This window comes from Pseudomonas sp. 5Vm1k, from assembly GCF_056161485.1.
In genome coordinates this window covers 1-56,723 of record NZ_JBSPCZ010000002.1, presented here as the reverse complement: position 1 = coordinate 56,723, position 56,723 = coordinate 1, and the positions used below count along the sequence as shown (strand labels likewise).

General features: G+C 56.4%; 56 protein-coding genes and 1 pseudogene (1 of these 57 running past the window's edge). 44 read left to right on the top strand and 13 right to left on the bottom strand.

The genetic code is table 11. The features are described 5' to 3' along the window. From ACWIKB_RS04115 to ACWIKB_RS04075, 9 genes are all read left to right on the top strand, one after another. A protein-coding gene (locus ACWIKB_RS04115; protein WP_475265448.1) for an AraC family transcriptional regulator crosses the window boundary here: on the top strand, positions 1 to 896 show its 3' portion. Its footprint begins 10 nt before the window's first position; only the last 896 of its 906 coding nucleotides appear in the window; its start codon lies off the left edge, out of view; it ends in the stop codon at positions 894 to 896. Positions 897 to 1,219: 323 nt separating this feature from the next. After that, entirely contained in the window at positions 1,220 to 2,530 is a 1,311-nt protein-coding gene (locus ACWIKB_RS04110; protein WP_475265447.1) for an ABC transporter substrate-binding protein, read from the top strand. A 178-nt stretch (positions 2,531 to 2,708) separates the two neighbouring features. Beyond that, the gene (locus tag ACWIKB_RS04105; RefSeq protein ID WP_475265855.1) at positions 2,709 to 3,608 is read left to right on the top strand and encodes a carbohydrate ABC transporter permease; all 900 of its coding nucleotides are present in this window, start codon (positions 2,709 to 2,711) and stop codon (positions 3,606 to 3,608) included. Positions 3,609 to 3,618: 10 nt separating this feature from the next. Beyond that, complete coding sequence (locus ACWIKB_RS04100) at positions 3,619 to 4,449, top strand: carbohydrate ABC transporter permease (protein ID WP_033055010.1); 831 nt, start codon at positions 3,619 to 3,621, stop codon at positions 4,447 to 4,449. Positions 4,450 to 4,598: 149 nt separating this feature from the next. Further along, positions 4,599 to 5,702, top strand: a complete 1,104-nt coding sequence (locus ACWIKB_RS04095) for an ABC transporter ATP-binding protein (RefSeq protein WP_475265446.1) — start codon at positions 4,599 to 4,601, stop codon at positions 5,700 to 5,702. Between the two features lie 12 nt (positions 5,703 to 5,714). Beyond that, positions 5,715 to 7,187, top strand: a complete 1,473-nt coding sequence (locus ACWIKB_RS04090; RefSeq protein WP_475265445.1) for a mannitol dehydrogenase family protein — start codon at positions 5,715 to 5,717, stop codon at positions 7,185 to 7,187. Positions 7,188 to 7,416: 229 nt separating this feature from the next. Next, entirely contained in the window at positions 7,417 to 8,913 is a 1,497-nt protein-coding gene (gene xylB / locus ACWIKB_RS04085) for a xylulokinase (protein ID WP_475265444.1), read from the top strand. Positions 8,914 to 8,928: 15 nt separating this feature from the next. After that, positions 8,929 to 9,873 (top strand): carbohydrate kinase family protein, encoded by a 945-nt coding sequence (locus ACWIKB_RS04080; RefSeq protein ID WP_475265443.1) that lies wholly within the window; start codon positions 8,929 to 8,931, stop codon positions 9,871 to 9,873. 210 nt (positions 9,874 to 10,083) lie between these two features. Then, complete coding sequence (locus ACWIKB_RS04075) at positions 10,084 to 10,704, top strand: transglycosylase SLT domain-containing protein (RefSeq protein WP_475265442.1); 621 nt, start codon at positions 10,084 to 10,086, stop codon at positions 10,702 to 10,704. A 121-nt stretch (positions 10,705 to 10,825) separates the two neighbouring features. On the opposite strand, the gene ACWIKB_RS04070 is transcribed toward ACWIKB_RS04075, so the two are convergent. Beyond that, a complete protein-coding gene (locus ACWIKB_RS04070) occupies positions 10,826 to 12,127 on the bottom strand; it encodes an OprD family porin (protein ID WP_475265441.1) in 1,302 nt (433 codons plus the stop codon). Between the two features lie 359 nt (positions 12,128 to 12,486). On the opposite strand from ACWIKB_RS04070, the gene ACWIKB_RS04065 reads away from it, so the two are divergent. The 12 genes from ACWIKB_RS04065 (at position 12,487) to ACWIKB_RS04010 (ending at position 23,630) form a co-directional block, all read left to right on the top strand. Further along, positions 12,487 to 14,682: a type VI secretion system Vgr family protein gene (locus tag ACWIKB_RS04065; RefSeq protein WP_475265440.1), complete on the top strand. Its 2,196-nt coding sequence runs from the start codon at positions 12,487 to 12,489 to the stop codon at positions 14,680 to 14,682. Continuing rightward, positions 14,645 to 15,259, top strand: coding sequence for a transglycosylase SLT domain-containing protein (locus tag ACWIKB_RS04060; protein ID WP_475265439.1), 615 nt, complete (start codon positions 14,645 to 14,647; stop codon positions 15,257 to 15,259). The genes ACWIKB_RS04065 and ACWIKB_RS04060 overlap by 38 nt, the downstream gene beginning before the upstream one ends. After that, a complete protein-coding gene (locus ACWIKB_RS04055) occupies positions 15,256 to 15,813 on the top strand; it encodes a hypothetical protein (RefSeq protein WP_475265438.1) in 558 nt (185 codons plus the stop codon). The genes ACWIKB_RS04060 and ACWIKB_RS04055 overlap by 4 nt, the downstream gene beginning before the upstream one ends. A gap of 524 nt (positions 15,814 to 16,337) precedes the next feature. Next, entirely contained in the window at positions 16,338 to 17,279 is a 942-nt protein-coding gene (locus tag ACWIKB_RS04050) for a PoNe immunity protein domain-containing protein (RefSeq protein ID WP_475265437.1), read from the top strand. Position 17,280: 1 nt separating this feature from the next. Beyond that, positions 17,281 to 18,075 (top strand): PoNe immunity protein domain-containing protein, encoded by a 795-nt coding sequence (locus tag ACWIKB_RS04045; RefSeq protein WP_475265436.1) that lies wholly within the window; start codon positions 17,281 to 17,283, stop codon positions 18,073 to 18,075. Further along, complete coding sequence (locus tag ACWIKB_RS04040) at positions 18,072 to 18,839, top strand: PoNe immunity protein domain-containing protein (RefSeq protein WP_475265435.1); 768 nt, start codon at positions 18,072 to 18,074, stop codon at positions 18,837 to 18,839. Before ACWIKB_RS04045 ends, ACWIKB_RS04040 begins: the two co-directional genes overlap by 4 nt. After that, on the top strand, positions 18,829 to 19,617 hold the full coding sequence (locus ACWIKB_RS04035; RefSeq protein WP_475265434.1) for a PoNe immunity protein domain-containing protein: 789 nt from the start codon (positions 18,829 to 18,831) through the stop codon (positions 19,615 to 19,617). Before ACWIKB_RS04040 ends, ACWIKB_RS04035 begins: the two co-directional genes overlap by 11 nt. Then, a complete protein-coding gene (locus ACWIKB_RS04030; RefSeq protein WP_475265433.1) occupies positions 19,614 to 20,381 on the top strand; it encodes a PoNe immunity protein domain-containing protein in 768 nt (255 codons plus the stop codon). Before ACWIKB_RS04035 ends, ACWIKB_RS04030 begins: the two co-directional genes overlap by 4 nt. Beyond that, positions 20,378 to 21,148, top strand: a complete 771-nt coding sequence (locus ACWIKB_RS04025) for a PoNe immunity protein domain-containing protein (protein WP_475265432.1) — start codon at positions 20,378 to 20,380, stop codon at positions 21,146 to 21,148. The genes ACWIKB_RS04030 and ACWIKB_RS04025 overlap by 4 nt, the downstream gene beginning before the upstream one ends. 11 nt (positions 21,149 to 21,159) lie before the next feature. Further along, positions 21,160 to 22,107, top strand: coding sequence for a type VI immunity family protein (locus ACWIKB_RS04020; protein ID WP_475265431.1), 948 nt, complete (start codon positions 21,160 to 21,162; stop codon positions 22,105 to 22,107). Between the two features lie 7 nt (positions 22,108 to 22,114). Continuing rightward, positions 22,115 to 22,921, top strand: a complete 807-nt coding sequence (locus ACWIKB_RS04015; RefSeq protein ID WP_475265430.1) for a PoNe immunity protein domain-containing protein — start codon at positions 22,115 to 22,117, stop codon at positions 22,919 to 22,921. Next, positions 22,896 to 23,630, top strand: coding sequence for a hypothetical protein (locus ACWIKB_RS04010; protein WP_475265429.1), 735 nt, complete (start codon positions 22,896 to 22,898; stop codon positions 23,628 to 23,630). Before ACWIKB_RS04015 ends, ACWIKB_RS04010 begins: the two co-directional genes overlap by 26 nt. 23 nt (positions 23,631 to 23,653) lie before the next feature. On the opposite strand, the gene ACWIKB_RS04005 is transcribed toward ACWIKB_RS04010, so the two are convergent. After that, on the bottom strand, positions 23,654 to 23,950 hold the full coding sequence (locus ACWIKB_RS04005) for a hypothetical protein (RefSeq protein WP_475265428.1): 297 nt from the start codon (positions 23,948 to 23,950) through the stop codon (positions 23,654 to 23,656). A gap of 490 nt (positions 23,951 to 24,440) precedes the next feature. Here ACWIKB_RS04005 and ACWIKB_RS04000 point away from each other — a divergent pair, with 490 nt between their 5' ends. The 3 genes from ACWIKB_RS04000 (at position 24,441) to ACWIKB_RS03990 (ending at position 25,844) form a co-directional block, all read left to right on the top strand. Next, positions 24,441 to 24,863 carry a hypothetical protein gene (locus ACWIKB_RS04000; protein WP_475265427.1) on the top strand — a complete coding sequence of 141 codons (423 nt, stop codon included), beginning with the start codon at positions 24,441 to 24,443 and terminating at the stop codon, positions 24,861 to 24,863. Between the two features lie 224 nt (positions 24,864 to 25,087). Beyond that, complete coding sequence (locus tag ACWIKB_RS03995; protein WP_475265426.1) at positions 25,088 to 25,357, top strand: DUF2790 domain-containing protein; 270 nt, start codon at positions 25,088 to 25,090, stop codon at positions 25,355 to 25,357. A 91-nt stretch (positions 25,358 to 25,448) separates the two neighbouring features. Continuing rightward, positions 25,449 to 25,844, top strand: a complete 396-nt coding sequence (locus tag ACWIKB_RS03990) for a hypothetical protein (RefSeq protein ID WP_475265425.1) — start codon at positions 25,449 to 25,451, stop codon at positions 25,842 to 25,844. Here the strand turns inward: ACWIKB_RS03990 and ACWIKB_RS03985 are convergent. Next, entirely contained in the window at positions 25,841 to 26,110 is a 270-nt protein-coding gene (locus ACWIKB_RS03985) for a DUF1652 domain-containing protein (protein WP_475265854.1), read from the bottom strand. The two genes, ACWIKB_RS03990 and ACWIKB_RS03985, sit on opposite strands and share 4 nt — an antisense overlap. A gap of 383 nt (positions 26,111 to 26,493) precedes the next feature. Here ACWIKB_RS03985 and eco point away from each other — a divergent pair, with 383 nt between their 5' ends. Together eco and ACWIKB_RS03975 are read left to right on the top strand one after the other, a co-directional pair. Then, positions 26,494 to 26,976 carry a serine protease inhibitor ecotin gene (gene eco, locus ACWIKB_RS03980; RefSeq protein ID WP_475265424.1) on the top strand — a complete coding sequence of 161 codons (483 nt, stop codon included), beginning with the start codon at positions 26,494 to 26,496 and terminating at the stop codon, positions 26,974 to 26,976. Between the two features lie 143 nt (positions 26,977 to 27,119). Next, positions 27,120 to 27,425 carry an NIPSNAP family protein gene (locus tag ACWIKB_RS03975; RefSeq protein WP_475265423.1) on the top strand — a complete coding sequence of 102 codons (306 nt, stop codon included), beginning with the start codon at positions 27,120 to 27,122 and terminating at the stop codon, positions 27,423 to 27,425. 31 nt (positions 27,426 to 27,456) lie between these two features. Here the strand turns inward: ACWIKB_RS03975 and ilvA are convergent. Next, positions 27,457 to 28,452: pseudogene (ilvA, locus tag ACWIKB_RS03970) on the bottom strand (threonine ammonia-lyase, biosynthetic); the annotation flags it as partial. 338 nt (positions 28,453 to 28,790) lie between these two features. On the opposite strand from ilvA, the gene ACWIKB_RS03965 reads away from it, so the two are divergent. Further along, a complete protein-coding gene (locus ACWIKB_RS03965) occupies positions 28,791 to 29,126 on the top strand; it encodes a DUF2834 domain-containing protein (protein ID WP_475265422.1) in 336 nt (111 codons plus the stop codon). 127 nt (positions 29,127 to 29,253) lie between these two features. Here ACWIKB_RS03965 and ACWIKB_RS03960 read toward each other — a convergent pair whose 3' ends face one another. Together ACWIKB_RS03960 and ACWIKB_RS03955 are read right to left on the bottom strand one after the other, a co-directional pair. Next, positions 29,254 to 30,177, bottom strand: a complete 924-nt coding sequence (locus ACWIKB_RS03960; protein WP_475265421.1) for a magnesium transporter CorA family protein — start codon at positions 30,175 to 30,177, stop codon at positions 29,254 to 29,256. A gap of 7 nt (positions 30,178 to 30,184) precedes the next feature. Further along, a complete protein-coding gene (locus tag ACWIKB_RS03955) occupies positions 30,185 to 31,759 on the bottom strand; it encodes a RimK family protein (RefSeq protein WP_475265420.1) in 1,575 nt (524 codons plus the stop codon). Between the two features lie 92 nt (positions 31,760 to 31,851). Between ACWIKB_RS03955 and rimI the strand changes: the two genes are divergently transcribed. After that, the gene (gene rimI / locus ACWIKB_RS03950) at positions 31,852 to 32,949 is read left to right on the top strand and encodes a ribosomal protein S18-alanine N-acetyltransferase (RefSeq protein WP_475265419.1); all 1,098 of its coding nucleotides are present in this window, start codon (positions 31,852 to 31,854) and stop codon (positions 32,947 to 32,949) included. 114 nt (positions 32,950 to 33,063) lie between these two features. Here the strand turns inward: rimI and ACWIKB_RS03945 are convergent, their stop codons facing one another. Beyond that, positions 33,064 to 34,215, bottom strand: a complete 1,152-nt coding sequence (locus tag ACWIKB_RS03945) for a PQQ-dependent sugar dehydrogenase (protein ID WP_475265418.1) — start codon at positions 34,213 to 34,215, stop codon at positions 33,064 to 33,066. Between the two features lie 51 nt (positions 34,216 to 34,266). Next, positions 34,267 to 34,581 carry a hypothetical protein gene (locus ACWIKB_RS03940; protein WP_475265417.1) on the bottom strand — a complete coding sequence of 105 codons (315 nt, stop codon included), beginning with the start codon at positions 34,579 to 34,581 and terminating at the stop codon, positions 34,267 to 34,269. Positions 34,582 to 34,783: 202 nt separating this feature from the next. Between ACWIKB_RS03940 and ku the strand changes: the two genes are divergently transcribed. Both ku and ligD read left to right on the top strand, forming a co-directional pair. Further along, complete coding sequence (ku, locus tag ACWIKB_RS03935) at positions 34,784 to 35,659, top strand: non-homologous end joining protein Ku (RefSeq protein ID WP_475265416.1); 876 nt, start codon at positions 34,784 to 34,786, stop codon at positions 35,657 to 35,659. A 33-nt stretch (positions 35,660 to 35,692) separates the two neighbouring features. Further along, entirely contained in the window at positions 35,693 to 38,203 is a 2,511-nt protein-coding gene (gene ligD / locus ACWIKB_RS03930) for a DNA ligase D (RefSeq protein ID WP_475265415.1), read from the top strand. A gap of 116 nt (positions 38,204 to 38,319) precedes the next feature. Here ligD and lpxO read toward each other — a convergent pair whose 3' ends face one another. After that, complete coding sequence (gene lpxO / locus ACWIKB_RS03925) at positions 38,320 to 39,219, bottom strand: lipid A hydroxylase LpxO (protein ID WP_475265414.1); 900 nt, start codon at positions 39,217 to 39,219, stop codon at positions 38,320 to 38,322. A gap of 482 nt (positions 39,220 to 39,701) precedes the next feature. Here lpxO and ACWIKB_RS03920 point away from each other — a divergent pair, with 482 nt between their 5' ends. Both ACWIKB_RS03920 and ACWIKB_RS03915 read left to right on the top strand, forming a co-directional pair. Beyond that, the gene (locus tag ACWIKB_RS03920) at positions 39,702 to 41,291 is read left to right on the top strand and encodes an ABC-F family ATPase (RefSeq protein WP_475265413.1); all 1,590 of its coding nucleotides are present in this window, start codon (positions 39,702 to 39,704) and stop codon (positions 41,289 to 41,291) included. Positions 41,292 to 41,509: 218 nt separating this feature from the next. Then, positions 41,510 to 42,697, top strand: coding sequence for an MFS transporter (locus ACWIKB_RS03915; RefSeq protein ID WP_475265412.1), 1,188 nt, complete (start codon positions 41,510 to 41,512; stop codon positions 42,695 to 42,697). 126 nt (positions 42,698 to 42,823) lie between these two features. Here the strand turns inward: ACWIKB_RS03915 and ACWIKB_RS03910 are convergent, their stop codons facing one another. Both ACWIKB_RS03910 and ACWIKB_RS03905 read right to left on the bottom strand, forming a co-directional pair. Continuing rightward, entirely contained in the window at positions 42,824 to 43,861 is a 1,038-nt protein-coding gene (locus tag ACWIKB_RS03910) for an alpha/beta hydrolase family protein (protein ID WP_475265411.1), read from the bottom strand. 262 nt (positions 43,862 to 44,123) lie between these two features. After that, the gene (locus ACWIKB_RS03905) at positions 44,124 to 44,735 is read right to left on the bottom strand and encodes an FMN-dependent NADH-azoreductase (protein ID WP_475265410.1); all 612 of its coding nucleotides are present in this window, start codon (positions 44,733 to 44,735) and stop codon (positions 44,124 to 44,126) included. Positions 44,736 to 44,864: 129 nt separating this feature from the next. Between ACWIKB_RS03905 and ACWIKB_RS03900 the strand changes: the two genes are divergently transcribed. Both ACWIKB_RS03900 and ACWIKB_RS03895 read left to right on the top strand, forming a co-directional pair. Further along, the gene (locus ACWIKB_RS03900) at positions 44,865 to 45,773 is read left to right on the top strand and encodes a LysR substrate-binding domain-containing protein (RefSeq protein WP_475265409.1); all 909 of its coding nucleotides are present in this window, start codon (positions 44,865 to 44,867) and stop codon (positions 45,771 to 45,773) included. Then, a complete protein-coding gene (locus ACWIKB_RS03895) occupies positions 45,770 to 46,129 on the top strand; it encodes an MmcQ/YjbR family DNA-binding protein (RefSeq protein ID WP_475265408.1) in 360 nt (119 codons plus the stop codon). Before ACWIKB_RS03900 ends, ACWIKB_RS03895 begins: the two co-directional genes overlap by 4 nt. Here ACWIKB_RS03895 and ACWIKB_RS03890 read toward each other — a convergent pair. Beyond that, complete coding sequence (locus ACWIKB_RS03890; RefSeq protein ID WP_475265407.1) at positions 46,126 to 46,554, bottom strand: DUF1294 domain-containing protein; 429 nt, start codon at positions 46,552 to 46,554, stop codon at positions 46,126 to 46,128. The genes ACWIKB_RS03895 and ACWIKB_RS03890 overlap by 4 nt on opposite strands. Then, positions 46,551 to 47,381 (bottom strand): undecaprenyl-diphosphate phosphatase, encoded by an 831-nt coding sequence (locus ACWIKB_RS03885; RefSeq protein ID WP_475265406.1) that lies wholly within the window; start codon positions 47,379 to 47,381, stop codon positions 46,551 to 46,553. The genes ACWIKB_RS03890 and ACWIKB_RS03885 overlap by 4 nt, the downstream gene beginning before the upstream one ends. 291 nt (positions 47,382 to 47,672) lie before the next feature. Between ACWIKB_RS03885 and ACWIKB_RS03880 the strand changes: the two genes are divergently transcribed. The 10 genes from ACWIKB_RS03880 to ACWIKB_RS03835 all read left to right on the top strand — a co-directional run. After that, the gene (locus tag ACWIKB_RS03880; RefSeq protein ID WP_475265405.1) at positions 47,673 to 49,307 is read left to right on the top strand and encodes a methyl-accepting chemotaxis protein; all 1,635 of its coding nucleotides are present in this window, start codon (positions 47,673 to 47,675) and stop codon (positions 49,305 to 49,307) included. A gap of 130 nt (positions 49,308 to 49,437) precedes the next feature. Further along, positions 49,438 to 50,001, top strand: a complete 564-nt coding sequence (gene pnuC, locus ACWIKB_RS03875) for a nicotinamide riboside transporter PnuC (protein ID WP_475265404.1) — start codon at positions 49,438 to 49,440, stop codon at positions 49,999 to 50,001. Further along, positions 49,998 to 50,522, top strand: coding sequence for an AAA family ATPase (locus ACWIKB_RS03870; RefSeq protein WP_475265853.1), 525 nt, complete (start codon positions 49,998 to 50,000; stop codon positions 50,520 to 50,522). Before pnuC ends, ACWIKB_RS03870 begins: the two co-directional genes overlap by 4 nt. 331 nt (positions 50,523 to 50,853) lie before the next feature. Beyond that, positions 50,854 to 51,291: a hypothetical protein gene (locus tag ACWIKB_RS03865; RefSeq protein WP_475265403.1), complete on the top strand. Its 438-nt coding sequence runs from the start codon at positions 50,854 to 50,856 to the stop codon at positions 51,289 to 51,291. A 1-nt stretch (position 51,292) separates the two neighbouring features. Continuing rightward, positions 51,293 to 51,865 (top strand): adhesin, encoded by a 573-nt coding sequence (locus tag ACWIKB_RS03860; protein WP_475265402.1) that lies wholly within the window; start codon positions 51,293 to 51,295, stop codon positions 51,863 to 51,865. A gap of 52 nt (positions 51,866 to 51,917) precedes the next feature. After that, complete coding sequence (locus tag ACWIKB_RS03855; RefSeq protein ID WP_475265401.1) at positions 51,918 to 53,204, top strand: heme utilization protein; 1,287 nt, start codon at positions 51,918 to 51,920, stop codon at positions 53,202 to 53,204. 62 nt (positions 53,205 to 53,266) lie between these two features. Continuing rightward, positions 53,267 to 53,947, top strand: a complete 681-nt coding sequence (locus ACWIKB_RS03850) for a C39 family peptidase (protein WP_475265400.1) — start codon at positions 53,267 to 53,269, stop codon at positions 53,945 to 53,947. A 33-nt stretch (positions 53,948 to 53,980) separates the two neighbouring features. After that, positions 53,981 to 54,760, top strand: a complete 780-nt coding sequence (locus ACWIKB_RS03845) for a hypothetical protein (RefSeq protein ID WP_475265399.1) — start codon at positions 53,981 to 53,983, stop codon at positions 54,758 to 54,760. A gap of 46 nt (positions 54,761 to 54,806) precedes the next feature. Continuing rightward, on the top strand, positions 54,807 to 56,087 hold the full coding sequence (locus tag ACWIKB_RS03840; protein ID WP_475265398.1) for a coiled-coil domain-containing protein: 1,281 nt from the start codon (positions 54,807 to 54,809) through the stop codon (positions 56,085 to 56,087). 323 nt (positions 56,088 to 56,410) lie between these two features. Then, positions 56,411 to 56,723: IS110 family transposase (locus ACWIKB_RS03835; RefSeq protein ID WP_475265397.1), on the top strand; the 313-nt coding region annotated here is incomplete at its 3' end.

Genomic DNA, 56,723 nt, shown 5'->3' with positions numbered 1-56,723 from the left:
CAACCAGAATTACCGATCCTTCCTACGAGTTGATGGACGACCATAACGGGTTGTCCATCATCTATCGCCAGCATGGTTTCCCGTGCCCGCTGGTGCGCTGGCATTTCCATAAGGAATACGAACTGCACCTGATCGTGGCCAGCTCCGGCAAGGTGTTCATTGGCGACTATATCGGCAACTTCTACCCGGAAACCCTGTTTCTGACCGGCCCCAACCTGCCCCACAACTGGATCAGCCAGGTGGCCGAGGATGAAGTGGTGCCCAAGCGCGACATGCTGGTCAACTTCACCGACGAACTGTTCGACAGCGGCCACTTGGTGTTTGCCGAACTCAAGACCCTGACACCGCTGCTGGAGCGTGCGAAGTACGGCATCGAATTCCGCTGCAAGCGCACCATTCGCCAGGCCATGACGCTGATGCAACGCATAGCCGACACCAAGGGCGTGACCCGGCTCGGGCATTTTTTCATTTTGCTGGAGTTGCTTGCTGCGTCCGATGACTACCAATTGCTGTCAGGGGCCACAACGACGCAACTGGCAGATGAACATAACGTTGATCGCACCAACCGGGCCGTTGATTACATTTTTGCCCATTACGCCCGGGAACTGCCGCTGGAAGAAGTCGCCGAGCACCTGGGTATGAAGCCGACGTATTTCAGCCGGGTGTTCAAACAGGCCACCGGCCGCTGTTTCATCGAATTCGTCAATCGCCTGCGGATCAGCAAGTCCTGCGAATTGTTGGCCGACGGCGACAAACCGGTGACCGATGTGTGTTTTGAGTCGGGTTTCAACAACATTTCCAACTTCAACCGGCGCTTTCAACAGCTCAAAGGCATGACGCCTTCCCATTACCGGCGATTGGCGGTGCAAAGGTTGACCGAACAAAACCTCGGTTGACCGCCTTTTCTGTAGGAGCGAGGCTTGCCCGCGAAGGCAATTTGTCTGATACACCGCCTTCGCGGGCAAGCCTCGCTCCTACAGGTTCCCCCATCACACGCCTAAAACCGATACGCAATCCATACCGGCCAATCGGCAGATAACCGTCCCTTACGCCTCTCCTCCCAAACCCCAGTGCAAAAAAGTATCGATTCAAGTGTTACGGATGATTTGTCACATCCTCAATTGAAGGCTGTAATCAGTGCACATTCTTCCCTCAGCAGGAAGACACAAAAACAATAACTGTCCTTCTGTCCCCGCTGGGTGCAGAAAAGGAGTGCACGATGCAACCTTCTGTAAAAGCTCTGCTTGCCCTCACCTGCATGACCCTCAGCAGCGTCAGTCTTGGCGCCCAGACCCTGACTATCGCCACCGTCAATAACAGCGACATGATCCGTATGCAAAAGCTCTCGAAAACCTTCGAGGCCGAGCACCCGGACATCAAGCTCAATTGGGTGGTGCTGGAAGAAAACGTCCTGCGCCAACGCCTGACTACCGACATTGCCACTCAGGGCGGACAGTTCGATGTGCTGACCATCGGCATGTACGAAGCGGCACTCTGGGGCGCCAAAGGTTGGCTGGAACCCATGAAGGACTTGCCGGCCAGTTACGCCCTCGACGACGTGTTCCCGTCGGTGCGTGAAGGTCTGTCGGTCAAGGGTTCGTTGTACGCCCTGCCGTTCTACGCCGAAAGCTCGATCACCTATTACCGCACCGACCTGTTCAAGGACGCCGGGCTGACCATGCCTGAGCATCCGACCTGGACCCAGATCAGCGAATTCGCCAGCAAACTCACCAACAAAGATAAAGAGCAGTACGGCATCTGCCTGCGTGGCAAGGCCGGTTGGGGCGAGAACATGGCGCTGATCACCACCGTCGCCAATGCCTACGGCGCGCGCTGGTTCGATGAGAAGTGGCAACCGGAATTCACCGGTCCCGAGTGGAAGAACGCGCTGAACTTCTACGTTCAGACCATGAAGGATTCCGGCCCTCCGGGCGCTTCGAGCAACGGCTTCAACGAAAACCTGGCGCTGTTCAACAGCGGCAAGTGCGCGATCTGGGTCGATGCCAGCGTCGCCGGCTCGTTCGTCACCGACAAGACCCAAAGCAAGGTCAGCGATCACGTCGGCTTTACCTATGCACCGCACGAGACCACCGACAAGGGTTCAGCCTGGTTGTACTCCTGGGCGCTGGCGATTCCGACCAGTTCCAAGGCCAAGGACGCGGCGAAAACCTTCAGCGCCTGGGCCACTTCCAAGGAATACGGCGCACTGGTCGCCGAGAAAGATGGCATCGCCAACGTACCGCCAGGTACACGAGCTTCGACCTACAGCGACGCTTATATGAAGGCTGCGCCGTTCGCCAAAGTGACCCTGGAGTCGCTGAAAGCCGCCGACCCGAGCAAACCGAGCGTCAAGCCTGTGCCTTATATCGGCATCCAGTTGGTGACCATTCCTGAGTTCCAGGGCGTTGGTACACAGGTCGGCAAGCTGTTCTCGGCGGCATTGACCGGCCAGACCACGGTCGACCAAGCCCTGGCCGCAGCCCAGCAAACCACCGAACGTGAGATGAAGCGCGCCGGTTATCCCAAGTAACCCGCAACCTGCTCCCGCCTTCTGTGGGAGCGAGCTTGCTCGCGATGACGGTCGCCCATTCAACATTGTGGGTGACTGATCCACCGCCTTCGCGAGCAAGCTCGCTCCCACATTGGATCTTCATAGGTCTGCATGAATCGGTTCTTTCGCCATGAATATTTCAACTGCCAAAGCTCAAATGGACATTCCCCAGCCGGTGCGTAAAAGCCGGTTGTCCAACCCCGGCTGGTTTCTGGTCAGCCCTTCGGTAGCGATGTTGCTGCTGTGGATGATCGTGCCGCTGGGCATGACCGTTTACTTCTCGATGATTCGCTACAACCTGCTCAACCCAGGCGAAAACGAGTTCGTCGGCCTGGACAACTTCACCTACTTCCTGACCGATTCGGGCTTCCTGCCCGGCGCCACCAATACCTTGTTGCTGGTGGGCAGCGTGCTGCTGATCAGTGTGGTGTTAGGCGTGTTGATCAGTGCGTTGCTGGAGGCCAGCGAGTTCCTCGGTCGCGGCATCGTCCGGGTGATGTTGATCTCGCCGTTTTTCATCATGCCCACCGTCGGTGCGCTGATCTGGAAGAACCTGATTTTCCATCCGGTGTCGGGGATTCTCGCCTACGTCTGGAAACTGTTCGGCGCGCAACCGGTGGACTGGCTGGCCCACTACCCGCTGCTGTCGATCATCATCATTGTGTCCTGGCAATGGCTGCCCTTCGCGATCCTGATCCTGATGACCGCCATGCAGTCTCTCGACCAGGAACAGAAAGAAGCCGCGCGCCTCGACGGTGCCGGCCCGGTCGCGATCTTCTGGCACTTGACCCTGCCGCACCTGGCACGGCCGATTGCGGTGGTGGTGATGATTGAAACGATCTTCCTGCTCTCGGTGTTCGCCGAAATCTTCACCACCACCAACGGTGGCCCCGGCTATGCCTCGACCAACCTCGCCTACCTGATCTACAACCAGGCGCTGGTGCAGTTCGATGTCGGCATGGCGTCCGCCGGCGGTTTGATCGCGGTGGTGATTGCCAACATCGCGGCCATCGTGCTGGTGCGCATGATCGGCAAAAACCTGACAGACAAAGCCTGAGGCCTGCGCCATGACTCTCCAACAATCCCGCCGTCTGCAAAGCCTGCTGCTCGGCACCCTGGCCTGGGCCATCGCGATCCTGATCTTCTTCCCGATCTTCTGGATGGTGATGACCAGCTTCAAAACCGAAATCGACGCGTTCGCCACTCCACCGCAGTTCATCTTCACGCCGACGCTGGAGAACTACCTGCACATCAACGAGCGCAGCGACTACTTCAGCTTCGCCTGGAACTCGGTAGTGATTTCGTTCAGCGCCACGGCTCTTTGCCTGCTGATTGCGGTGCCGGCGGCCTACTCGATGGCGTTCTACGAAACCAAACGCACCAAAGGCACGTTGCTGTGGATGCTCTCCACCAAAATGCTGCCACCAGTGGGCGTGCTGATGCCGATCTACCTGCTGGCCAAGAGTTTCGGCCTGCTGGACACACGCATCGCGCTGATCGTGATCTACACGCTGATCAACCTGCCGATTGTGGTCTGGATGATTTACACCTACTTCAAGGACATCCCGAAGGACATCCTCGAAGCCGCTCGCCTCGACGGGGCAACGCTGTGGCAGGAAATGGTCCGGGTGCTGCTGCCAATCGCCAAGGGTGGCCTGGCGTCCACGGTGCTGCTGTCGCTGATCCTGTGCTGGAACGAAGCGTTCTGGTCCTTGAACCTGACCTCGTCCAAAGCCGCGCCGCTGACCGCATTGATCGCCTCGTACTCAAGCCCCGAAGGTTTGTTCTGGGCCAAGTTGTCAGCCGTATCGACCCTGGCGTGTGCGCCGATCCTGATCTTCGGCTGGATCAGCCAGAAACAACTGGTCCGCGGCCTGTCGTTTGGCGCTGTGAAATAAGCCACACCCGTTACTTGTAGGAGCCAGGCTTGCCGGCGAAGGCGTCCGTCAAATCGCCTTCGCCGGCAAGTCGGATCGCCGCATCGCTGGCTCCTACAAAAAAAGCGCGCCCGGCTCAACTGAATAAAAACATTTGGAGGCCCATCACCATGGCCAACCTGAAAATCAAGAATCTGCAAAAAGGCTTCGAAGGCTTTTCCATCATCAAGGGCATCGACCTGGAAGTGAACGACAAGGAATTCGTGGTGTTCGTCGGCCCGTCGGGCTGCGGCAAGTCCACCCTGCTGCGCCTGATCGCCGGCCTGGAAGAAGTCAGCGGCGGCACCATCGAGCTCGATGGCCGCGACATCACCGAAGTCAGCCCGGCCAAGCGTGACCTGGCGATGGTGTTCCAGACCTACGCCCTGTACCCGCACATGACCGTGAAAAAGAACATGTCGTTCGCCCTCGACCTGGCCGGCGTACCGAAAGCCGAAGTCGAGAAGAAAGTCGGCGAAGCGGCGCGCATCCTCGAACTCGGGCCGATGCTCGAACGCAAACCGAAACAGCTGTCCGGCGGCCAGCGTCAGCGCGTGGCCATCGGCCGGGCGATTGTGCGTAACCCGAAAATCTTCCTGTTCGACGAACCGCTGTCCAACCTCGACGCCGCCCTGCGGGTGCAAATGCGCCTGGAGCTGTTGCGCCTGCATAAAGAACTCAAAGCCACGATGATCTACGTGACCCACGACCAGGTCGAAGCCATGACCATGGCAGACAAAGTCGTGGTGCTGAATGGCGGCAAGGTTGAGCAAGTGGGTTCGCCACTGGACCTGTATCACCAGCCGGCCAACCTGTTTGTCGCCGGGTTCCTCGGCACGCCGAAAATGGGTTTCCTCAAGGGCAAGGTTACCCGCGTCGAAAGCCAGAGCGTCGAAGTGCAACTGGACGCCGGCACTCGCATCACTCTGCCGTTGAGCGGTGCCACTTTGAGCGTCGGTGGCCCGGTGACACTGGGCATTCGCCCGGAACACCTCAACCTCGCGCAACCCGGCGACTGCACCCTGCAAGTCACCGCCGACGTCAGCGAACGCCTGGGCAGCGATACTTTCTGCCACGTCGTGACCTCGTCCGGTGAAGCACTGACCATGCGTGTTCGCGGCGACCTGGCCAGCCGTTATGGCGAGTCGCTGAGCCTGCACCTGGACGCCGAACACTGCCATTTATTCGATGCCGACGGCGTGGCACTCACCCGCCCGCTGCGCGCCGCTGCCTGACGAGACTATGCGATGAAACTCAATAAACAGAACCTCAATCGCCTCGCGCCTGAGGTGGTGCTGCCCGCCTACGCCCTGAGCGATACGCGCCAAGGCATCGCCCACATCGGCGTCGGTGGTTTCCATCGCGCGCATCAGGCGTATTACACCGATGCGTTGATGAACACGGGCGAAGGCCTGGACTGGGCAATTTGCGGAGTCGGCCTGCGCGCCGAAGACCGCCGTGCACGGGACGATTTGAAGGAACAGGATTACCTGTTCACCCTGTTTGAATTGGGCGACAACGACGACGCCGAAGTGCGGGTGATCGGCTCGATTCGCGACATGTTGCTGGCCGAAGACGGCGCTGAAGCGCTGATCGACAAACTCGCCAGCCCCGAGATCCGCATCGTCTCCCTGACCATTACCGAGGGCGGCTATTGCATCGACGACAGCAACGGCGAATTCATGGCCCACCTGCCGCTGATCCAGCACGACCTCGCGCACCCGACTGCACCGAAAACCGTGTTCGGCTTTCTTTGCGCGGCACTGGCCAAACGTCGCGCTGCCGGTACGCCAGCGTTCACCTTGATGTCCTGCGATAACCTGCCGCACAACGGCGCAGTCACTCGCAAAGCCTTGCTGGCCTTCGCCGCCCTGCGCGATGCCGATCTGCGCGACTGGATCGACCAGAACGTGAGCTTCCCTAACGCCATGGTCGACCGCATCACGCCGATGACCAGCACCGAACACAAGCTGCAATTGCATGACAAACATGCGGTCGATGATGCCTGGCCGGTGGTTTGCGAACCGTTTGTGCAATGGGTGCTGGAAGACAAGTTCGTCAACGGTCGCCCGGCCTGGGAAAAGGTCGGCGTGCAGTTCACCAACGACGTCACGCCGTACGAAGAGATGAAGATCAAGTTGCTCAACGGCAGTCACTTGGCGCTGACGTACCTGGGGTTCTTGAAGGGTTACCGCTTCGTCCACGAAACCATGAACGATCCGCTGTTCGTGCAGTACATGCGTGCCTACATGGACCTGGACGTGACGCCGCAACTGGCGCCGGTGCCGGGGATCGACCTGACGGACTACAAGAACACCCTGGTGGCGCGGTTTTCGAACCAGGCGATTGCCGACCAACTGGAGCGCGTGTGCTCGGACGGTTCGTCGAAGTTTCCGAAATTCACCGTGCCGACGCTTAACCGTTTGATTGCCGATGGTCAGGAAACCAAGCGCGCGGCGTTGGTGGTCGCGGCCTGGGCCTTGTATTTGAAGGGCGTGGACGAGAATGGCGTGACCTACGCGATTCCCGATCCGCGGGCGGCGTTCTGTCAGGCGCTGGTGGCGGATGATGCGTTGATTACTCAGCGCTTGCTGGAGGTTGAAGAGATTTTCGGCACCGCGATCCCGCGTTCGGCAGAGTTTGTTGCGGCGTTTGAATGGTGCTGCAACAGCTTGCGGGATGTGGGGGTTACGCGGACATTGGAGCGGGTGTTGGCTTAGATTGGTTGAGTGTCAGGGGGAACCACCCCTCACCCTAACCCTCTCCCCAAGGGGTCGAGGGGACTGACCGAGTTGTTTTTTTCGAGATACATCGACCTGAAACCCCGAGTCGAACTCAGGTTTGATAAGCATGGAGATCGGCTCCCTTTCCCCCTCTCCCCCTTGGGGAGAGGGCTGGGGTGAGGGGTGGCTCTTGATCGTGGCCCGTTTTCAACGTTTTGGATATCCCATGGCAAACCAACAACTATTCCTCGGCATCGACTGCGGCACCCAAGGCACCAAAGCCATCATCCTCGATGCCGTCAGCGGTCAGGTGTTGGGCCAGGGTGCCGCCGCTCACACCCTGATCAGCGGCGCCAACGGCCGGCGCGAACAAGACACCAATCAATGGCTGGAAGCCTTCACCCTGGCCACCCGCCGCGCCTTGCTCGCTGCTAACGTCGACGGCCAGGACATCCTCGGCATCGGCGTCTCCGGTCAGCAACACGGCTTGGTGCTGCTCGACGACCAAGGCCAGGTGCTGCGCCCGGCCAAGCTCTGGTGCGACACTGAGTCCACCCCGGAAAACGATCGTCTGCTCGCACATCTGGGTGGCGAAAAAGGTTCGCTGGAACGCCTCGGCATCGTCATCGCGCCGGGTTACACCGTGTCCAAGCTGCTCTGGACCAAAGAACAACATCCACAGATTTTCGCCCGCATTGCGCGCATCCTGCTGCCCCACGACTTCCTCAACTACTGGCTGACCGGACGCAGTTGCAGCGAGTACGGTGACGCGTCGGGCACCGGTTATTTCAACGTGCGCACCCGCCAATGGGACTTGCAACTGCTGCGCGACATCGACTCCACCGGACGCCTGCAAGCGGCGCTGCCGGAGCTGATCGACGCGCACGAAGCGGTCGGCACGATCCTGCCGAGCATCGCCGAACACCTGGGCATCAACCCGCAAGCGCTGGTCTCCAGTGGCGGCGGTGACAACATGATGGGCGCCATCGGCACCGGCAATATCCAGCCCGGCGCGATTACCATGAGCCTCGGCTCTTCCGGCACGGTCTACGCCTATTCCGAACAACCAAAAGTCAGCCCGGACGCGTCGGTCGCCACGTTCTGTTCCTCCAGCGGCGGCTGGTTGCCGTTGATTTGCACCATGAACCTGACCAACGCCACTGGCGTGATTCGTGAATTGTTCGAGCTGGATATCGAGCGCTTCAACGAGCTGGTCGAGCAAGCCACCATCGGCGCGGACGGCGTGTGCATGCTGCCGTTCCTCAACGGCGAACGCGTGCCCGCCCTGCCCCACGCCACCGGCAGCCTGCACGGCTTGACCATGACCAACCTGACCCAGGCCAACCTGTGCCGCGCCGCCGTCGAAGGCACGACCTTCGGTTTGCGTTATGGACTGGACCTGTTGCGTCAGAATGGCTTACAAAGCCGCAGCATCTGTTTGATTGGTGGTGGCTCGAAAAGCCCGGTGTGGCGACAGATCGTCGCCGACATCATGAACACCCCGGTGATCTGCACCGAACAAAGCGAAGCCGCGGCCCTGGGCGCGGCGATTCAAGCGGCGTGGTGCAAGTCCTGGTCTAACGGCCACGAAAGCACCCTGGCGGATTTGTGCCAGCGCTGCGTAAAACTCGATCTGGCCAGTGAAACTCTGCCGATTGCCGACAATGTGACAGCGGCGCAACAGGCCTACGAACGCTATCAACAACACGTCGCAACCCTTTAAAGAGCGAATAATTTTATGTATCTGGTGTGTGGCGAAGCGCTGTTCGATTTCTTCAGCGAAGACGATGCCAGCGGTCTGGCTTCAAAAGTGAATTTCAAGGCGATTGCCGGTGGCTCGCCGTTCAACGTGGCGGTGGGTTTGCGCCGCTTGGGTGTGGACGCGGCACTGTTCGCCGGGTTGTCCACCGATTACCTCGGCCGACGCTTGCAGCAAGTGCTGCAGGACGAAGGTGTGTGCCCGGATTACCTCGTCGATTTCGCCGCGCCGACGACGCTGGCGATGGTCGCGGTCGGCGCCAATGGCTCGCCGCACTACAGCTTCCGTGGCGAAGGTTGCGCGGATCGACAGTTACGCCTTGAGCATCTGCCAATACTGGGACCTGAAGTCCGTGGCTTGCACATCGGTTCTTTTTCGCTGGTGGTGCAGCCGATTGCCGATACGCTGCTGGCGCTGGTCGGCCGGGAAAGCGGCAAACGCCTGATCAGCCTTGATCCAAATGTGCGGCTGAACCCAGAGCCAAACATCGACCTGTGGCGTTCACGGGTTGCTGAATTGGTGGAGTTGGCCGACCTGATCAAAGTCAGTGATGAAGACTTGAGCCTGCTGTATCCCGAGCAGGACCCACAGCGCGTAATCGAAGGTTGGCTGCAGCATCGCTGTCAGTTGGTGTTCCTGACCCGTGGCGGCGAAGGTGCGACGGTGTTCAGCCGGGCCCATGGCACGTGGTCGGTGCCGGTGCGCTCGGTGAAGATTGCCGACACGGTTGGCGCTGGCGATACCTTTCAGGCTGCACTGATTACCTGGTTGACCGAGCACCAAATGGACTCGGTGGACGGCGTGCAACGACTGAGTCGTGAGCAGATCGACGCCATGCTCAAGTTTGCGGTGCAGGCCGCGGCGCTGACGTGCAGTAAGACCGGGCCAGATTTGCCGTATCGCAAGCAGTTGGATTTGCGCTGAATGTGAGGGCCTCTTCGCGGGCAAGCCTCGCTCCTACAGGATGGCGCTACGTCAATCCTGTAGGAGCGAGGCTTGCCCGCGAAAGCGCCCACCCAAACACCGCCAACCTCAAGATCACAACACCGCAAAGCTGCCTCTCACAATCCCCCCGCCTCGGCTTTGAGTCGGTAAACTGTCGCCCTTTTACGCGCATGACAGGAATACGGACTTTTGAACCCAAGGCAAACGGCTGGACTGTTACTACTCACCACGCTGCTGGCCGGTTGCAGCACCTCACCACCACGCTCCCCTAACGATATCTGCGACATCTTCCGGGAAAAGAGCGACTGGTACGACGCCGCACAAGTCACGCAAAAACGTTGGGGCGTGCCGATCCAGGTACCCTTCGCGATCATGTATCAAGAGTCCGGCTATCGTCACGACGCCAAGACGCCACGTAAATACCTGCTTTGGATCATCCCGTGGGGCCGGGTGTCGACGGCGTCGGGCTACGCCCAGGCCAAGGATGAAGTCTGGTCCGACTATCAGAAAAGCACCGGCAGACACGGCGCCGACCGCGAAGATTTCGATGATGCTATCGACTTTGTCGGTTGGTACATGGACAAAACCACCAGCATCAACGGCGTCTACAAATATGACGCCTACGGGCAGTACCTCAACTATCACGAGGGTTGGGGCGGGTATCGTCAGAAAACCTATGCCAGCAAAGCATGGTTGGTGGCTACAGCCGGTAAGGTCCAGGGCCGATCCGACCTTTATGCCCAGCAGTACGCAGGCTGCAAGAACGATCTGAATCGGGGGTTCTGGAGCCGCTTCTGGCATTGGCTATAAAAACCTTAAGGCCAAACACACCCTCGTAGGAGCTGCCGCAGGCTGCGATCTTTTAATCTTGCTTTTCTAAGCCAAAATCAAAAAATCGCAGCCTGCGGCACCTCCTACAAAGACCTATCCGTCACAACACCGAAAAGTTGTAACTCACAATCAACCTGGTCTCATCCACATCCCGGGCAAACTTCTCGTAGTTCGTCCGGTACGTCGCGTTACGCAGCCGCAAGCTCACATCCTTGAACGCCCCGCTCTGCACCACGTACTTGAGCTCGCTATCCCGTTCCCACTCCTTCCCTTCCTGATCGCTGCCCAGCACGTTGATGTGATCACCGTTCACATAGCGGGTCAGGAAACTCAGCCCGTTAATGCCGATAGCCTTGAAGTCATAGTCATAACGCAACTGCCACGAACGCTCCTGAGCGGCGGCGAAGTCGTTGACCTGCACGTAGTTGACCAGATACGGATTGGTGCCATCGAGGTAGGGCATCGAGTTATCGCCGTTCATACGCTGCCAGCCGGCGCTGAAGGTGTGGCCGCTGATGGCATAGGCCAGCATGCCGCTCAGCGCCCGATTGTCGATCGAGCCTGCACGAGCGGCGCCACTGTCGGCACTTTTCAGTACCCGCAGATCCGCTTTCAACACGCCATCGCCCAATGGTTGGTTGGCGAGCACACCGACGAAGTGCTGACGGTAGATGTCTTCCAGCTCCGCATAGTGATACTGGGCCGTCAGGCGTTCGTTGATCTTGTAGTCGAAGCCATACATGTCGAAATGGTCGGCGGTGACATTGCAGGCATAGCGCTTGTTCTTGCAGTGCACCCGGATGTCTTGCGAATCCGTCGAGTCCCGGGCGGTGTACTTGTCCAGGCGCGCGGCCATAAAGGTCAGGTCTTTCACTTCTTTGGACGTGAGCATCGCACCGTTGAACATCGTTGGCAGCAAGCGACCGTCGTTGTACTTGAGCAACGGCACATCCGGCAGCAGCGCGCCGTACTTCAATACGCTTTGCGACACCCGCACTTTGGCGGTCAGGCCGAGTTTGGCGTACTGGTCCTTCGAGCCGCGCGGGTTTTCACCGCTGGACGGCAGCAAGCCGCTGCTACTGCTGTCGGCACTGGAATCGAGCTTGAGCCCAAGCATGCCCAGCGCATCAATACCAAAACCGACGGTGCCCTCGGTGTAACCCGATTGCAGGTTGAGAATGAAACCTTGCGCTGACTCTTCACGCTTGGAGGCGCCCTGGTCGTTACTGGTGTGCCCATCACGGAAGTCGCGGTTGAAATACACCGTGCGCGATTCGATTTTCGCCGTGGTGTCGTCGATAAAACCGCTGGCTTGAACCGTCCCGGTAAAACCGGCGCACAGGGCTAAAGCGCCGATGCCGAATGACTGGCGGGCAGTGATGAGGGGAAATGGGGGACGCATGAAAAAAGCTCCAACAGTGCAGCGTTTGCGCAAGGCGCAATAAGCCAAAAATAGCGTTCGCCCTGGGCCGGTGACGGGCCAGAGTGAAGTGAACACACGGGGGTGATCGGCAATGATGGCAGAAGGCTTTTACGTACTGAAGGCGACTTTAGTCTGAAACTGACTGCCTGTTCTCGAGTGCAGGCGCTTTCCAATCGGCCCTTAGTGCGACCGCAGATGTAGAAATCCTGCGCAATCATTGGCCCAGCCCCCGAACACAGGGGATTTCCCTATGCTCAAGCAGGGCATTTGCGCCTTGAACGAGGCTGGTTAATCCTGCACCATCCGCCCCAGCTTATTCAAAGGACGGAATTCAAGGCATGCTGGACGCGAACGCAATCCATATCACCCTCACGCTGGAGGGTGCTTCCGCCGACCTGCAAGTGCTCAGTTTCGTCGGTCGCGAAGCCCTCAACCAACCATTCTGTTTCGACATCGAACTGGTCAGCACCCGCCCCGACCTGAAACTCGAAGAGCTGCTGCACAAGCCTGGCTGCCTGACTTTCGGCGCCACCGGCAAAGGCATCATCCATGGCCTGGTCTATCGCATCGAGCAAGGCGATTCCGGCAAAAAACTGACCCGCTACAGCATCAGCCTGGTGCCGCAACTCGCCTACCTGCGGCACAACCACGACCAGCAAATCTTCCAGCATCTGACGGTGCCGAAGATCATCGGCCAGGTCCTCGAAGCGCGGGGCATTCTGTCCGATGCCTACAGCTTCCAGCTCGGCGCGATCTACCCCGAACGCGATTACTGCGTGCAGTACGACGAATCGGACCTGCAGTTCATCCAGCGCCTGTGCGAAGAAGAAGGCATTCACTTCCACTTCCAGCACTCCGCCAGCGGCCACAAACTGGTGTTCGGCGACGACCAGACCGTATTCCGCAAACTCGCGCCCGTGGCCTACCAGCAAGACTCTGGCATGGCCGCCGAGAAAACCGTGATCAAGCGCTTCAACCTGCGCCTGGAAACCCGCACCACCCGCGTCAGCCGCCGGGACTACGATTTCGAAAAACCACGCATCCTTCCTGAAGGCACCGCCAAAAGCACCTTCGCCCCGGATCTCGAAGACTACGACTACCCCGGCCGCTTCACCGACCGCGAGCGCGGCAAGCAACTGGCGACCCGCGCCCTTGAACGCCATCGCAGCGACTACAAGCTAGCCGAAGGCAAAAGTGACGAACCAATCCTGGTCAGCGGCCACTTCCTGGCCCTGAGCGAACACCCGCGTGCCGAGTGGAATGACCTCTGGCTGCTGCTGGAAGTCGTCCACGAAGGCAAACAGCCGCAAGTGCTTGGCGAAAACACCACCAGTGACGTCACCGACAACAAAGACGATTTCCACCAGGGTTACCGCAACCGCTTCCTCGCCACCCCGTGGGACGCGCACTTCCGCCCTGCCCTCGAACACCCGAAAGCAAAAATCCTCGGCAGCCAGACCGCCATCGTCACCGGCCCCAAAGGCGAAGAAATCCACACCGACCAGTACGGCCGCGTCAAAGTCCAATTCCACTGGGACCGCGAAGGCCAGGCCGACGACAACACCACCTGCTGGCTACGCGTCGCCACCGGCTGGGCCGGCAACGCCTACGGCGGCATCGCCGTCCCGCGCATCGGCATGGAAGTGCTGGTGTCGTTTATGGAAGGCGACCCGGATCAGCCGCTGGTCACCGGCTGCCTGTACCACAAGGAAAACGTCGTCCCCTACGACCTGCCGGCAAACAAAACCCGCAGCACCTTCAAGACCCTCAGCTCACCGGGCGGCAAGGGCTACAACGAATTCCGGATTGAAGACAAAAAAGGTGCGGAACAGATCTACCTGCACGCTCAGCGCGACTGGGATGAAAACATCGAGCACGACCAGAAGATTCGCGTTGGCAATGAACGGCATGACACCGTTGAAGCGAATGTTTTAAGCGAATTCAAGGTTGAAGAACATCGCATCACCCACCTGGATCGCAAGACTGAAACGCGTGCAAATGATCACCTCACGGTTGGCGTGACCCAGCATGTGAAGGTGGGGACGGCGCTGTTTGTCGAGGCCGGGCAAGAGATTCACTACAACGCCGGGGAAAAGGTTGTGGTTGAAGGTGGCATGGAGCTGACGGCCAAGGGTGGCGGGAGCTTTGTGAAGGTGGATGCGGGTGGTGTCACGATCAGTGGCGCCAATGTGAAGGTTAACTCGGGTGGCGCACCCGGCGCGGGCACGGGTATTCAAGCTCTCATCCCATTGATTCCCCTACCAGCCCATAGCGACACAGCCGGCAAGTTACTGGACCGCAAAGAAATAGCGACAGCGGTTGAGTACGACATGGATTTCGTCATCACGGACCAAAATAGCGGCCTGCCCCTACCCAACTTTCCATACATCATCAAAACAACGTCGGGAAAGACGTTGATTGGTCGCACAGACGAGCAAGGGCGCACTCGAAAAATCAGCAGTTTCGAAGCTGAAACAGCAGTAATTGAAGTTTACGATGACGTCCCTCCAATCAACCCTCACTGGGATGTTTAACGTGCCGACAAAAAAGCCTTTAGCCACCAGCCAAAAACCTTTAACACCGACGACTGATAAGACCTCCGCAGTCGTGATGGTTGATGACAGCAAAAGATTGAAAGAAATCCGGGCACTTGTAGAAGCAAATAATAAATCGTCAATCGACACCGATACAATAATTTGTCAAATTTACATGGAGTCTCGTTTTGACCCAAAGGCGGATGCTTCTGGCAGTTCAGCGCGTGGCTTAATGCAGCTACTTAAAGCACCTATACGAGAATTGTATAGAGTAGAAGATTTGAACAAGCCAAAAGCTCAGCGAACTGATGAAACGAAGTTATATCTGGAGGCCGATAAATTTCACGACAGCGATGAACTTTTGGATGAAGCCACAAATATACGCACTGGTACAAAATATCTCGAAATTCTTTACCAGCGGCAGATCCGCAAAGGAGCAGCGGACCCCACTGCCGAAGCTTACAAAAAATACCGTGGCACGGATGACGGAATATATTACCGCAAGATCAAGAAGGCCTCAGAGAAGCTTCATGCAGCTCCCAACTCGATGCAGATCCTAAGGGATATGGTCAAATGAAAAGAAGTTTCTTTATCGTCGGGCTTATAACATTTTGCATTCAAGCGTCTGCTGCCCAACCCAAATTAGACTCCGTAATCGACTGTGAACTGGCGGGTCCGAAAAACACGATTTCACTACTGCGTGGCTCACCGATTGTTGACTCCTATATTTATAAAATCGGCACCACCAAAAAAAATCAGTTTATATACGACGATGCTGATTCATCTCGAGGAAGCGATGTACAGTGGCAATGCGTCTCGAATCAAGACAATCTAAAATTCCTGGTGCTTTCGGGAGAATTTACTTCAAACTTCCTACAGGGCGCCTTGTTCTATTTTGACTCAGCAAAAGGAAAAATAGAGCGTATCAATTTTGCCGAAAGAAATCGTCCTCGCTGGATAAAAACATCAAAAAACGGACCGGAAGTTATTTTTGAAAATACGGGCAATGAAAGCTCGCATAAATACTTGAGCTACGGAAAAAACGGTATCCACCTTGAGTTTGACGAGCCTCCACTTATTTCAAGTAAAAACGGTAAAGAGCTTCTTGAGCTGAATATCCTTAAGCCATGACTGGGGAGACAATGGCAGACTGACTGTTAGCGATAATGCCTCGGGCAGCTCTCTTCCATTGGCCTCATAGAATGAGTTGTATTTTCGAGGCGCTTACCCACGCGGCACTGAGCAATAAGCTACATACGATAACCTGAGCGGCTTGGGATGCGACATGACCATGGACAGAAGACAACAATTCTTGAGTGAGGCACGCTCCGATAACTTCTTTATTAATTACGAAGAGACCATTAGTTTTTTTCGAAAAAAAAACATTCCAGGTGGACTGTGAAGCACAGGAAAAAGCTGGTAGAGCCAGGCATTTTCAAAAATTAATATTTAAAGAAATATTGATTCGCCACACAACAGGGCCTTGTTTACACCTGCACAAGCGGAGACTCGTCGCCGTTTCGATCAGGGCGACGTCATGTCGATTGCAGATGACTCCAAGCGGGGCAACGCAACTTGGTATTGGGTGAGTTAATAGCAAGATCATTCCTGACAATAAAATACGATCATTGCCCCGGGATCTTGAGATGACACTTATGAACGTACGACAACACCTATTCAGTAAAAAACACTATGCAAATTTCCTCCGCGAACATGACGAAGTTATTGAGTTTTTCAAAAGTAATACATTCCAATCTGACTCGATCGAGCAGGAAGCCTCTGTGCGTGCCAGTTATTTTCAAACCCTGGCGCTCGATAGACTGCTCGCCGCATATACCGGCGGAGAGATCATAGAGTCTCTTATCCCTCTGCTTGAAGACGTGATTGAAAAGTACGAAGTTCGTCAGCAAATGTTGGCCAAGTATGAGAACTCTCCAAAAATCTCGCCGTTGGCGATGGACGACTGGCCAGATCAATACGAAGAAGCTGTTCAAGTGATCGGTTTTTGCGTCCTGCTGCATCGCACAGACTTGCTTCCGCGCTTCGTCAAGCTCATGGACGAAGCGGGATATGCTGGCGACGACACGCTTTATGAGGACTTGTTAAAGAAGGTTTTGCCTGACCGTCACGATGTCGATCAGTGGTATCACGACGTCTACACCCCCCTTATTCAGGCGATCTACATCGAAAATAAAGAAGAGCAGCCAACGTTGCTCCGACAGTATTGTGATGGTTGGTATTCAGCTTTCGAGCAAGCACCGTGGCACGATACTCATCATCAAGGGGAAGATGGTAACTACGTGGGTTATTGGGCCATCGAAGCTGGAGCAATCGCCTTTTTATACGGCATGGACGACAGCGAAATCGATCACATGGTGTACCCGACAGCGTTAGTTGAATACGCTAGAAACAATAAGACAGCGAGCGGCTCCCGGATTGGCCGAATTGTTGCTGGTGAGCCCTGCAGCAAAACAGGCTACTGGTTCACCCCGATAGAGGCGAATTCAAGACGTCACTTCCAACAAAGCGAAGTCATGCCGAGCGCTATCGACTCTAGTAGCGGCGTTACACTCTGGTATTGGTCGGGCGGACAATAAAATGCCAATAAGACAATCGTTATTCAGTGAAAACCATTACAACAACTTTCTTAGGGAGCACGATGAAGTTATCGAGCTCCTAAAGACAAACACTTTTCAGTCTGACTCTGCTGAAGAAGAGGCAGCAATTCGTTCAAGGCACATTCAAAGGTTGGCACTGGACAGGCTCTTGGCCGCTTACACTGCAGGAGAAGAAATCACTTCTCTCGTGCCATTGCTTGAAGACCTCATAGAAAAATACGAAATCAGACAAGCTACACTGGAGGCATATGAAAATATGCCTGATATAGCTCCGCTCGCAATAGACGATTGGCCTTGCGAATATGAAGAGTGCGTGCAGGCTATAGGATTTTGCATTCTGTTACAGCGCACTGATCTACTTAAGCGCTTTGTCAAACTAATGGACAGTGCAGGCTATGCCGATAGCGATACGCTGTACGAAGATTTATTGACCAAACTGCTGCCGAATAGACACGATATAGACTACTGGTTTCACGACGTCTACTCGCCTTTGATTCAGGCCATTTATGCAGAGAGCAAAGAGGAAGCTACCGAGTTTCTTAAACAATACTGCGAGCAATGGTATTCAGCCTTCGAACAAGCCCCGTGGCACGACCTTCATCATCAAGGCGAGGACGGTAACTACGTAGGCTATTGGGCTATAGAGGCTGGGGCCATCGCCTTTTTATACGGCATCGACGACAGCACAATAGACCACATGGTATACCCCACGCACTTGGTCGAATATGCCAGAGAATATAAGGCAGCTACTGGCTCCAAGGTTGGATCACAATGAATAAACGACAAGAATTCCTCACCGAGACCCGATACGCGAACTTCCTGGCTTACAGCGAAGAGACCAAAATATTCTGGAAGACCCACACATTCGAGTCAGATTCTCCCGAACAAGAAGCCTCCCTAAGGGCTGCTCACTTTAAAAGTGTGGCGCGAAGAAAACTATTTATTTCCTATACAGCCGGAGTGGAAATCCATTCGCTGGTGCCATTGCTTGAAGAACTGATATCCGCCTACGAAGAGCGTCAAAGAAAACTTTCAATCTCCGAGGGGATAATCAATATTTCGCCCCTCGCCATTGATGACTGGCCAGATGAGTATGAAGAATGCGTACAAGTTTTTAGCCTGTGCATCTTGCTTAACAGAACAGATTTGCTAAAACGATTTTCCAAACTTATTGACGATGCCAATTACAAGGGCGAAGACACGCTCTATGAAGACTTGCTGTGCAAGCGACTACCCGACCGAGAAGATGTCGATGAGTGGTACCACGATGTCTACACTCCTTTAATAGAAGCTATCTACGCAGATGAAAAAGCCGAGGCGTCTCAGTTGCTAGCCGATTATTGTGAACAATGGTACGCGGCATTTAGCCAAGCCCCCTGGCACGATTCGCACTTGAATGGAGACGAAGGCAGCTATGTAGGGTATTGGGCATTCGAGGCGGGTGCTATCGCGTTTTTATATGGAATCGATGACAGCAAAATCACCCATAGCGTATATCCAAGGGATTTGGTCGAATATGCGAGAGCACATGAAGGTTAGACAGGCATTCTACAGTGAAGCAAACTATAAAATCTTCCTGAAGGAATACGATGAAGTTATTGAGTTTTGCAAAACCAACACATTCGAATCTGACTCTCCTGAGCAGGAGGCTTCCCTTAGAGCACGTCATTTTCAAGACTTATTGCTTGATAGAATTCTGGCTTGCTATACGGCAGGCGAAGAGATTGCGACGCTGATACCACTGCTTGAAATGCTCATAGAGAAATACGAAATATCCCAGAGCGCGTTGGCGGTCTACGAACAACTCCCAAACATCTCACCTCTCGCGATAGATGATTGGCCGGACCAGTATGAAGAATGCGTACAAGTCATAAGCTTGTGTATCCTGCTGCATCGTATCGATCTATTGAAGCGGTTCGTGATTCTGATAGATCAGGCTGGATACATTGGCGATGACACGCTGTATGAAGACCTGTTGTGCAAAGTACTGCCGAACAGACATGACGTTGATCAATGGTATCACGATGTATATACCCCGCTGATTCAAGCCATCTATGCCAAGACCAAAGAGCAATCCAGCAAGCTTCTAGGTGACTATTGTGAACAGTGGTATCGCGCATTTCCGCATGCGCCTTGGCATGATACGCACCTGCAGGGAGACTGCGGAAATTACGTTGGCTATTGGGCAATCGAAGCCGCCGCAATCGCATTCTTATACGACATTGATGATAGTAAAATCGATCACATGGTTTACCCAAAAGCTTTAGTCGACTACGCCAGAAACAACATCAATATTGACCGAAGCAAAGAAACATGATCAAAAGACAAAAATTCCTTACCGAGCAGAGATACGGTAATTTTTTAAGCAATTATAAAAAGTCATTTGCATTCTGGAAAGACAAGCTGTTTCAAGCAGACTCTCCCGAGCATGAGCAGTCTTTAAGAGCCAGGCATTTTCAAACGCTTTATTTGAACAATATTTTAATGCGTTATACCGCCGGAGAAAAAATCCACAACTTGCCACCCCTGCTAGAGACGCTCGTAGATGGCTATGAGATCCTGCAACACAAGCGGGCTCAATATGAACAAATTGAAAACATCACACCGCTGATAATTGATGACTGGATTGACGAGTATCAGGAATGCTTACAGGTGATCAGTCTCTGTATTCTTCTGCATCGCCGAGACTTACTGAAACGATTCGTTTTGCTGATAGATAATGCCGGTTATGCAGGCACGGATACGCTTTATGAAGATCTACTGGCCAAGATTCTTCCCGACCGTGAAGATGTCGATCAGTGGTATCACGACGCTTATACCCTGCTGATTCAAGCCATTTACGTCGAAGATAAAAATAACGCACCCGAACTATTGAAAAAATATTGTACAAATTGGTATTCGTCCTTTGATCATGCCCCTTGGCATGACACGCACGAGGATGGCGACGAAGGAAGTTACATTGGTTATTGGGCGCTGGAGGCGGGAGCCATTGCGTTTCTGTACGATATCGATGACAGCAACATTGACCATACGGTTTACCCAAAAGACCTGGTCAACTACGCTAGAGGTCTAACCCATTGATTAAACGACAAGAATATTTTAGTGAAAACCACTACAAGATCTTCTTGAGAGGACACGACGAAGCTATTGAGTTTTTCAAGACAAATACATTCCAGTCGGACTCTCCCGAAGAGGAAGCAGATATTCGCTCAAGATTCTTTCAACGCATGGCACTTTATAAACTTCTGGCGGCCTACTCCGCAGGAGAAGAGATCAGTTCCTTCCCCCCTCTGCTTGAAGACCTAATTGATAAATATGAAATCAGACAGGCCAAACTTGCAGAAGCCGAACAATCCCCTGGTATCTCTCCGCTTGCGATAGATGTATACCCTTACCAGTATGAAGAATGCGTTCAAGTCATAGGACTTTGCATCCTGCTACACCGCACAGATCTGCTCGGCAGATTTGTAAAGCTTATAGACAATGCCGGCTATGCGGGGGATGACACGCTGTATGAGGATTTACTTTGCAAAGTACTTCCTGATCGACAGGATATAGATCAGTGGTATCACGACGTCTATTCGCCGCTAGTTCAAGCCATCTATGCGAAGACGAAAGAAGATGCCACCGGTTATCTTGAGAAGTATTGCAGCGAATGGTACGACGCATTTACACAGGCGCCATGGCATGACACCCACTTACAGGGAGAAGGCGGCAGCTATGTTGGGTATTGGGCGATAGAGGCCGGGGCAATTGCGTTCTTATACGACATCGACGACAGCAAAATCGATCATTTGGTTTATCCAAAAGACTTGGTCGAATATGCTAGAACAGTAAACACTAGATAAAAAATACGACTATGAATGCATTGGAAAAATTATCTGACCAGGCTCCTAATCTGGCCTTTGAACTGCCGGATAGCACACCGGTCATCAGGCTGGGGCTGATTGCCACAATTTACTTCAAAGAAGGCTATTTTCTGGAAAGCAAAAAAAACGTCATAGAATGCTTTGATCGTTTCAAGGAGGAGTTTGGGCGACATCTAAAAGGGCATTTTGATGGTCAATATAAAAAACTGACAAGCGACAGTTTCAAAAAAACGACTCTTGAGATTCTTCGAACTGATTCGAACGAACAATATGAATGGCACATCAGCAGCGCTCCAACTGCAAGTGAGGCCGCGGAATACAGTCTTTCGGCTTTGAATTCTTTTGAAGTCCATGGAGACCACAAGCGCTCATATCTGAAGATCACTTTGCCTTGGACTTTTTTGCTGGAAGCTGATGGCGCCACTCGATATCAAAATTGGCTAGTTTACCTCTGTAACCAGGTCAAGGCTGAACATGGTTATGGCGGTCTTTCCAGTGTTCTGCCTTATGACTTCGATAGCTACATGCCAATGGAATTTCAGTTGGCTCAGCAGTTCCCCGGACTTGAAGTAGACACCATGGTGCATAACTTTAAGCGAGAACTGCTTGATCACATCAAGGGTGTGAACTGGTACACCGTTCTCGGGAATCAGTTTGTGGAGCGTCTAGGAGGTGAAAACCTGTTACGCCATGCTTTTAGTTGCCATGGCAATGTAGAGATATTGAGTTATGACAGCGGATTGATCATCCGTGCCGGCGACTATCCCCAGCTCGGTGCGCAGGATGAGGAACCGCCCGCAGCCTATGTTGCCGTCAATGAAATCGTCAAAACCTTACGCATCGCAGAGCCAGAACAACTCCAGTCCCATTCGCCCTATGGCCCGACCTTCGGAGAAGACACCACTGCGCAGTGGTTCAAGCGATTCGACAAGGAATAGCCCTGCAATGAAAGAGAGCCAGACAAACGTAATGAACGGACGACAGCGTTTCATCGTTGATTCGTACTACCGAAAGTCCATCCATCTCTACGATACGACCGAATCGCGCTGGGCTGGCAGGACGATGCAGGCAGATTCTCCAAACCAAGAGAAGTCATTACGAACGGGATACTTCAAGGCGGCAGCGTTTAATGCCTTGCGGATCAGTTACACGGCGGGCGAGCCGATTGCCAACCTCATTCCCCGGTTGGAGAAGCTGATCAATAGCTACGAGATCTACCAACAAGCGCTGGCTGCCGAGGAACGCGAACCTGACATATCACCTTTGGCCGTCGACGACTGGCCCGAGCACTATGAAGAGTGTGTTCAAGTCATCAGCCTCTGCATTTTGTTGCATCGCACCGACCTGCTGACTCGCTTCGTCGTCCTGATAGATCGCGGGGGATACGCTCACGAAGACACGCTCTACGAAGACGTTCTACGAAAGCATTTGCCGGATCGTGCTGATCTGGACGAGTGGTTCCACGATCTCTACACGCCGTTGATCAGGGCGATATACGCCACCGAACCTGAAGAATCGAGCCACTTGTTAAAGCACTATTGCGAAGCGTGGTATCCCGCTTTCGCGTCGCTGCAAACCAATTGGCATGACAGTCATCTGGACATTGAAGACGACGATGGCAACTACGTCGGTTACTGGGCTTTTGAAGCAGGCGCCATCGCTTTTTTATACGGTATCGACGACAGCAAAATCGATCACTTGGTTTACCCCAAAGACCTGGTGGCATATGCCAGGAACACCGCAAACAAGTAAACTCGCGCCTCACCAAGAAACGGACTTCGGATTCAGCGCCATGGAATTGCAATTCACCATTACTCCCGAGCACACACAGCTCAGAGTCAACGAACAGCTTGAGCAAGCAATGCTCAAGGATGACGAACTCCAGGCCCGGCTGTTGGGCCATGTCGCACGTGTTCAAGACCGTTTGCTCGCGCCACTGTTGTTTCTACTGGGCTTGGCTGGCGGCATGCTGGCGATCTACTTTCCTGCGCGCGAGCTAAGTCCCCAGAAACTCATCTCCATGGCCCTGTTTGGGGTGATCTTCGTGGTGTTCTGGTGGTTCTTCTCCACTCGCCTGCTAAGCCATTTGCGCAAACGTATTGCCGACAATCGTGCGAAGCCGCGAGCGCCATTTCGCCGTACGAATCAGCGTCTGATCGAAATAAAACTGCGCATTCCCCTCAAGGCGGCTGAAGGCGCTTATCGTCTGCAATTCGACGACGAGGGCTTCACTCTGATTAATACCAAGGGCGCGAAAGGCGGGTTGGCCTGGGGGAAGATCGTGCGTTTCAAGGAAACGCCTGACTTTTACTCGGTGGCTTGCGCTGAACTGGATCGCAAGGACAAGGCCTATCACATCCCCAGACACAGCGATGTCATGGACACGGACTCGTATCAGCAAGGTTTGGAACTGTTCTTGAGCCGGGTGCCCGCCTCTGCCGCTTTAAAACCTGCCTCATAGGAGGCAGGCGTGTACAGCAGGCATCAGGCCGGCGCTGTCCAGCCCAACATCTGCTGTTGCGCGACCTGCAATAGATCGCACCCGTCTTGCGTCAGCAGATACAGCGCGTGGGTGATGTGCGGAATGTCCTGGACATCACCGTTCTTGAAGCACTGGCAATGGAGTGTTTCGAGCAAGTTGCTGGATGCACGGATGCGCTGTAGAGCGGCTTCGAGAATGTCTTGGGGATTGGCCTCGGTGTCGATGACCATGGGGGTTGTGTCGGTGACGTTGCTTTTGATTGAACGATAACGATCGGGAACAGGATTTAACGTTGGCATAGTGGTTACTCGATGATTTGTGAATAACCGCCAGCATCGTGACCAAACGATGGGAGGCGGACTGTGTACAGGCTTGGTCAACCGATACCATCAACTCGGCTCGCCCGAAGGCATCCAGTACACAGCCGCCATTGCAACGCGCTAAGAAAACATAGATGTCCGCAGCGCGAATGATGGCACATATCTGTGTAATGGCATCAGGTGACCAAACCTGCTCGCTGATTTTGCAGCGAGGCCAAACAGTAAACGCTGCAAGCCTGCCTGCGAAAGACGACAACACGCCCAAGCCTGTAGGAACGGGACGAAGCTTTCTTAGGATTTTTCACGACTATTGGGTAGCGCTGTAGGACCCAACAACAGAACGGACTCACTCACAATGAAATCACCCTGGCCATACCTCTTCGCAGCACTGCTAATCACCCCGGCTTACGCGCAATCACTCAAGACCCTCCTCACCTGCCCTTTAGCCGACAAAACCCAGGTTTCGCTAATGGCTGAAGCGGACGAGGAAGGCCAGCGTCTATTCATAAAACTCGACGGTAAAACCCACATCGCCTTCACCGACATGCCCCAAGAGGACTTCGTCGGTCGAATCGCCCTGGCAAAGTGCGTGTCCTCAAGTCTGATTTACGCCCTGGAATACGGCTCGCCCTACATGAAAGGCGTAGTGCTGCGCAAAAACCCCGTCACCCACAGCGTCGAGCAAATCGATTTTGCCGAGAAAGCCCTGCCCCGCTGGCTTTATCTGGGGCGAGAGCAGATGCGGCTGGTTATTCCAAACCTGGGCTATGAAGTCCCGACGAAGTTTCTGCTTTATGACTACGTGGCTGGCAAAGGCCAAGCTGAAACCGCCATCGGCATTGACACGCCTCCGGAGGCGCATGGCTTCAAGGTCGTGCAGCTGGAGAAGTGATCCGGCTATTAACTGGCCGGTATCAACCCACGTATTTTTCCCCACATGAAACCTCTGTCAGAAACCGCCTCACGACAGGTGGCATTCAACCGCGTTAACCATCGCTTAACCCCGCGGTCCAAACCTGTACGGGACCGCACGCCTTCAGGCACTCCTGATGCCCAGTGCGGCAAGTTCGACGCTTTCACATCGAGCTGACTTCAAGCCTGCACCGGAGAACCTCCATGAACATGCGCACATTGCTGATCACCACCGCCCTCGCCTGCACCGCATTCGCCGGCCTGGCCCAAGCCGCTGACACTTCGACCTCTCAGGCCGTGCCTTACCAATACGGCATGCCGCTGCATGTGGGCAAAGTCATCGCCTTGACCGAGCCTTCGACCATGGACTGCAAAGTGGTCAAGGCGGACATGAAGTACATCGACAGCGCCACGGGCAAGCCTTCAGAAATCACCTATCGGAAATTGTCTGACGCCTGCAGTTATCAGAACTGACAGAAGGCTCTGATTCGGCGCTTTGCGGTTTTCCTGTGAGGGTTCTGGCGCTATGCTTTGAGCGCCTCCCTCACTGCCGCAAGGATTCGCCATGCAGTTATCGTTTCGTACTTTGTCGATATTCACCGCCGCGCTGTGTTTCGCATTGACGTTGGTATGGGGCTTGCTGCCGGATCGGTTGCTGGCGATCTGGAGCATCGAGTATTCGTCGGCGGCGGGATTGGTCGCGCGGCGTAGCGCGGTGCTGTTTGCGGCGCTGGGGGTGATGTTTTATCTGGTTCGCAACGAGGCGCCGTCCGCTACTCGCAGTGCGCTGAGCAACGGTTTTATTGTTGGCTGTTGGGGGCTGGCAGCACTGGGCTTCGGCGAATGGCTGAATGGCCATGCCGGGCCAGGCATTTTGCTGGCTGTCGGAGTTGAAGTGGCGCTGGGTCTGGGATTTGTCCAGACCCGGCGCGCCTCGGTAGAACTTGAAACTGTGGGTTAGAGCGCTTTTCGGTCCATGTGCAAAGGCTGAATGGCGGCCCTGTGCTGCATGTCTGAACGAAGTTCGGCAATCAGGTCGTTGATTTCTCGACAACCATTCAAGCGTTTGGCGTTGATGCCGGTCACCAACAGATCAAGTTGATCGGTTTGTGTGTCGGCATACACTTTCACGGTCATCGACAGGTCCGGCGATAGCGTGCATTGACAGCGCTTCGGCAAGAAGCTGCTTTCAATGATATTGCGAAGTTCCAAGGCAGAAAGAAACATGGCGACCCTCTCCTTAATATGAGACTGCCAATCAACATAAATATCGGTCGGTGTCGGAGTGACCCGTTTGTCGTCCTTGCGGGCCTGAATACTCCATGACTTGACCGTTCTCTCGTAGCAACGCTGGCTCGTAAAAATCGTCGGCCAGCTTAAGACAGCTACAGCATAAAACATGCCCGGAATTCCGCTCTGCATCTCGTCGGCAAATCAAAGGTTTAGCGAAGATGCCAGCCGAGGGCCTCATGCAATATGCAAGAAAGGCTGGTTTCAGCCCTGCAATTTGCAAACGTCGGGCGCGGATTTGCATTACCCACACACGGCAGTAAAAATGCGAGCAGGCTGTTTCAGTATCCGCCGACCCCACTCACACGCAAGGAGGCATCATGGGTTCTTTGACCTTAAGCACTACCGTCGGGCTGTTTTTTGCCGGGCTGGCGGGCACAGCGCACGCCGCGAAACTTGAAGAGGTTGCGCCGTTTCCCAAAGCCGAGAGCGGTTTCACTCGTCAGGTTATCCACCTGGCGCCACAAACCCAGGAAGACGCTTATCAAGTAGAGATTTTGGCCGGCAAGACGTTGACCGTGGACTGTAATCGTCAGCGCCTGGGCGGGATACTGGAAGAGAAAAATCTGGAAGGCTGGGGTTATCCGTTCTATCGGCTGGAAAAGGTTATCGGCCCCATGAGCACGATGATGGCTTGTCCTGATGGCAAGACTAAAAAGGACTTTGTGCCGGTGGTCGGTGACGGGTTCATGTTGCGCTATAACAGCAAGTTGCCAATTGTGCTGTATGTGCCCAAGGACGTTGAGGTTCGTTATCGGATCTGGACGGCATCGAACAAGGTTGAGAAAGCTGTTCAGGAATAAGCCACCGCAATTCCCTGTGGGAGCGGGCTTGCTCGCGAAGGCGGCGTGCCAGTCACCATCAATGTTGAATGTGACGGCCCCTTCGCGAGCAAGCCCGCTCCCACAAGGGGAATGTGTTTAACAACAGCTACGGGAGCTGCCTTTTGATTACCTGCCACGTCAAATATGTGATCGATCCGTATCAACTGCCCGAGTTCGAAGCCTACGCCCAGGCCTGGCTCGGTATCGTCGAGCGCTTGGGCGGTACTCACCACGGCTACTTCCTGCCGTCCGAGGGCGCGAGCAATATCGCCTATTGCCTGTTCAGTTTTCCTTCGCTGGCGGACTATGAAAGCTACCGCCATATCGCGATGACCGACCCGGAAAGTACGGCCCTGGTGGCCTCGCTGGTGGAGAAGAAGTTCATCGTCAGCTACGAGCGCACGTTCCTGCGCCCGATGTTGTCCTGACCTGCACTCACGCCGGCACACCACAAGCAGCGGCGCGCTCGGCGACATGGCGCAGGCTGTCGAAATTGATATTGGCGCCCGAGTCGATGGCCACCAGTGTCTGACCTTGAGCGCCGGTCTGAGCCACGTACTTCTTGATCCCGGCCACAGCCAAGGCGCCGGAAGGCTCGGTGATTGAGCGAGTGTCGTCGTAGATATTCTTGATCGCCGCGCACAGTTCGTCATTGCTGACGGTGATGACTTCATCAACACAAAACCGGCAAACCTCGAAACCATAAGCGCCGATCTGCGCCACCGCCACGCCATCGGCGAAGGTGCCGACATTGGGCAGGGTCACCCGCTCACCAGCCTGCAGCGCAGCGTGCAGGCACGCGGAATGTTCCGATTCGACGCCGATGATGCGCACTTCAGGGCGCAGGTATTTGACGTACGCGGCGATGCCTGCGATCAGGCCTCCGCCCCCCACCGGTACGAAGATTGCGTCCAGCGGCCCTTGGTGTTGACGAAGGATTTCCATGGCGACGGTGCCCTGCCCGGCAATCACGTCCGGGTCGTCGAACGGCGAGACAAAGGTGCGACCGGTTTGCTGCGCCAGGCTCAGGGCATATTCCAGGGCAAACGGAAAACTCTCGCCATGCAGCACCGCATCGGCGCCACGACTGCGCACGCCGAGCACTTTCAGCTCGGGCGTGGTGCAAGGCATGACGATGGTCGCGGTGATCCCCAACTGACGGGCTGCATGTGCCACGCCCTGGGCATGATTGCCGGCAGAAGCGGTGATCACGCCGCGAGCCTTTTGCTCCTCGCTGAGCTGCACCAGCTTGTTGTAGGCACCGCGAATCTTGAAAGAAAAGGTCGGCTGCAGGTCTTCGCGCTTGAGCAGGATCTGATTGCCCAGCGCCTCGGACAGCGCCGGTGCCGGTTGCAGCGGCGTGCGCACCGCCAGCTCATACACCGGCGCGGCGAGGATCTTTTTCACGTAATGCTCAAGCAAGGTTTGCTGGGCGGTGGCGCTGTTCATACTCATCTCCTGTCATACCCGCCCGGCGTAGGAGCTGCCGAAGGCTGCGATCTTTTGATTTTGAAAAACAAAGATCGCAGCCTTCGGCAGCTCCTACGCCGGGCGTGTTCCGGTTCAAAACCCAGGAGACAGAAAGTAAAAACCCGCCTCTAGGGCGGGTTGGGTGCTGCAGTCGTGAGCTAGCCCGCCAAATAAGGAATGGCGGTAATAATGCTTGGCTGGCAGCGCAATACGGTGGAAGTCATGGCTCGAAATTAGCCGGGCGTTGGTGGCAAGTCAATGGCCAATTTTGTCGGGCCTCTATAGGCTGGCAATTCTGTTCATTGTCCCCAAGGAAGGAAACCATGAAATCTGTCGCCCTGCCCCTGATTGCCTTGATCGCGTTTGCCGGCTACACCGTTTCGGTGATGCTCCAGGCGGAGCAGTCGTTGATTGAGTTTGGGATCAGCCTGATGTCACGGCCGGATACGGCGCAGGTGGTGATTGATCTTTATCTGCTGGCGACGCTGGCCGGGGTTTGGATGTACCGGGATGCACTTAAGCGTGGCCATTCGGTGTGGTCAGTGATTCCCTATCTGTTGCTAACTGCTGTTTTTGTGTCGGTTGGGCCGTTGGTGTATTTGGTGGTTCGAGGGCTTCAGGAGCGCAAAGATTCGGTCAGGTCAGTTCAAGAGGCCTGATCCGGTATTAGCAGTGTTGTTGGGATCGCTATCGCGAGCAAGCTCGCTCCCACATTGATTCTGTGGTGTTCACAAATCCCCTGTGGGAGCGAGCCTGCTCGCGAAGGCGGCCTGACAGTCACCCAAACTACTTAGCCAACCGCCTGAGCCCCAGCACCATCACCCCTGCCCCAATCATCATCGCCGTCAGGAACAACGGATACGACACCCACCACGGCGTCCCCGCTGTCATCATGCTGAACTCGGACATGCCGCCAATACTGGCAATCAGATTCAGCGGCAAAAACACCACGTTGATCAGCGTCAGTTTGCGCAGCAGGTTGTTCATGCTGTTGTTCATCAGGTTGCCCCGGGCATCTATCAGCCCGGAGAACACCGTGGAATAGATTTCCGCCTGTTTGTAGCACTGGTTGTTTTCGATGATCAGGTCGTCGATCAGTCCGATGGCCTCGGCGCTGAAGTGCTCCTTTTCCGCGTGGTTGCGCAGTCGGGTCAGTACGGCGCCGTTGCTGTGGATCGCGTTGATGTAATAGATCAGGCTCTCGCTGAGGTTGAACATCTGGATCAGATGCTGGTTTTCCATCGAGGCATTGAATTTTTGCTGCAACTCCCGGGCAACCAGTTTGATCACCTTCAGGTGGCCCAAGTAGTGATGGATGTTGTTGAACAATAAATCCAGCAATACATCCAGCGGCGTGTTGAGCCGCTGGCGGGTGCCGAGGCCATGCAGCGGCGAATCGTCGGTGGCGATCACCAGCAAGCGGCCCGGCGAGAACAGCAAGCCGCAGGACGACACCTCGAAGGCCAGGCTGCCGGCGCCGGAATAGTTTTCCGGGCGTTTCCAGATCAGGAACAGGTTGTCGGGGTGAAACTCGATGCGCGACACCTCGTCGGGGTCCAGGGCCGAGGCCAGGGCGTGTTCATCGAGTTTGTAATGGCTGTGCAGCAGGTCCCGCTCAGCGGCATCAGGGTTGCTGAACAGCATCACTTCGGCGTCCAGTCGCTCGATTTTGTGCAGGGCACCGTGGGTCAGTTGAAAACTCTTGATCATCGGCCGCTCACCAGGCCTGACCGCGGCGTTTGAGCTCCAGGCGGCGCACGAACTCTTCCAGTACCAACGAGTACAAATCGTCCTGCAAATAAGCGTCTTCGATGCCGGCGTCCATGTTCGGGTTGTCGTTGACCTCAATCACCACCACTTTGTCGCCGGACTGCTTGAGATCGACGCCGTAGAGGCCATCGCCGATCAAATTAGCGGTCTTCACCGCTAGTTCCACTACTGCGCGCGGCGCTTCGTGGACTGCCAGGGTGCGACATTCGCCGTTGATGTCCTGGCCCTTGGCCTTGTGGTTGTAGATCTGCCAATGGCCCTTGGACATGAAATATTGGCAGGCAAAGATCGGTTTGCGGTTAAGCACACCGATGCGCCAGTCGTACTCGGTGTAGAAGAATTCTTGGGCCAGCAGCAGTACCGAGTGTTCAAACAATTCAGCGGTGGCTTCGAGCAAGGCTTGCTGGCTTTCGACCTTGATCACACCCCGGGAGAAACAGCCGTCGGGAATCTTCAACACCAGCGGAAAACCCAAGCGCTCGCCGACCCGCTCGAAGTCCTCCGGTCGTTCCTTGTAGAGGATTTCGGTAGCAGGCATGCCGAGTTGATGGCTTTTCAGCAGGTCGGTCAGGTAGACCTTGTTGGTGCAGCGCAGGATCGACGCCGGGTCGTCCATCACCACCAGCCCTTCGCTCTCGGCTTTCTTGGCGAAGCGGTAGGTATGGTTATCGACGCTTGTCGTCTCGCGGATCAGCAGCCCGTCGTATTCGGCGATGCGCGCGTAGTCCTTGCGCTCGATCAGTTCGACGTCGATGCCCAGGGTTTTGCCGACCCGGACGAAATTATCCAGGGCTTTGGCGTTGGACGGCGGCAGAGTTTCTTGCGGGTCATGCAGGATAGCCAGATCATAGCGGGCCAAACGCCGCGAGCGCGGCACGCGCCAGATCTTGCGGCTGAAACTGTCCAGAGAGTTGGCAAACTGATCTTCCTGATCTTCGCGCAACTTATGCAATGCACCGGACTTTACACCTTCAATGTGCCAGCCGTTAGTTCGTCGAAACTCAACTAACAAAATCGGACACGGGAACACTTCAAATAACTGTCGCGCCAGATCCTGTAAGGGTTCGATATTGGTTTTGCCGAAATACAGGGTCAGGGTAAAGCCTTCAGTGTCGCTGTAGAGATGATTGCTGAGGGCTTTTTCCAGCGGCTTATCCAGGTCATCCAGGGCCAGGCCGTAAAGGGATTTACGCGTCAGCTCGCTGATCGTCCGCACCGACGGAATCACCTTGTGCCCCCGGGCCTCGGCCAGCAGCGAGCAGTAGTAGCCGTGCCCCAAGTACTTGTAGCTGCGGCACAGGTTGATCACCTGGACGCGTTTGCCCTGTTCGTTGTCGCGGGTTTGTTCCAGGTATTCCTGGGCCGTGACGATGTCTTCACTGGGGAAATACGACGCCCAGTCTTCCTTGCGTTCGACGATGATAATCAACTGACTTGAAGTTCTGACCGCGTCATTTAAATAAGTTGCTGCCGGCAAAGTTTGCTCGGATACTTCGCGCCAATGACCTTGTACCGCTGACATAGTGATTGATCCGTTGGAGAACAAGACCTTTCCTATTAAGCACGAACTTTTTCGAAAGTCCCGTTTCGTTACGCAACTTTTACGGCGGTCATATGAATCCTGTCTTTCGCTTGGCGGTAGTTGAAGACTTACCGGCGCTGCTCAAACTTGAAGAGCAATGTTTCACCACGGATCGGCTCACCAGTCGCAGCTTTCAGTGGATGATCACGCGCGCCCATGGGCAGTTGCTGGTCGCCCAATACGGGGAGCAACTGGTCGGCTACGCCGTGGTGCTGTTCCACCGGGGCACGTCGCTGGCGCGGTTGTATTCGATTGCCATCGCTGCAGATGCCCGGGGCAATGGCTTAGGCAAACAATTGCTGGAGCGGATCGAAGCCTGCGCCCTGGAGCACGATTGCGCCTATCTGCGACTTGAGGTGCGCCTCGACAACCCGGCGGCAATTGCCTTGTATGAGCGCAATGGTTACCGGCATTTCGCGCTGATTCATGACTATTACCAGGACCACGCCGATGCGCTGCGGCTGGAGAAACGCATCCTGCAGCACCGCGATTCGCGCAATATCCAAGTGCCCTGGTATCGCCAGACCACCGACTTCACCTGCGGCCCGGCCTGTTTGCTGATGGCCATGGGCGCGTTACAACAGGAGCGTTTGCTGGAACGTCGGGAAGAGCTGCAAATCTGGCGTGAGGCGACCACGGTGTTCATGACCTCGGGCCACGGTGGTTGCAGCCCGCAGGGCCTGGCGCTGGCGGCGTGGCGGCGTGGGTTTCGTGTGCGACTGCAACTGAGCATGGCCGGGCCGTTGTTTCTCGATGGCGTGCGCGATGAGCATAAAAAGGACGTAATGCGCTTGGTGCACGAAGAGTTCACCACGCAGTTGCAAGACACCGATGTTGAACGGGTGATTGGTGGGCCGCTGGATTTGCCGAGGCTGCTGGGGGATGGCGGTCAGCCGCTGGTGCTGATCAGCAGCTATCGCCTGACTCGTTCCAAGGCGCCGCATTGGGTGATGGTGACGGATTGCGATGAAGAGTTTGTCTACTTGCACGACCCGGATGTGGATCACAGCCAGCATCGTCAGCCAATGGATTGCCAGCATTTGCCGGTGAGCCATGGGGAGTTTGAGAAGATGTGCAGTTTTGGTCGGGGGAAGTTGCGGGCGGCGGTGATTTTATATGCCCGCAGTTGAGTCTGCGCGGGCCGGATAAAAGCAAGATCAAAAGATCGCAGCCTTCGGCAGCTCCTACAAAAGTACGCAGATCCATATAGGAGCTGCCGAAGGCTGCGATCTTTGCTCTTTGCCCTACTTCAACCCGACTTTGTACAACGCGCCATCATCCTCATCCGTCAGCACATACAGATACCCATCCGGCCCCTGCCGGACATCGCGGATCCGCGCCTTGAGCTCGCCCATCAAGCGTTCTTCATGCACCACTTTGTCGCCATCGAACTGCAACCGGATCAGTTCCTGACTCGCCAACGCCCCGATAAACACGTTGTGTTGCCATGGCTTGAAACGATCGGCGTCGTAGAACGCCATGCCGCTGATAGCGGGAGAGACTTCCCAGACATGGTGCGGCGGCACGGTGCCTTCGGCGGTCTTGCCTTTGGCTTCCGGGATTGGATCGCCAGAATAGTTGATGCCGTTGGTTGCCAGTGGCCAACCGTAATTCTTGCCGCGTTCAATTACGTTGATCTCGTCGCCACCCTTGGGACCGTGCTCGTTTTCCCAAATCGTCCCGCTCCACGGATTCAGCGCCAGGCCCTGAGGGTTGCGATGGCCGTAGGACCAGATCTCGGGGCGGACACCCGCCTGACCGACAAAGGGGTTGTCGTCCGGCACCTTGCCGTCCGGGTAGATCCGCACGACTTTGCCTTGCAGCTTGTCGAGGTCCTGGGCGGTCATGCGGTCATTGTTTTCGCCGAGGGTGATGAACAGATAACCGTCACGGTCGAACACCAGTCGCGAGCCAAAATGGTTACCAACGGAGAGCTTCGGCTCCTGGCGGAAGATCACCTTGAAATCCTTGAGGGTAGTCAGGTCGTCGGACAAACGCCCGCGCCCCACTGCAGTCCCGGCCTTGTCGCCCTCACCGCCACCTTCGGCGTAGGACAGATACACCATGCGGTCCTGCTTGAAGTCCGGCGATAGCACCACATCGAGCAAACCGCCCTGCCCCTTGGCCCAGATCTTAGGCACGCCGTTGATAGGCGCCGAGCGCTTGCCATCGGCGGTGATTACCCGCAGGTTGCCGGGCCGCTCGGTTACCAGTATGCCTTGGCGATCCGGCAGAAATGCCAGGGCCCACGGATGTTCCAGGCCCTTGGTAATCGGCGTGACCTCAAGGGTGCCTTGCTCGCTTTTCAGTTCCTGGGTGGGTGCCGCGAAAACAGGCGCCGCGGCGGTGATCAGTGCGCTGGCGCAGAAGGTGGCCAGGAGGGTTTTACGCAACATGCACGCTTCCTTTTGTCGTTCGAATGGCTGACAGAAACTCAATCCTGCCGTTCAACGGTTGCTGCTGTCCGAGTCCCTTAGTGGTGGGTTGGGAACGAATTTCGGTGGTGTGCTGGGTGCCGGCTTGTCCTGCGGATAACGGTTGCCGATGCCGCCGTTTTCCACGGTTGGCGGACGCGGCACGGGGGCGAACGTCGGTTGCCGGGTGGCCGGCTGCGTGCCTTGCATGCTGTTGGGGTTGGCCCGGTGAATCGGGCTGTTGTAGGGATTGTTATTGCTGCTACCGGTTGGGCTCTGGGCCAGGGCCACCGGGCCGAGCAAACCGCTCAAGGCCAACACGGTGCAGCCGAACAAAAATCGGTTCATGGGGAGCCTCTCTACGGATACGGGAATAGAGTGTTCGATACCACGCTACGCCCGAGGTTCGGATTTGTTAACTGAAACCTCCTTCACAGATGTAACACCCGTTTACCGCACCGCTGATCCACCCGCAGGGCTTGGGCGCAAGCCGCTGAAACTTTTGCGCCGGGCTATAGGTCACCTGATCATCACTTGCGAGTAGACGACGATGGCCCGGGCAATCTGGAAAGGCGCAATCAGTTTTGGCTTGGTGCACATCCCTGTGGCACTGGTGTCGGCGACTTCATCCCATGGGGTGGATTTCGACTGGCTCGACAGCCGCAGCATGGACCCGGTGGGCTACAAACGCGTCAACAAGGTCACCGGCAAGGAAGTCACCAAGGAGCACATCGTCAAAGGCGTGGCCTACGAAAAAGGTCGTTATGTGGTGCTCAGCGAAGAGGAAATCCGCTCGGCGCACCCGTTGTCGACACAGACCATCGACATCTTTGCCTTTGTCGATAGCGAGCAGATCCCGCTGCAAAACATCGACACACCCTACTACTTGGCGCCGGACAAACGCGGTGGCAAGGTTTATGCGCTGCTGCGTGAAACCCTGAGCAAAACCAACAAGGTTGCCCTCGCCCATGTCGTGCTGCATACCCGTCAACACTTGGCGGCGCTGATGCCACTGGAGTCGGCGATGGTGTTGGTGATGCTGCGCTGGCCGGCGGAAGTGCGCAGCCTGGATGAGTTGGAGCTGGGCAGTGAAGTGACCAAACCCGAGCTGGCCAAGGGTGAACTGGACATGGCCAAGCGTCTGGTCGAGGACATGAGCGCAGACTGGAAACCGGAAGATTACCGCGACAGCTTCGAAGACAAGATCATGGCCCTGGTCGAGAAAAAGGCCCATGAGGGCAAAATCGAAGACGTCGAGAGCACCTCCGGCGAAGAGGAACGTAAAACCGCCGATGTTATCGATTTGACCGAATTGCTTAAACGCAGCCTCGGCGGCAAGGCCGCCGGAAAACCAGCGGCCAAACCGCGCAAAGCCGCCGCCAAACCGGCCCCGGCGAAAAAAGCCACGAAGAGCTCTCGTGGCTGACGGCCCGAGACTCGCAGCGCAAGGTAGTTCGCCATGGCTAAACCGGTAAGTGAGTACACGCGCAAACGCAACTTCGAGATCACCTCGGAACCACCCGAATCGGCACCAGCCAAACGCGGCAAAAAAACCGCCTCGGCCCTGCGTTTCGTGATCCAGAAACACGATGCGCGCAACCTGCATTACGACTTTCGCCTGGAACTCGACGGCGCCCTGAAAAGCTGGGCCGTGCCCAAAGGCCCGAGCCTCGATCCGACGCAAAAGCGCCTGGCGGTGCACGTCGAAGACCACCCCATCAGTTATGGCACGTTCGAGGGCAGTATCCCCGAGAGCCAGTACGGCGCCGGGGATGTGATTGTCTGGGACCATGGTGTCTGGCAACCGATTGGTGACCCGCAGGAAACCTACAAGGCCGGCAAACTGAAGTTCACCCTGATCGGCGAAAAGCTGTCCGGTGACTGGGCGCTGGTGCGTACCCATCTGCGCGGCAGCGGCGACAAGGAACAATGGCTGCTGATCAAGGAAAAGGATCAACAGGCGCGGCCGATCAGCGAATTCGACGTGGTTGCCGAGCTGCCAAAAAGCGTGCTGAGCGATGCGACCGTGGGCAATAAAACCAAGAAGACAGCCGCGAAAAAGCCTAAAGCCGTCAAAGCCAAACCGACCACCCTGCCAAAAGCGTTCAGCCCACAACTGGCCACGCTGATGGAAAAAGCCCCGGCCGGGGATTGGCTCTATGAGATCAAGTTCGACGGCTACCGGATTCTCGCTCGCATCGACAACGGCGAAGTACGGCTGCTGACCCGTAACGGCCACGACTGGACCGCCAAGCTACCGTTGCAGGCCAAGGCCCTGGCCGAAATGAAGCTAGACGGCAGTTGGCTCGATGGCGAAGTGGTGGTGCTGAACGACAAAGGCTTTCCAGACTTTCAGGGGTTGCAGAACGCCTTTGAAATCGGCCGCTCCGTGGACATCATTTATTTTGTGTTCGACGCGCCGTTTCTGCACGGCATCGACCAGCGGGAATTGCCGGTGGAAGACCGCCGGGCCGCGCTGAAGAAAGCCTTGGGTCGCAAGTCCCGGCAAATCCTGCGCTTCTCCGAGGCCTTTACGGCCAAACATCAAGACATCATCGAAAGTGCATGCGCGCTGTCGCTGGAAGGCGTCATCGGCAAGCGTGCCGGCAGCCCTTACGTGTCACGACGCAGCCCGGACTGGATCAAGCTCAAATGCCGCTTGCGTCAGGAGTTCGTGATCATTGGCTATACCGCGCCGCAAGGTTCGCGCAGCGGTTTCGGCGCCCTGTTGCTGGGTGTCTACGACGATGACGGCCTGGTTTACGCCGGGCGTGTCGGCACCGGTTTCAATCAGGCCAACCTCAAGTCGTTCCATGGGCAATTGCAGAAGATCGAACGCAAGACTTCTCCGTTGGCCAAGCCATTGACCGCCGCTCAGGCTCGGGGCGTGCACTGGGTCGAGCCGACGCAGGTGTGCGAGGCCGAATTTGCCGAATGGACCCGCGAAGGCGTGGTCCGGCAAGCAGCGTTCATCGCCATGCGCACCGATAAACCGGCCACAGAGATTGTTCGTGAACAGGCGCAATCCCCCAAGGCGAGCAAGCCCGTGAGCACGACGAAAACCAGCAGCAAGGACAGCACCGTCGCCGGGGTCAAGATCACGCATCCCGACCGTGTCATCGACAAGGACAGCGGCACGCAGAAACTGGAACTGGTGCAGTTCTATGAAGGTATCAGCAAGTGGATTCTGCCATTCCTGCGCGACCGGCCGGTGTCGTTGTTGCGGGCGCCGGAAGGTGTCGAGGGCGAACAGTTCTTCCAGAAACACGCCGAGCGCCTGGCGATTCCCAATATCAAGCACCTGGACCCGAATATCGACCTTGGCCACGCGCGCCTGATGGAAATCGACACCGTTCAGGCACTGATCGGGGCCGCGCAAATGGGCACGATCGAGTTGCATACCTGGGGCGCGACCACGGACAAGATTGAAACCCCAGACCTGTTTATCCTCGACCTCGACCCCGATCCGGCGCTGCCGTGGAAAAGCATGGTCGAGGCGACGCAATTGACCTTGTCGGTGCTCGATGAACTGGGTCTTGCGGCGTTCCTGAAAACCAGCGGCGGCAAAGGCATGCACATCATCGTGCCGCTGGCGCGCAAGGATGACTGGGACACGGTCAAGGCGTTCGCCAAAGCCATCGCGCAGTTTATGGCGCAACAACTGCCGGAACGGATCACCGCCACCATGGGCCCGAAAAACCGGGTCGGCAAGATCTTCGTCGATTACCTGCGCAACACCCGCGGCGCCAGTACGGTGTCGGCGTATTCGGTGCGAGCGCGGCCGGGGTTGCCGGTGTCGGTGCCGATTGCTCGGGATGAATTGACGGCGCTGCATGGCTCACAGGAATGGACCGTGGCCAATTTGCTGGAGCGGTTGGAGGGGTTGAAAGAGGATCCGTGGGCGGGGTATGCGAATCGGCAGAAGATAACGGCGAAGATGTGGAGGCAGTTGGGGGGTACAAAGCCATAGTTGATGTGTTGACTGTACAGGCCTCTTCGCGAGCAAGCCCGCTCCCACATTTGGAATGCATTCCCCTGTGGGAGCGGGCTTGCTCGCGAAGGGGCCCTCCGGCTTGGCGCAAAAACTCAGATCAATACGAAAACCGCCAACAACCCACCAAAAATCGCCCACTTCTCAAGGTAGTACCGGGTACGGTTACGCTTCTTCAGCTCCTTACCCCGCAACCGGACCTTGTAGATTTTGGTAAACAAACGGTTGATGCCGCCCGTCTTGTCGCCCGCATCATTCGGTGCGCCCGCCGCCGACATCACATTACGACTGAACCAACTGTTGAACGCCGCCGCCCAGCGGTACTTCATCGGCCGCTCGACGTCGCAAAACAGGATGATGCGGTTCTGATCCGTGGTGTTTTCCGCGTAATGAATGAACGTTTCGTCGAACATCACCGCTTCACCGTCGCGCCAGTGGTAGTTCTCGCCATCGACGTTGATGTAGCAACCGGCATCGTTCGGTGTTTCCAGACCCAGGTGATAACGGTAGGAACCGGCATACGGGTCGCGGTGGCGCACCAGTTTGGAACCCGGCGGCAACTCGGCGAACATGGCAGCCTTGATCGAGCCGATGCTTTGCACCAGTTCGGTGGTACGCGGGCAGAGTTTTTCGGCGGAAGGATGGCTGTCGCCGTACCACTTCAGATAGAAACGCTTCCAGCCGCTTTTGAAGAACGAGTTGAAACCCACATCATCGTATTGATTCGAGCGCTTGATCTCCCCGGCCCGGAGCAGGTTCTGCCCTTCGGCGCGGATTTCTTCCCAGTGGGCCTGCAACGGGCTCAGGTCCGGGAAGTCCGCCGGGTTGAGGTAAGGCTTGCTCGGGAGTTTGGAGAACATATAAAGGAAGCAATTGACCGGCGCCAGAAACGTCGAGTGATCGCTCAGTTGGCGGCCCAGTTTGTGGCGCACGCGCCCGCGCAGGTGAACGTACGCGATGGAGACAACATAAATAGCGGCAATGATGAGTTTCACGGCAATCGTCACACGTCAGAAGTGAACAAACTGCGCAGCCGGCCAAGCGGTCTGGCGCAGTGTCTGAATACGAAACAGCGGTCCCGGTGGCACGTCCTTGAGCCCTTGCCAATAGCGGCATCGGGTGAATAGATGGCATTTTAGCCACGGTTTGTAACAAATAGTTAGCATCCAGATGTGAAAATCTGTCCGCTGATGCCACCAAAGTGCCCGCGCAGGCTCAACGCCCTATCGTTTAAAGAGCCAGACCAGTACAATCGCCGCCAAACATTACGCGCCCCCCTTGGTTGATGACGGGAATGAACCCCGCCTCAGCGCACTTCGACTCGGGCCAAGCGCTCCATTGCTGCTGTCCACTTATTGCCAGATGGACCTTCCGCTTCTGACCGGGATGCATTTCCCGTGGTTTGAAAACCGGAACCGGGTACTGAATCGGTACTGCCGCACCCCTAGCTACTCTGAATGCTTCGCAGGAAAAACCTTTGATCTCTACAGCTAACATCACGATGCAGTTCGGCGCCAAGCCGTTATTCGAGAACGTTTCGGTTAAATTCGCAGCGGGCAACCGCTACGGCCTGATCGGCGCCAACGGTTGCGGCAAGTCGACCTTTATGAAAATCCTCGGTGACGATCTCGAGCCGTCCGGCGGCCAGGTCATGCTTGAGCCGAACGTGCGTCTGGGTAAATTGCGCCAGGACCAGTTCGCCTACGAAGAATTCACCGTGATCGACACCGTGATCATGGGTCACGAAGAGCTGTGGAAGGTCAAGGCCGAGCGCGATCGCATCTACTCGCTGCCGGAAATGACCGAAGAAGACGGCATGGCCGTGGCCGAGCTGGAAACCGAGTTCGCCGAAATGGACGGCTACACCGCCGAATCCCGCGCTGGTGAACTGTTGCTGGGCCTGGGTATCGGCATCGAGCAGCACTTCGGCCCGATGAGCGAGGTTTCCCCTGGCTGGAAACTGCGCGTATTGCTGGCGCAGGCGCTGTTCTCCGATCCTGAAGTGCTGTTGCTCGACGAACCGACCAACCACCTGGACATCAACACCATCCGCTGGCTGGAAAACATTCTGACCCAGCGCTCCAGCCTGATGATCATCATCTCTCACGACCGTCACTTCCTGAACAGTGTGTGCACCCACATGGCTGACCTGGATTACGGCGAGCTGCGTCTGTTCCCGGGCAACTACGACGAGTACATGACCGTGGCGACCCAGTCCCGCGAGCAATTGCTGTCGGACAACGCCAAGAAAAAAGCTCAGATTTCCGAGCTGCAATCGTTCGTCAGCCGCTTCTCGGCCAACGCCTCGAAAGCCAAGCAAGCGACCTCCCGCGCCAAGGCGATCGACAAGATCCAACTGGCCGAGGTCAAGCCTTCGAGCCGTGTCAGCCCGTTCATCCGTTTCGAACAGACCAAGAAGCTGCACCGTCAGGCGGTCATCGTTGACCAAATGGCCAAAGGCTTCGACGGCAAGACGCTGTTCAAGGATTTCAGCTTCGTGGTTGAAGCCGGCGAGCGCGTGGCGATCATCGGCCCGAACGGTATCGGTAAAACCACCCTGCTGCGCACTCTGGTCAACGAACTGACCCCGGATGCTGGCACCGTGAAGTGGACCGATGCTGCAGAACTGGGCTACTACGCCCAGGACCACGCGCACGACTTCGAAGACGACTGCAACCTGTTCGACTGGATGGGCCAATGGACCCAGGGCGGCGAGCAAATCGTTCGCGGCACCCTCGGCCGGATGCTGTTCTCCAACGACGAGATCCTCAAGTCGGTCAAAGTCATCTCCGGTGGTGAACAAGGTCGCATGCTGTTCGGCAAGCTGATCCTGCAAAAGCCGAACGTGCTGATCATGGACGAACCGACCAACCACTTGGACATGGAATCCATCGAGGCGCTGAACCTGGCGCTGGAGAACTATCCGGGCACGCTGATCTTCGTCAGCCACGACCGTGAGTTCGTATCGTCGTTGGCCACCCGTATTATCGAGTTGAGCCCAAGCGGTGTGATCGACTTCAGCGGTACTTATGATGATTACCTGCGTAGCCAGGGCGTTGTGTTCTAAGTAGCTGCTGGAAATGAAAAGCCCTGTCCCTGTGACGGGGCTTTTTATTGCCTGAAGATCAAGGGATCGCAGCCTTCGGCAGCTCCTACGGGGCACGCATTCCAAAGTAGGAGCTGCCGAAGGCTGCGATCTTTTGATCTTATCGTTAGCCTGCTTCCTTTTATTTCCCGCCCACGCCATGATGCAGTTCTCCCACCGCCGCCCGCGAACGAGCCCTCATGTCTGCGCAGCAACTGCCCCCGCAAAGCTCCATGGCGATCACCCTGCAGATCGTCTCTATCGTCTTCTATACCTTTATTGCTTTCCTCTGCATCGGTTTGCCGATTGCGGTGATACCGGGCTATGTCCATGAACAGCTGGGTTTCAGCGCGATCATCGCGGGGCTGACTATTGGCTGCCAATACCTGGCCACCCTGCTCAGCCGCCCGATGGCCGGGCGCATGTCGGACAGCGTCGGCACCAAGCGCGCAATCGTTTACGGTTTGTCGGGGATTGTGTTGAGTGGTCTTTTGACGCTGCTCTCGACCTTGCTGCAAAGCTTTCCGTTGCTGAGCCTGTTGATTCTGATTGCTGGCCGCCTGTTGTTGGGGATCGCCCAAGGTTTGATCGGCGTCGGCACCATCAGTTGGTGCATGGGCCAGGTCGGCGCCGAGCACACGGCGCGTTCGATTTCCTGGAACGGGATTGCGTCCTATGGCGCGATTGCCATTGGTGCACCGCTGGGAGTGGTGATGGTCGCCGACTACGGCTTTGAAAGCCTGGGGATTGTCCTGTCGGTGCTGGCGTTGGGAGCGCTGTTGTTGATCCGCAATAAACCGTCAGTGCCGGTGATTCGCGGTGAGCGTCTGCCGTTCTGGGCAGTGTTCGGGCGTATTGCGCCGTTCGGCGCAAGCCTGAGCCTGGCGTCCATCGGCTACGGCACCCTGACTACTTTTATTACCCTGTATTACCTCAACCGTGGCTGGACCGGCGCGGCGTATTGCCTGACGGTGTTCGGCGTGTGTTTCATTTTGTCGCGGCTGCTGTTCATTTCTGCGATCAGCCGTTTCGGCGGATTCACTTCGGCCATCGCCTGCATGACCATCGAGACCGTGGGCCTGATGTTGCTGTGGCTGGCGCCGTCCACCGGTTACGCGTTGATCGGCGCCGGGCTGACCGGATTCGGCCTGTCGCTGGTGTATCCAGCACTCGGGGTTGAAGCGATCAAGCAGGTGCCCAACTCCAGCCGTGGAGCGGGGTTGAGTGCTTATGCGGTGTTTTTTGATCTGGCGCTGGCGATTGCCGGACCGCTGATGGGCGCGGTGGCGTTGAACCTGGGGTATTCGTGGATTTTCTTTAGTGCGGCGTTGTTGTCCGTCACCGGCCTTGGCTTGACGCTACTACTGAAACGCCGCGCAATCGCCTGACAACCACGATCCACTGTGGGAGCGGGCTTGCTCGCGAAGGCGTCAGGTCAGACGATGCAATGTTGACTGACACACCGCTTTCGCGAGCAAGCCCGCTCCCACAGGGGTGATGCGGTGTTGATTAGATTATTGATCAGCCGTCTGCATCCCCGCCCGACTCGGCTTGCCCAATGCATGGGAGAAGAATCGCCCCGCTTCGGAGATCAGGTTGCGGTGGATGTCTTCGCGATCGACGCCATCCGCATCAGTGCACAGCGCCGGCATGGCGATGATTTGTTCTTCGTTGCACGGCGCCATAAACACAAAGTGCCCTGCCCCGGCCAGTAACTTGAAGTCCGGCGCGATCGGCAGTTTGCGCGCCAGTGCTGCGGCGTTTTTGTCGAACGCCACCAGTTTGTCGCCGTCGCCGCTGTAAAGCAGTACCGGCACATGCACGTCGGCCAGGGTATGGCGGCCGAATTTCAGGCTCAGCGGCGCCATCAGCAACAAGGCATGGACCCGCGGGTCGGCCACTGGCTGCAAATCATCACGATCGACAATCAATTCGCCCTGCGTGTTGCAGGCATCGCGGTCATCCGGGCGTTCCTGGCAATAGCGCCGCAGGCGATCCAGATCAGGCGTGGCGCCGGAGAGAATCAACGCCGTTTCGCCGCCCGCCGAGTAACCAATCACCCCCACCTGGTCGGCGTTGACGAATGGCGCGAGCATCGCATCGCCCAAGGTCGCGGTAATCGCTTCGGAAATTTGCAGAGGTCGGCCGTACAAGTTGCTCAAGGTGCCGAGACGGCTGTGATCCTTGGAGTTGTCACCGGGATGGATCACCGCGACGACCACAAACCCCTTGCGGGCCAGCGAGGTGGCGAGGTCGTGCAGGGCCAGCGGCGTGCCGACGTTGCCGTGGGAGAGCATCAACATCGGGAAACGCCCGATGGCGACTCTGGCATCTTCACCCGCCTCGACGGTGTAGCCTTCGAGTTTGCTGGTGTGATCCTTGTCGCTGGACGGATAAAAGGCGATGGCACGCATCGGCTGCAAATCCAGCGGATCGAGGAACGTCATCTCGTGATAACCGACGCTCCAGTGAGAATGCAACCCGGGCGCAGCGTGCACTGAAATCAGGCTGCTGAGCAGGCATATCAGTAACGTTGCACAAAGACGCACCATGGGATGCCCCACCTTTGTTACATAACCGGGAAGCCCGTTACGCTTCGACTATCGAAGACTCGGCCTTGTGCCAGTGTTTACGGCCATCAGGGTCGATACAGAACGGGGACGTTAACCCTCGACTGCATAACCTGGGCCAGAACTAAAAAAACCGTCAAAAACAAAAAAACTCTGTAACTGATCATTACGATGATCAGAATACAGAGTTTTTTGGGTATTGCCTGAGCTGTTTAGTATTTTTTACGCAAGCCTTACACAGGCCTTATGCCGCAGCGAACAATTGCTCGCTGATCTGCGTGTGAGCATCGCTCATGGCTTTGGTGCGTACTTCGTCACCGTAGGCCAGGCCGTGAGCACGGACGAACTCAATATCAGTAACGCCCAGGAAACCGAACAGCACCTTCAGATAGTCTTCGTGAGCGACGCCAGTCGCCTGACCCACGTGCAGACCACCAGAAGTCGAAACGATCACGACTTTTTTGCCACCGCACAGGCCTTCAGGGCCGGCTTCGGTGTAGCGGAAGGTCTGGCCGGCAACGGCGATGCGGTCGATCCAGGCCTTGAGTTGGGTCGGGATGGTGAAGTTGTACATCGGGGCTGCAATGACTACAGCATCAGCGGCGATGAATTCGGCCAGGGTCGAAGCGCTCAGCTCGGCTTCGTGTTGTTGCGCGGCGTTGCGCAGTTCAGCGGTGGTGCCGGCAGCGACCAGGGTCGTGGCGGAGAAATGGCTGATGGCGTCGGCGGCCAGGTCACGGTAAGTCACAACTGCCGAAGCGTCTGCAGCCTGCCAGGCCTTGACCACTTCGCCGCTCAGCTGACGGGAAGCCGAGTTGTCACCCAAAATGCTCGAATCGATATGCAACAGTTTCATAAAGGATCTCCAGGTGAGGATCGCCACCGGGCGATCTGATGGAGAGAATCCTACAGATGAAACCAATAGCTGATTAGACCGCAACAATGCGATAGTTCGTCCCACTGATAGAACAATCGAGTGCACACCATGCAAGACCTGAATGACCTCTACTATTTCGCCAAGGTGGTCGAAGCAGGTGGTTTCGCCGCAGCCGGGCGTTTGCTGGGGATTCCCAAGTCGCGGCTTTCGCGGCGCATCGCCGAGCTGGAAGAACGTTTGGGCGCGCGCCTGCTGCAACGTACCACCCGGCAACTCAAGCTGACGGCCGTGGGCGAACGTTATCTGCGGCACTGCCAGGCGATGCTGCTGGAAGCGGAGATGGCCGACGAAGCAGTGGCCAGCATGTCCAGCGAACCTCGAGGACGGTTGCGGGTGTCATGCCCGGTGGGCTTGGCCAATCAAATATTGCCAACGGTGATCAGTGATTTCCTGGAGAAGTACCCACAAGTCCAGCTGGAAGTCATGCTGCTCAACCGACGGGTAGACCTGGTCACCGAAGGCGTCGATGTCGCCCTGCGTGTCCGCGAGTCGGGGGATGAAGATCCGCTATTGGTTACCCGACGCCTGCGTCAGGCGCAGACGCTGATGGTCGCCAGTCCCGCTTTCCTGAATGGCCGGGAGATCAATCACCCGGAAGACCTCAAGGGCCTGCCGGTACTCGGCGCCCTGGAGCCCGACCGCATGGTGCATATCCGCATGCTCGATCAACAGGGCAAAAGCTGTGACCTGGCCCTGGAGGCACGATTGGGTATCGACGACTTTATTGTGCGCCGGACCTGCGCCCTCGCCGGCCAGGGCTTTACGGTTCTGCCGATGATGTACTGCGAAGAGGAAATCGCCGACGGCTCACTGATCCAGTTATTGCCTGACTGGTCATTGCCTGGCGGCTGGCTGCAAGCGGTCTACCCTCATCGGCGCGGGGTGATGCCGGCCGTACGCGCCTGGCTCGACCATTTGATCGAATCATTCAATGCCTGTGGGGACCGATTGATATGAAGGCTGGACGCATGAGCGAAGCGGATGTCGCACAGTTTTGCCTGACGCTGCCCGGTGCGCGGGAGGATTACAAATGGGGTGGCGTGCGGGTGTTTTCGATTGCCGGAAACAAGATGTTTGCGCTGCAGAACCTGCGGGGCGATTCCCTGGCGTTCAAGGTCGACAAGGATCTGTTTCTCGGTCATTGCGACCGACCGGGCATTCACCCGGCGCCATACCTGGCCCGGGCGCAATGGATCATCATGCAGACGCCCTACCCGCTGGGCGCCGAAGAACTGCAAGCCTTGCTGCAACGTTCCCACCAACTGGTGGTGAGCAAATTGCCCAAGCGCACCCAGGTCGGACTGTTGCTCTAGAACAGCGCGAATAGGTGCGCGCCAAGGAACAACTGGTCGATCCAGAACACCTGATGCAGCAGCACGATGAGCCAGAACACCAGTTGAAACGAGACTTTGCGGGTCTTGTGCCGAAACACTTGCTGGGCCAACAACGCGCCCGGCCAGCCACCGGCCAGTTCCACGGCGTGCAAAACGTTTTCCGGGGTGCGCCAGGTATCGGCTCGGGCCTTGCGTTTGTCGCTCCAGTAAAGGAAAAACGCGATCACGCTGACCACTCCGTAAGCGGCCAGCGGAATCACTGACACCCTGCGCAGCCACAACACCAGCGAGCCATACAGCGGCAGCGCGCAGAGGACAGCGAACGCCAGCAGTTTCAAGCGTGGATGCTGGAGTTCGCCCCCGGACTTGCGTCCGGGGTTGTACCGCGCGCCGGAATCACTCATGGCTTGGCAGCGGCCCAATCAACCCAACCGAACTGCCAGGTCGCCAGGATCACCAGACCGAACGCAATGCGATACCAGGCAAACGCCGCATAGCTGTGGCTGGCAATGAACTTGAGCAGTGCCTTGACCGCGATCATCGCGAAGATGAAGGCCGTGATGAAGCCGACGGCAAACACCGGGAAGTCTGCCGGCACGAACAAATGACGGTACTTGAACCCCGAATACACCGCCGCCGCGACCATGGTCGGCATGGCCAGGAAAAACGAGAACTCGGTAGCGGTTTTACGCGACAGCCCGAACAGCAGGCCGCCAATGATCGTCGAGCCGGAACGCGATGTTCCCGGAATCATCGCCAGGCACTGGGCAAAACCGACTTTCAACGCGTCCTGCCAAGTGATCTGGTCGACCGTTTCGGCATGCACTTCATGCTGACGTTTCTCGGCCCACAGCATGATGATCCCGCCCACGACCAACGCAGCTGCCACCGTAATCGGGTTGAACAGGTACTGGTGAATCAAATCGGAAAAAATCACCCCCAAGACCACGGCCGGCATGAAGGCAATCAGCAAGTTGGCGGTAAAGCGACGCGCACTCGGCTGGGTCGGCAAGCCGGTGACCACGTCGAGGATTTTGCGACGAAACTCCCAGACCACCGCAAGGATCGCGCCCAACTGGATGATGATATTGAACGCGATCGCCCGTTCACCACCGAAGTTGAGCAAGTCCGCGACAATTATCTGGTGCCCGGTACTGGAAATGGGCAAAAACTCCGTCAGCCCTTCTACAACTCCAAGAATCAATGCCTGAAAGGCCGTCCAAAGATCCATCAATCCCCCAAAGGCTATGCGTCAAGGCATGCCCCGTTAGTATTTTTAATACGTTCACTGCGCTCAGCGTAGCTGAAGTTCCGCGCGCACAGGATCCCTACGAAACCGTAAAAATCTCGTGAAAAATCAACTTGGATTCAGGTTTTTCCGCGCGAGGCCGAAATCCTATCAGACAAGCTCCGTTTACGCCGCCATGTCATTGGACTTCGGTCTGATATGCCCGATCGGCAAAGTGTGGTTGGATGCTGGCGATCATTTTTTACAAGAAAAAGAATCTGGAGTGACAGCGTTATGAACAGCTTGCGCAGTGTGTCGATCAGCCGACGCTTGTGGCTCATCTTGATCGTGGCCATCGTGATGTTATTGACGTTGGGCATGTTGATGCTCAAACAGATTCACGACGATCTGTATCACGCCAAGGCCCAGAAAACCCAGCATGTGGTGCAGACCGCCAGTGGCATTCTCAACTACTACCATGACTTGGAAACGGCCGGCACTCTGACCCGTGAGGCCGCGCAAAAACAAGCCCTGACGGTGGTTCGCGGCCTGCGCTATGACCAGAACGACTACTTCTGGATCAACGACCTGACGCCGGTGATGATCATGCACCCGGCCAACCCGAAACTCGAAGGCCAGAACCTGTCGGGCATCCGCGACCCGGACGGTTTTGCGCTGTTCAACGAAATGGTGATCATCGCCAAGGCCAAGGGTGCCGGCATGGTTGATTACCGTTGGCCGAAACCGGGCGCCAGTGCGCCGGTGGAAAAAACCTCCTACGTCAAGTTGTTCGAGCCTTGGGGCTGGGTGATCGGTTCGGGCGTGTACATCGATGACATGCAAGCCGAGTTCTACGGCCAAGTCTGGAAAGCCTCGTTTATCGGCGTGGTGATTGCGCTGATCATGGCGCTGCTGGTGATCATGATTGCCCGCAGCATCGTGCGTCCGCTGCAGGAAACCGTGAACGCCATGGCCAACATTGCCAGCGGCGAAAGCGACCTGACCCGCAGCCTTGATACCCATGGCCAGGACGAAGTCACGCAACTGGCGCGACACTTCAACGCCTTCACCGCCAAGTTGCGTCTGGTTATCAGTCAGTTGCAGGTCTCCGCCAGCGCTTTGGGCCAGTCGTCCAGCGACCTGGGCAACGACGCCGTGCAGGCTCAGCAACGCAGTCAACAGCAGTCCCAGCAAATGGAACTGGTGGCGACCGCGATCAACGAAGTGACCTACGGCGTGCAGGATGTGGCCAAGAACGCCGAGCACGCGGCCAGCGAAATGCGTGACGCCGAGTCCCAGGCCCAGCAAGGCCAGGTCAACATTGATGGCAGCTTGCAGCAGATCGATAAACTCTCCGGGACCATCGATCAAGCGGTCGAAGTGATTCGCACCCTGGCCGCCGAAAGCACCCAGATCGGCAGCGTGCTGGAAGTGATCCGCTCGATTGCCGAGCAAACCAACCTGCTGGCGCTCAACGCCGCCATTGAAGCCGCCCGGGCCGGCGAACAAGGTCGCGGCTTTGCGGTGGTGGCCGATGAGGTACGTTTGCTCGCGCAGCGCACCCAGAAGTCCACAGCGGAAATCCAGGCAATGATCGAACGCCTGCAAAACCATTCCGAAGCGGCGGTCAAGGTGATCGGCGACAGCAGCCGCGCGTCGCAACTGACCATTGAACAGGCCGGCCTGGCCGGTGCGAGCCTGAGCGCCATCGGCCAGGCCTTGCGCAACCTCAACGGGCTGAATGCCTCGATTGCCAGTGCCACCCTGCAACAGGCGCATGTGGTGGAAGACATTAACCAGAACGTCACCCAGGCGGCCGGTTTGTCCCACAGCACGGCGCTTGCGGCAGAGCAATCGAGCCTGGCCAGTGTTCACCTCAAGGAATTGAGTGAGCAGTTGAACGGGTTGCTCAAGCAATTTCGGGTGTAAAGCGAAAAGATCGCAGCCTTCAGCAGCTACTACAGGGTTATGTGTACACCTGTAGGAGTTGCCGAAGGCTGCGATCTTTTGATCTACCCGCTACAATCGCCCCCCTCTTCGACTTCCCCTAGGAACCGCCATGTCCGGGCTTGAACTGTTTGCTGCCGCCCTCGGCGTGATCGCCGTCTGGCTGACGGTCAAACAGAATCCCTGGTGCTGGCCGATCGGGCTGGTGATGGTGCTGCTTTACAGCTGGATCTTCTTCGAGGTGAAGCTGTATTCGGACATGCTGCTGCAAGTGATCTACGCCGCGTTGCAACTCTATGGCTGGTGGCAATGGACTCGCGCCGGCGATGCCCATGATGGCCGGCAAGTGAGTGAACTGAATGCGCGCTCAATCCTGCTCGGGCTCGCCGCGGGTGCCATCGGCAGTCTGTTGCTGGGCGCGGCCATGGCCCACTGGACCGATGCTGCCCAACCCTGGCTCGATGCCGCGCTGACCGGTTTCAGCCTGGTGGCGCAGTTATGGATGGCGCAAAAACGCGTGCAATGCTGGCCACTGTGGATCGTCCTGGATGTGATCTTTGTCAGCCTGTTCATCTACAAAGGTCTGTACCTGACCGCAACCCTCTACGGCTTGTTCACCCTGATCGCGGTGCAAGGCTGGCGTGAATGGCGCGCCGATCCGGCGTTGCACGCATGAAAGTGCTGGTGCTGACAGGCCCGGAATCCAGCGGCAAAAGCTGGCTTTCGAGTGAGATTCAGGCCAGTTTTGGCGGCCTGTTGGTTGGTGAGTACGTTCGGCATTTCATCGACAGCGAAGCCCGCGACACCCGATACGATGACATTCCTTCCATCGCTCTCGGCCAGTTGGCCTGGGAAGATGAAGCACGAGCCAAACAACCGTCACTGTTGATTCTCGATACTCACCTCTTGAGCAATATCCTTTGGAGTCGCACGTTGTTTGGCGCTTGCCCGACGTGGATCGAGCAAGCGTTGCTGGCACGGCACTACGACCTGCATTTGCTGCTGAGCCCTGACACCGTAGCCTGGCATGACGACGGGCAGCGTTGCCAACCGCAACTGGCAGAACGCCAAGAGTTTTTCCAGGCCAGCCGCGAATGGCTTGAGCTGCACCATCAGCCCTATCAGGTACTGCAAGGTGACTGGAAAGAGCGCAAGGACGCGGCATTTGAGGCTGTGACGCGATTACTCAAGGCCTGACACGGGACTCCCCGCCCTGCCGCAAGTGTCCATTCCTGAAACACCCCCTCCTGAGCGAACCCGCAAGCTAAAGCGATTCGAGCACTTCAAAAAGAAAATGTTAAGCCAGTGATACACCCAGCCTTTCTGCGCTCTAGCGAGCATTGCCGCCAGCATGGAGGGCGTATTTGCCTGGCTGTGTCTCAGCGGCGTTACAAATATTTTTTGACTATCTAGAGAATTAAAGACAACCCACTGTTTTTAAAAGAGAAACCAAAAGCGGCACACCTTCTGCTCTCTTCCTCGCAACGCTGATAAGGGCCAGCGTTTAATCACAGAAGGAATTGCCGCCGTGGGGAAATTCGATAAGAGCATCTATAGCCTCCTGCTGGTCGGATGCGCACTGGGCTCAAGTGTCTGCCTGCCAGTCCAGGCTGACAACGGCATTATCACGATCAAACGTGATGTCCAAACGCGCAACGCAACGATTCCTCCGCTGATCCCCGACCCGCACCCGACGACCGTCAATGCCAACCCGTCCCAACATATCCTCAACCAAACGAACGAGTTGAGCGACGGCGACTTTGCGGGCGTTGCCAGTGGTGCTGGCATCAGTCGCCTGGTGACTCAAAACACCAACAACATGGGCGGCAATATCAGCAACCAGAGCCAACTTTCCAACCTCCCCGGTGGGCGTTCGGGAAACTCGGGCAACGGCATTGCCAACATGGTCAATTCGAACGTCCAGCAAGGCCTGGGTGCTCTGAAAATCATAACGGGAGACCGTTAGCATGAATCGTTCGTTGCTGATTATCGCCATGTTTTGCAGTGCATCGTCCTTCGCTCAATCTCCCGTCATTAATAACGCCGACATCGACAATTCGGGTATGCAGTATCAAGGCAATCTCGGGGTCAACCAGGCTGCGGGCGACCAGCAGCAACAGGCCAACGCCCGGGCCATCGCCATTGGCCACAACGCCAATGCATCCACACAGATTCGCCAACGGCTGCGTTCACATGCAGACCCCCGCATCGACGCCAGCTCCAGCATTCAAGGTGACTCCTTCAGCCACGGCAACGGCGTGCTGGGCGTCAACCAGAGCTCGGGCGCCAACAACCAGCAGGCCAATGCCCTGCGGATAAGCATCAGTACACAGCCGCAAAGTATCGACGACAGCGTCCTTCTTCAACAGAACGTGGCGCTGATCAACAACTCCGATCCAACTGACTCTGCACCAGGCTATCGCCAGGTCGCCACAAGCGATCAGGCCTTCACCGGTAGCCGCGGGGTAATTCAGTTGAATCAGAGCGCCGGGGTGGGAAACCGAACGGCCAACACCGTGAGCGTACGGGTCGCGGATTGACCCAAAACAGGTAAAAACAACACTTAACCTAAAATAAGTACGGAGAATCACCATGAAACCTTCGATGGCAATCAAGCCTCTGGTTTTCGCAATTGCTGCGGTCATGGCTGTTGCTGTACAAGCTGGACAAAGTGACGACCACCATAATGGCCACCACAATGGCCATAACAACAACGGTCAACACACCCCTCCTCCAACCAGGATCCCTACCTACGCCACGGCGAATGCATGGGACACCCAAACCAGCACCAACAACCGCATCAGCAATGCTGGCACGGAAAACTCTGCAGAGATGAATAACTCTGCCACAGGCACCAGCGGTAACGTCGGCGTCAACGTGGCAGCAGGCGACGGCAACCAACAAGACAACGCGGCTGCCATTGCCAACGCTGCTGCTGCGGCCCCAGACAATGCCTTCGTATTCGGCACTGCCAGCGCCACCGCTTCCGTCACACAAACCAGCAGTAATAACCGTGTCGACAACTATGGCAGCACTGCTTCTGCCTCGATGAGCGGATCGGCTAACGGCGGCAGCGGCAACATGGGTGTCAACGTTGCTGGCGGCGACCTTAACCAACAGAAAAACACCATGGCCATTGCTAACACCAATGCTCCACTGGGTAACGCAACAGCCACCGCCTCTGCTAATCAAAGTGGTCCTGGCCTGACCGTGAATAACAGTGCCGATCGGACCTACCGTGTGGATACGCTGACATTTACCACCTCGGCGAGCGGCAGTGCCGACTACGCTAAGGCGAGTGCAGCGTCCGGCAGTAAAAGCTCCTCTTCGAGCTTTGACGTGAGCGGTTCGAAAAGCTTCGATGCCAGTGGTTCAAAAAGCTTCGAGAAGAGCAGTTCTTCTAGCTCTTCTTTGAATGCTTCGTTGAACGCTACGCTGGATGCTTCTGTCGAAGCTTCGAAAAACGCTTCCTGGGACTATGGCCATCACAATTCGGGCAGCAGCAGTTCGTCAGCCGACGCTTCTCTGAACGCATCGCTTGATGCAACGCTCGACGTATCGGTCGATAAATCGCACCAAAAATCGGGCAGCTCGTCGTTCGATAAATCGTTCGATTCTTCGTTCGAAAAATCGGGCAGCAAATCCCACGAGTCTTCGTATGACAAGGCGAAAGCCTACGCTGAGAGCAGTTCATTTGATCTGAGCAACACGTATTCCTATCAAGTGCTGACTCCAACTGGCTGGGCTAACCCTGTGACCAATACTGCAACCCTGAGCGGTTCGGTAAATGGTGGCAGCGGCAACCTCGGCGTCAACGTGGCTGCTGGTGTGGGCAACCAACAAAGCAACTCGCTGGCCATTTCCAACAACTCGTTCTAATGGCTGTCTTTGGGGCCCCCTCACGGGGGCCTTTTTCAACAACAACCAGAAGGCGTCCCACCATGCGCATTATCGCCTTGGCAATTTTGCTTTGCGTGGCCAGTGTGATCGAGGCTGCACAAATGCCGCTTGCCTTCCTGCCGGGTGGCGCGGTTGTGTACAAGCCGATCCAGAGCGTACGCGAGCGTAAATTTGCCGACCTGGTGCAACAAAAAACCGACTTCAGTTGCGGCGCAGCTGCCCTGGCGACCGTATTGCGCCAGGCCTATTGGCTGGACGTGAGTGAAAATCAGATCATTGAAGGCATGCTGGCCCACTCGGATCAAAATCTTGTCCGGGTCCAGGGTTTCTCCATGCTCGACATGAAGCATTACGTAGAAAGCATCGGCATGCGGGCCCGTGGCTACCGGGTAGCAACGGAAACCTTGAGCGAAATCAAAATTCCGGTCGTGGTACTCATGGATATCCGTGGCTACAAGCATTTTGTGGTCTTGCAAAGAGTCCATAAAGGCTGGGTCTATATCGGAGATCCGGTACTCGGTCATAAACGTTTCAGCGTCGACGACTTTGTCAAAGGCTGGAACGGCATCATCTTTGCCGTCATCGGCCAAGGCTACGACAAAAACAATGCGTTGCTCGAGCCACCCATGCCTCTGACTGCAAAAAACCGCATCAACATGTTCAGCCCGGTGCAAGACGCGGAGTTGATGGATTTCGGATTCATCCAAAGCGACTTCTTCTAATAACAAGGGAGCACGAAGCTCCGGGAGCATCCAATGAAAACTTCAACCTGGCTGGCCCTGGTTTGCCTGGCCGCCAGCCTTCCAACCCAGGCACAGATGTTCAAACCCATTGAACTGAAGGATCAGGAACTGGCGAACCTGCGAGGCCGATTTGTCATGCCGGGACGGATCGTCAGTTTCGGCATTGTCATGACCAGCACTTGGCAGAATGCCGAAGGTCAATTGATCGGGGCGACGTCCGCGATGCAAATTCAACAATCGACCATCAAGCCCCAGTTCTATGTGTCGATGATCGACGAAAAACCTGCTGGCCAAACGAGTTCGCAAGGCTCCGGCTCCGGCGCAGGTACAGGTACAGGTACAGGCACCGTCACTGGCGGTAACGGCCTCAACAGCACCGAAGGTGTCACTCAAGTCGTGCGGGCTGCCGGCGACAACAACACTGCCTACAACAACGTTGATATCAACGTCGCAAAAGCCAGCCAGGTCGACCAGACCCCCGCTACGCAACCGCAGGGCCAGGCATTGGCCGCAGGCTCGACGGTGGTCGGCAACAATGGTGCGGGCTCGCTCAGCGTTTCCTCGACCGGTACTGGCGTGCAACTCAACATCGTGGCTAACAACAACCAGGGCAGTACCATGCAACGCCTGGCCCAGGGTGGACTGATGCAGAACACGACTTTGCTTGGCAGTAGCAACCAGGTCCGCAACCTCACATCCTTAAATGTCGTGCTGCGTGACAACGTGCCGACAGCCGGATCGGTGAGCGGCAATCTGGATCAGCTCAAAGGTCTTCGCACTATCGGATTCTGATCTACGCTCTGTCTCATCAGATTAAATCAGAAGGGACGGCTAACCCATGCACCGATCGTTAACGTTCAGAGCTATCGTCTGTTTGAGTAGCCTGACCCCGGCCACACTGCTATACGCAGCACCGGATCCTCAGGTCGAAGCACTAAAACAAGAACTCACGGAGTTGAAACAGCGTTACGAAGCACAACAAAACGCGCTGATGGTACTTGAGCAGCGTGTTCGCCAAGTCGAAGAAACACCTGCAACACCGGCGCCCAAACGCCTGACCAAATCCCCCGCCGAGAAGGTCAAGGGTGGTCAGACGGTGGCCGCCGGTGCTCCCGGAGCCAGTGGCAGTTCATACGGCCAATCGCTCAAGGATGATTCGGAGCCCGCGCAAAGCGTTTCCAACCTGTATGACGAAGCCAGCGGCTTCTTTGGTGGCGGCAAGTTCAGCCTCGAAACCGGCGTGACCTACACCCACTACGATACCCGGGCATTAACGCTCAACGGCTTCCTGGCACTGGACTCGATTTTTCTCGGCAACATCAACCTCGACCGCATCAAGGCCGACAACTGGACCCTGGACCTGACCGCTCGCTACAACGTGGCGCAACGCTGGCAGTTCGACATAAACGTCCCGATTGTTTATCGCGAATCAACGTACTCCTCCGGTGGCGCTGGTGGCGCAGGACCGGTGACGTCGGACGCAACCGTTACCCGGGACCCGACCATCGGCGACGTGAACGTTGGCGTGGCGTACAAGTTTCTGGATGAGTCGGCCAATTGGCCCGACGCGGTCGCTACACTGCGCGTCAAGGCTCCGACCGGGAAGGACCCTTACGGCATCAAGCTGGTCAGTGACCCGACCAACGACAACCTCTCGGTCCCCGAGGACCTGCCTACCGGCAATGGTGTCTGGGCGATCACCCCGGGTATCTCGCTGGTCAAGACCTTCGACCCTGCCGTGCTGTTCGGCACCCTGGCCTACACCTACAACATACAAGACTCTTTCAGCGACATCAGCCCTCAGGTCGGTTCCAAGGTCAAGGGCGATGTGAAGCTGGGTGATTCCTGGCAGGTCGGCGCCGGCATCGCGTTCGCCTTGAACGAGAAGATGAGTATGTCGTTCTCGTTCACCGATCAGTTCGCCCGCAAGAGCAAGATCAAACCGGACGGTGGCGATTGGCAGTCGATTTCCAACAGCGATTACAACGCTGCCAACTTCAACATCGGCATGACTCTGGCAGCTTCGGATAACCTGACAATCGTGCCCAACCTGGCCATTGGCCTGACCGAGGACTCGCCAGACTTTTCCTTCAGCCTGAAATTCCCTTACTACTTCTGATCCACAACGGCAAAGCCCCGCTGCGACTTCAATCGCAGCGGGGCTTTTTTTTGTGGATCAAAAGATCGCAGCCTTCGGCAGCTCCTTGTATCTCGACTATCGCTCCATCAGGAGCGATAGTTCTCGACTGATCATCGAGGGAGGGATCTGGAAGCCGTGCAGCTCCTTAGGCTTTTTGCCTGTGACGTAGATCGTGCTCCAACCCTCCACACTCACTCGTATAGTTCGAACGGTATCTTGGGCCTGCCCCTGGCTAGAGCCCGCATTCGCAAGGTAGGACAGAGTGCAGTGATGATCGCAATTGATCTGATTGGGAGAGCGTTATGTCCAGTTTCGTCGGCGTCGATGTTGCAAAAAACACCTTTGATATCGCTACACACCTGCCAAATGGCAAGCATAAAACCAAGGCCAAACTGGCTAACAATTCCAAGGGTTTTAAAGAGTTCGAAGCTTGGTTGCAGAAGCAGGTCGAACCTTCGGCTCTGATCGTGATGGAAGCCACCAGCGTCTATCACCTGGAACTCGCCGAGTTCGTCTACAACAAGGGCTATAGGGTTTGCGTGGTGAATCCGGCCACCACCCACGCCTATGCCGGCAGCGAGTTACGTCGGGTCAAAACTGACAAAAACGACGCCA

Excerpts from the sequence above, each read along its gene's own strand:
- ACWIKB_RS03990 (WP_475265425.1), top strand. The coding sequence starts at position 25,449 with ATGCAGTTATCGTTTCGTACTTTGTCGATATTCACCGCCGCGCTGTGT.
- ACWIKB_RS03960 (WP_475265421.1), bottom strand. The coding sequence starts at position 30,177 with ATGATCAAGAGTTTTCAACTGACCCACGGTGCCCTGCACAAAATCGAG.
- ACWIKB_RS04020 (WP_475265431.1), top strand. The coding sequence starts at position 21,160 with ATGAATGCATTGGAAAAATTATCTGACCAGGCTCCTAATCTGGCCTTT.
- ACWIKB_RS03985 (WP_475265854.1), bottom strand. The coding sequence starts at position 26,110 with ATGTTTCTTTCTGCCTTGGAACTTCGCAATATCATTGAAAGCAGCTTC.
- ACWIKB_RS03845 (WP_475265399.1), top strand. The coding sequence starts at position 53,981 with ATGAAAACTTCAACCTGGCTGGCCCTGGTTTGCCTGGCCGCCAGCCTT.
- ACWIKB_RS04030 (WP_475265433.1), top strand. The coding sequence starts at position 19,614 with ATGATCAAAAGACAAAAATTCCTTACCGAGCAGAGATACGGTAATTTT.
- eco (WP_475265424.1), top strand. The coding sequence starts at position 26,494 with ATGGGTTCTTTGACCTTAAGCACTACCGTCGGGCTGTTTTTTGCCGGG.
- ACWIKB_RS03880 (WP_475265405.1), top strand. The coding sequence starts at position 47,673 with ATGAACAGCTTGCGCAGTGTGTCGATCAGCCGACGCTTGTGGCTCATC.
- ACWIKB_RS04100 (WP_033055010.1), top strand. The coding sequence starts at position 3,619 with ATGACTCTCCAACAATCCCGCCGTCTGCAAAGCCTGCTGCTCGGCACC.
- ACWIKB_RS03885 (WP_475265406.1), bottom strand. The coding sequence starts at position 47,381 with ATGGATCTTTGGACGGCCTTTCAGGCATTGATTCTTGGAGTTGTAGAA.
- ACWIKB_RS04080 (WP_475265443.1), top strand. The coding sequence starts at position 8,929 with ATGTATCTGGTGTGTGGCGAAGCGCTGTTCGATTTCTTCAGCGAAGAC.
- ACWIKB_RS03895 (WP_475265408.1), top strand. The coding sequence starts at position 45,770 with ATGAAGGCTGGACGCATGAGCGAAGCGGATGTCGCACAGTTTTGCCTG.
- ACWIKB_RS04060 (WP_475265439.1), top strand. The coding sequence starts at position 14,645 with ATGACGTCCCTCCAATCAACCCTCACTGGGATGTTTAACGTGCCGACA.
- xylB (WP_475265444.1), top strand. The coding sequence starts at position 7,417 with ATGGCAAACCAACAACTATTCCTCGGCATCGACTGCGGCACCCAAGGC.
- ACWIKB_RS03945 (WP_475265418.1), bottom strand. The coding sequence starts at position 34,215 with ATGTTGCGTAAAACCCTCCTGGCCACCTTCTGCGCCAGCGCACTGATC.
- ku (WP_475265416.1), top strand. The coding sequence starts at position 34,784 with ATGGCCCGGGCAATCTGGAAAGGCGCAATCAGTTTTGGCTTGGTGCAC.
- ACWIKB_RS04000 (WP_475265427.1), top strand. The coding sequence starts at position 24,441 with ATGGCTGAAGCGGACGAGGAAGGCCAGCGTCTATTCATAAAACTCGAC.
- ACWIKB_RS04045 (WP_475265436.1), top strand. The coding sequence starts at position 17,281 with ATGCCAATAAGACAATCGTTATTCAGTGAAAACCATTACAACAACTTT.
- ACWIKB_RS04035 (WP_475265434.1), top strand. The coding sequence starts at position 18,829 with ATGAAGGTTAGACAGGCATTCTACAGTGAAGCAAACTATAAAATCTTC.
- ligD (WP_475265415.1), top strand. The coding sequence starts at position 35,693 with ATGGCTAAACCGGTAAGTGAGTACACGCGCAAACGCAACTTCGAGATC.
- ACWIKB_RS04055 (WP_475265438.1), top strand. The coding sequence starts at position 15,256 with ATGAAAAGAAGTTTCTTTATCGTCGGGCTTATAACATTTTGCATTCAA.
- ACWIKB_RS03860 (WP_475265402.1), top strand. The coding sequence starts at position 51,293 with ATGAATCGTTCGTTGCTGATTATCGCCATGTTTTGCAGTGCATCGTCC.
- ACWIKB_RS03995 (WP_475265426.1), top strand. The coding sequence starts at position 25,088 with ATGAACATGCGCACATTGCTGATCACCACCGCCCTCGCCTGCACCGCA.
- ACWIKB_RS03855 (WP_475265401.1), top strand. The coding sequence starts at position 51,918 with ATGAAACCTTCGATGGCAATCAAGCCTCTGGTTTTCGCAATTGCTGCG.
- ACWIKB_RS03850 (WP_475265400.1), top strand. The coding sequence starts at position 53,267 with ATGCGCATTATCGCCTTGGCAATTTTGCTTTGCGTGGCCAGTGTGATC.
- ACWIKB_RS03870 (WP_475265853.1), top strand. The coding sequence starts at position 49,998 with ATGAAAGTGCTGGTGCTGACAGGCCCGGAATCCAGCGGCAAAAGCTGG.
- ACWIKB_RS03905 (WP_475265410.1), bottom strand. The coding sequence starts at position 44,735 with ATGAAACTGTTGCATATCGATTCGAGCATTTTGGGTGACAACTCGGCT.
- ACWIKB_RS03890 (WP_475265407.1), bottom strand. The coding sequence starts at position 46,554 with ATGAGTGATTCCGGCGCGCGGTACAACCCCGGACGCAAGTCCGGGGGC.
- rimI (WP_475265419.1), top strand. The coding sequence starts at position 31,852 with ATGAATCCTGTCTTTCGCTTGGCGGTAGTTGAAGACTTACCGGCGCTG.
- ACWIKB_RS03965 (WP_475265422.1), top strand. The coding sequence starts at position 28,791 with ATGAAATCTGTCGCCCTGCCCCTGATTGCCTTGATCGCGTTTGCCGGC.
- ACWIKB_RS04095 (WP_475265446.1), top strand. The coding sequence starts at position 4,599 with ATGGCCAACCTGAAAATCAAGAATCTGCAAAAAGGCTTCGAAGGCTTT.
- ACWIKB_RS04110 (WP_475265447.1), top strand. The coding sequence starts at position 1,220 with ATGCAACCTTCTGTAAAAGCTCTGCTTGCCCTCACCTGCATGACCCTC.
- ACWIKB_RS04090 (WP_475265445.1), top strand. The coding sequence starts at position 5,715 with ATGAAACTCAATAAACAGAACCTCAATCGCCTCGCGCCTGAGGTGGTG.
- pnuC (WP_475265404.1), top strand. The coding sequence starts at position 49,438 with ATGTCCGGGCTTGAACTGTTTGCTGCCGCCCTCGGCGTGATCGCCGTC.
- ACWIKB_RS03940 (WP_475265417.1), bottom strand. The coding sequence starts at position 34,581 with ATGAACCGATTTTTGTTCGGCTGCACCGTGTTGGCCTTGAGCGGTTTG.
- ACWIKB_RS03840 (WP_475265398.1), top strand. The coding sequence starts at position 54,807 with ATGCACCGATCGTTAACGTTCAGAGCTATCGTCTGTTTGAGTAGCCTG.
- ACWIKB_RS04070 (WP_475265441.1), bottom strand. The coding sequence starts at position 12,127 with ATGCGTCCCCCATTTCCCCTCATCACTGCCCGCCAGTCATTCGGCATC.
- ACWIKB_RS04065 (WP_475265440.1), top strand. The coding sequence starts at position 12,487 with ATGCTGGACGCGAACGCAATCCATATCACCCTCACGCTGGAGGGTGCT.
- ACWIKB_RS03910 (WP_475265411.1), bottom strand. The coding sequence starts at position 43,861 with ATGGTGCGTCTTTGTGCAACGTTACTGATATGCCTGCTCAGCAGCCTG.
- ACWIKB_RS04050 (WP_475265437.1), top strand. The coding sequence starts at position 16,338 with ATGAACGTACGACAACACCTATTCAGTAAAAAACACTATGCAAATTTC.
- ACWIKB_RS03900 (WP_475265409.1), top strand. The coding sequence starts at position 44,865 with ATGCAAGACCTGAATGACCTCTACTATTTCGCCAAGGTGGTCGAAGCA.
- ACWIKB_RS04015 (WP_475265430.1), top strand. The coding sequence starts at position 22,115 with ATGAAAGAGAGCCAGACAAACGTAATGAACGGACGACAGCGTTTCATC.
- ACWIKB_RS04010 (WP_475265429.1), top strand. The coding sequence starts at position 22,896 with ATGCCAGGAACACCGCAAACAAGTAAACTCGCGCCTCACCAAGAAACG.
- ACWIKB_RS03955 (WP_475265420.1), bottom strand. The coding sequence starts at position 31,759 with ATGTCAGCGGTACAAGGTCATTGGCGCGAAGTATCCGAGCAAACTTTG.
- ACWIKB_RS04040 (WP_475265435.1), top strand. The coding sequence starts at position 18,072 with ATGAATAAACGACAAGAATTCCTCACCGAGACCCGATACGCGAACTTC.
- ACWIKB_RS03915 (WP_475265412.1), top strand. The coding sequence starts at position 41,510 with ATGTCTGCGCAGCAACTGCCCCCGCAAAGCTCCATGGCGATCACCCTG.
- ACWIKB_RS04005 (WP_475265428.1), bottom strand. The coding sequence starts at position 23,950 with ATGCCAACGTTAAATCCTGTTCCCGATCGTTATCGTTCAATCAAAAGC.
- ACWIKB_RS04105 (WP_475265855.1), top strand. The coding sequence starts at position 2,709 with ATGGACATTCCCCAGCCGGTGCGTAAAAGCCGGTTGTCCAACCCCGGC.